53 protein-coding genes and 1 other RNA gene are annotated in these 57,671 nt (G+C 41.1%); 25 read left to right on the top strand and 29 right to left on the bottom strand.

Annotation, left to right across the window (positions count from 1 at the left end):
• Positions 1 to 260 precede the first annotated feature (260 nt).
• The 5 genes from ABIN91_RS17425 to porV form a co-directional block, all read right to left on the bottom strand.
• On the bottom strand, positions 261 to 893 hold the full coding sequence (locus ABIN91_RS17425; RefSeq protein WP_348052630.1) for a tail fiber protein: 633 nt from the start codon (positions 891 to 893) through the stop codon (positions 261 to 263).
• A 54-nt stretch (positions 894 to 947) separates the two neighbouring features.
• Positions 948 to 1,580 (bottom strand): tail fiber protein, encoded by a 633-nt coding sequence (locus ABIN91_RS17420; RefSeq protein ID WP_348052629.1) that lies wholly within the window; start codon positions 1,578 to 1,580, stop codon positions 948 to 950.
• 337 nt (positions 1,581 to 1,917) lie between these two features.
• Positions 1,918 to 2,853 (bottom strand): formyltransferase family protein, encoded by a 936-nt coding sequence (locus ABIN91_RS17415; protein WP_348052627.1) that lies wholly within the window; start codon positions 2,851 to 2,853, stop codon positions 1,918 to 1,920.
• Position 2,854: 1 nt separating this feature from the next.
• Entirely contained in the window at positions 2,855 to 3,949 is a 1,095-nt protein-coding gene (locus ABIN91_RS17410; protein WP_348052625.1) for an ABC transporter substrate-binding protein, read from the bottom strand.
• A 57-nt stretch (positions 3,950 to 4,006) separates the two neighbouring features.
• Positions 4,007 to 5,131: a type IX secretion system outer membrane channel protein PorV gene (gene porV / locus ABIN91_RS17405; protein WP_348052623.1), complete on the bottom strand. Its 1,125-nt coding sequence runs from the start codon at positions 5,129 to 5,131 to the stop codon at positions 4,007 to 4,009.
• Between the two features lie 443 nt (positions 5,132 to 5,574).
• Between porV and ABIN91_RS17400 the strand changes: the two genes are divergently transcribed.
• From ABIN91_RS17400 to ABIN91_RS17390, 3 genes are read left to right on the top strand one after another with little or no spacing between them, the layout of a single operon-like run.
• Positions 5,575 to 6,273, top strand: coding sequence for a hypothetical protein (locus ABIN91_RS17400; RefSeq protein ID WP_348052622.1), 699 nt, complete (start codon positions 5,575 to 5,577; stop codon positions 6,271 to 6,273).
• A gap of 5 nt (positions 6,274 to 6,278) precedes the next feature.
• The gene (locus ABIN91_RS17395) at positions 6,279 to 6,968 is read left to right on the top strand and encodes an aspartyl/asparaginyl beta-hydroxylase domain-containing protein (protein WP_348052620.1); all 690 of its coding nucleotides are present in this window, start codon (positions 6,279 to 6,281) and stop codon (positions 6,966 to 6,968) included.
• A 2-nt stretch (positions 6,969 to 6,970) separates the two neighbouring features.
• On the top strand, positions 6,971 to 7,936 hold the full coding sequence (locus tag ABIN91_RS17390; RefSeq protein WP_348052618.1) for a hypothetical protein: 966 nt from the start codon (positions 6,971 to 6,973) through the stop codon (positions 7,934 to 7,936).
• 19 nt (positions 7,937 to 7,955) lie between these two features.
• On the opposite strand, the gene cysC is transcribed toward ABIN91_RS17390, so the two are convergent.
• The gene (cysC, locus tag ABIN91_RS17385) at positions 7,956 to 8,480 is read right to left on the bottom strand and encodes an adenylyl-sulfate kinase (protein ID WP_348052616.1); all 525 of its coding nucleotides are present in this window, start codon (positions 8,478 to 8,480) and stop codon (positions 7,956 to 7,958) included.
• Positions 8,481 to 8,835: 355 nt separating this feature from the next.
• On the opposite strand from cysC, the gene rnpB reads away from it, so the two are divergent.
• The 8 genes from rnpB (at position 8,836) to ABIN91_RS17345 (ending at position 16,849) form a co-directional block, all read left to right on the top strand.
• Positions 8,836 to 9,219, top strand: an RNA gene (gene rnpB / locus ABIN91_RS17380) — RNase P RNA component class A.
• Positions 9,220 to 9,370: 151 nt separating this feature from the next.
• Complete coding sequence (locus ABIN91_RS17375; protein WP_348052614.1) at positions 9,371 to 10,747, top strand: sigma-54 dependent transcriptional regulator; 1,377 nt, start codon at positions 9,371 to 9,373, stop codon at positions 10,745 to 10,747.
• 144 nt (positions 10,748 to 10,891) lie between these two features.
• Complete coding sequence (locus ABIN91_RS17370; RefSeq protein ID WP_348052612.1) at positions 10,892 to 12,187, top strand: DNA polymerase IV; 1,296 nt, start codon at positions 10,892 to 10,894, stop codon at positions 12,185 to 12,187.
• Between the two features lie 79 nt (positions 12,188 to 12,266).
• Positions 12,267 to 12,812, top strand: a complete 546-nt coding sequence (locus ABIN91_RS17365; RefSeq protein WP_348052610.1) for a hypothetical protein — start codon at positions 12,267 to 12,269, stop codon at positions 12,810 to 12,812.
• On the top strand, positions 12,805 to 13,575 hold the full coding sequence (locus ABIN91_RS17360) for a CPBP family intramembrane glutamic endopeptidase (protein ID WP_348052608.1): 771 nt from the start codon (positions 12,805 to 12,807) through the stop codon (positions 13,573 to 13,575). Before ABIN91_RS17365 ends, ABIN91_RS17360 begins: the two co-directional genes overlap by 8 nt.
• Before the next feature lie 91 nt (positions 13,576 to 13,666).
• On the top strand, positions 13,667 to 15,454 hold the full coding sequence (gene lepA, locus ABIN91_RS17355) for a translation elongation factor 4 (RefSeq protein WP_348052606.1): 1,788 nt from the start codon (positions 13,667 to 13,669) through the stop codon (positions 15,452 to 15,454).
• 107 nt (positions 15,455 to 15,561) lie between these two features.
• Complete coding sequence (locus ABIN91_RS17350) at positions 15,562 to 16,440, top strand: tetrahydrofolate dehydrogenase/cyclohydrolase catalytic domain-containing protein (protein WP_348052604.1); 879 nt, start codon at positions 15,562 to 15,564, stop codon at positions 16,438 to 16,440.
• A gap of 10 nt (positions 16,441 to 16,450) precedes the next feature.
• Positions 16,451 to 16,849, top strand: coding sequence for a hypothetical protein (locus tag ABIN91_RS17345; protein WP_348052602.1), 399 nt, complete (start codon positions 16,451 to 16,453; stop codon positions 16,847 to 16,849).
• A gap of 14 nt (positions 16,850 to 16,863) precedes the next feature.
• On the opposite strand, the gene ABIN91_RS17340 is transcribed toward ABIN91_RS17345, so the two are convergent.
• On the bottom strand, positions 16,864 to 17,196 hold the full coding sequence (locus ABIN91_RS17340; protein WP_348052600.1) for a Rieske 2Fe-2S domain-containing protein: 333 nt from the start codon (positions 17,194 to 17,196) through the stop codon (positions 16,864 to 16,866).
• A gap of 6 nt (positions 17,197 to 17,202) precedes the next feature.
• Positions 17,203 to 17,931 (bottom strand): hypothetical protein, encoded by a 729-nt coding sequence (locus ABIN91_RS17335; RefSeq protein WP_348052599.1) that lies wholly within the window; start codon positions 17,929 to 17,931, stop codon positions 17,203 to 17,205.
• Positions 17,932 to 18,102: 171 nt separating this feature from the next.
• Here ABIN91_RS17335 and ABIN91_RS17330 point away from each other — a divergent pair, with 171 nt between their 5' ends.
• Positions 18,103 to 18,726 (top strand): 7-carboxy-7-deazaguanine synthase QueE, encoded by a 624-nt coding sequence (locus tag ABIN91_RS17330; protein ID WP_348052597.1) that lies wholly within the window; start codon positions 18,103 to 18,105, stop codon positions 18,724 to 18,726.
• A gap of 43 nt (positions 18,727 to 18,769) precedes the next feature.
• Positions 18,770 to 20,665 carry an OmpA family protein gene (locus tag ABIN91_RS17325; RefSeq protein ID WP_348052595.1) on the top strand — a complete coding sequence of 632 codons (1,896 nt, stop codon included), beginning with the start codon at positions 18,770 to 18,772 and terminating at the stop codon, positions 20,663 to 20,665.
• Here ABIN91_RS17325 and ABIN91_RS17320 read toward each other — a convergent pair.
• From ABIN91_RS17320 to ABIN91_RS17305, 4 genes are read right to left on the bottom strand one after another with little or no spacing between them, the layout of a single operon-like run.
• Complete coding sequence (locus ABIN91_RS17320; RefSeq protein ID WP_348052594.1) at positions 20,662 to 20,937, bottom strand: hypothetical protein; 276 nt, start codon at positions 20,935 to 20,937, stop codon at positions 20,662 to 20,664. The two genes, ABIN91_RS17325 and ABIN91_RS17320, sit on opposite strands and share 4 nt — an antisense overlap.
• Before the next feature lie 30 nt (positions 20,938 to 20,967).
• Positions 20,968 to 21,717 carry an ATP-binding cassette domain-containing protein gene (locus ABIN91_RS17315; protein ID WP_348052592.1) on the bottom strand — a complete coding sequence of 250 codons (750 nt, stop codon included), beginning with the start codon at positions 21,715 to 21,717 and terminating at the stop codon, positions 20,968 to 20,970.
• On the bottom strand, positions 21,714 to 22,583 hold the full coding sequence (locus ABIN91_RS17310) for an ABC transporter permease (protein ID WP_348052590.1): 870 nt from the start codon (positions 22,581 to 22,583) through the stop codon (positions 21,714 to 21,716). Before ABIN91_RS17310 ends, ABIN91_RS17315 begins: the two co-directional genes overlap by 4 nt.
• On the bottom strand, positions 22,583 to 23,554 hold the full coding sequence (locus tag ABIN91_RS17305) for an ABC transporter substrate-binding protein (protein WP_348052588.1): 972 nt from the start codon (positions 23,552 to 23,554) through the stop codon (positions 22,583 to 22,585). The genes ABIN91_RS17310 and ABIN91_RS17305 overlap by 1 nt, the downstream gene beginning before the upstream one ends.
• A gap of 92 nt (positions 23,555 to 23,646) precedes the next feature.
• Here ABIN91_RS17305 and ABIN91_RS17300 point away from each other — a divergent pair, with 92 nt between their 5' ends.
• Both ABIN91_RS17300 and ABIN91_RS17295 read left to right on the top strand, forming a co-directional pair.
• On the top strand, positions 23,647 to 24,792 hold the full coding sequence (locus tag ABIN91_RS17300; RefSeq protein WP_348052586.1) for a methionine aminotransferase: 1,146 nt from the start codon (positions 23,647 to 23,649) through the stop codon (positions 24,790 to 24,792).
• A 43-nt stretch (positions 24,793 to 24,835) separates the two neighbouring features.
• Positions 24,836 to 25,615 (top strand): amidohydrolase, encoded by a 780-nt coding sequence (locus tag ABIN91_RS17295; protein WP_348052585.1) that lies wholly within the window; start codon positions 24,836 to 24,838, stop codon positions 25,613 to 25,615.
• Between the two features lie 109 nt (positions 25,616 to 25,724).
• Here ABIN91_RS17295 and tnpA read toward each other — a convergent pair whose 3' ends face one another.
• Positions 25,725 to 26,189 carry an IS200/IS605 family transposase gene (gene tnpA / locus ABIN91_RS17290; RefSeq protein WP_348052583.1) on the bottom strand — a complete coding sequence of 155 codons (465 nt, stop codon included), beginning with the start codon at positions 26,187 to 26,189 and terminating at the stop codon, positions 25,725 to 25,727.
• Positions 26,190 to 26,455: 266 nt separating this feature from the next.
• Complete coding sequence (locus ABIN91_RS17285; protein ID WP_348052581.1) at positions 26,456 to 26,884, bottom strand: SRPBCC family protein; 429 nt, start codon at positions 26,882 to 26,884, stop codon at positions 26,456 to 26,458.
• 194 nt (positions 26,885 to 27,078) lie between these two features.
• Between ABIN91_RS17285 and ABIN91_RS17280 the strand changes: the two genes are divergently transcribed.
• A complete protein-coding gene (locus ABIN91_RS17280; RefSeq protein WP_348052579.1) occupies positions 27,079 to 30,105 on the top strand; it encodes a GH92 family glycosyl hydrolase in 3,027 nt (1,008 codons plus the stop codon).
• A 171-nt stretch (positions 30,106 to 30,276) separates the two neighbouring features.
• On the opposite strand, the gene ABIN91_RS17275 is transcribed toward ABIN91_RS17280, so the two are convergent.
• A complete protein-coding gene (locus ABIN91_RS17275) occupies positions 30,277 to 31,155 on the bottom strand; it encodes a polyphosphate kinase 2 family protein (protein ID WP_348052577.1) in 879 nt (292 codons plus the stop codon).
• A gap of 112 nt (positions 31,156 to 31,267) precedes the next feature.
• Here ABIN91_RS17275 and ABIN91_RS17270 point away from each other — a divergent pair, with 112 nt between their 5' ends.
• Positions 31,268 to 33,583 carry a transglycosylase domain-containing protein gene (locus tag ABIN91_RS17270; protein WP_348052575.1) on the top strand — a complete coding sequence of 772 codons (2,316 nt, stop codon included), beginning with the start codon at positions 31,268 to 31,270 and terminating at the stop codon, positions 33,581 to 33,583.
• A 92-nt stretch (positions 33,584 to 33,675) separates the two neighbouring features.
• Positions 33,676 to 36,870, top strand: coding sequence for a tolB protein precursor (locus tag ABIN91_RS17265; protein WP_348052574.1), 3,195 nt, complete (start codon positions 33,676 to 33,678; stop codon positions 36,868 to 36,870).
• A gap of 67 nt (positions 36,871 to 36,937) precedes the next feature.
• Here ABIN91_RS17265 and ABIN91_RS17260 read toward each other — a convergent pair whose 3' ends face one another.
• The 5 genes from ABIN91_RS17260 to mtaB form a co-directional block, all read right to left on the bottom strand.
• Positions 36,938 to 37,126, bottom strand: a complete 189-nt coding sequence (locus ABIN91_RS17260; RefSeq protein ID WP_348052572.1) for a hypothetical protein — start codon at positions 37,124 to 37,126, stop codon at positions 36,938 to 36,940.
• Positions 37,127 to 37,231: 105 nt separating this feature from the next.
• The gene (locus ABIN91_RS17255; protein WP_348052570.1) at positions 37,232 to 38,023 is read right to left on the bottom strand and encodes an inositol monophosphatase family protein; all 792 of its coding nucleotides are present in this window, start codon (positions 38,021 to 38,023) and stop codon (positions 37,232 to 37,234) included.
• Positions 37,998 to 38,480, bottom strand: coding sequence for a GtrA family protein (locus ABIN91_RS17250; protein WP_348052568.1), 483 nt, complete (start codon positions 38,478 to 38,480; stop codon positions 37,998 to 38,000). The genes ABIN91_RS17255 and ABIN91_RS17250 overlap by 26 nt, the downstream gene beginning before the upstream one ends.
• Positions 38,477 to 39,652: a prolipoprotein diacylglyceryl transferase family protein gene (locus ABIN91_RS17245; RefSeq protein ID WP_348052566.1), complete on the bottom strand. Its 1,176-nt coding sequence runs from the start codon at positions 39,650 to 39,652 to the stop codon at positions 38,477 to 38,479. The genes ABIN91_RS17250 and ABIN91_RS17245 overlap by 4 nt, the downstream gene beginning before the upstream one ends.
• A gap of 30 nt (positions 39,653 to 39,682) precedes the next feature.
• The gene (mtaB, locus tag ABIN91_RS17240; RefSeq protein WP_348052564.1) at positions 39,683 to 41,005 is read right to left on the bottom strand and encodes a tRNA (N(6)-L-threonylcarbamoyladenosine(37)-C(2))-methylthiotransferase MtaB; all 1,323 of its coding nucleotides are present in this window, start codon (positions 41,003 to 41,005) and stop codon (positions 39,683 to 39,685) included.
• A 179-nt stretch (positions 41,006 to 41,184) separates the two neighbouring features.
• Here mtaB and ABIN91_RS17235 point away from each other — a divergent pair, with 179 nt between their 5' ends.
• Entirely contained in the window at positions 41,185 to 42,096 is a 912-nt protein-coding gene (locus tag ABIN91_RS17235) for a hypothetical protein (protein ID WP_348052562.1), read from the top strand.
• On the opposite strand, the gene ABIN91_RS17230 is transcribed toward ABIN91_RS17235, so the two are convergent.
• The 4 genes from ABIN91_RS17230 to ABIN91_RS17215 all read right to left on the bottom strand — a co-directional run bounded on the left by ABIN91_RS17230 (position 42,097) and on the right by ABIN91_RS17215 (position 46,467).
• A complete protein-coding gene (locus ABIN91_RS17230) occupies positions 42,097 to 42,666 on the bottom strand; it encodes a UbiX family flavin prenyltransferase (RefSeq protein ID WP_348052560.1) in 570 nt (189 codons plus the stop codon).
• A 192-nt stretch (positions 42,667 to 42,858) separates the two neighbouring features.
• The gene (locus tag ABIN91_RS17225; RefSeq protein ID WP_348052558.1) at positions 42,859 to 43,743 is read right to left on the bottom strand and encodes an exopolyphosphatase; all 885 of its coding nucleotides are present in this window, start codon (positions 43,741 to 43,743) and stop codon (positions 42,859 to 42,861) included.
• 5 nt (positions 43,744 to 43,748) lie between these two features.
• Positions 43,749 to 45,794, bottom strand: coding sequence for a polyphosphate kinase 1 (ppk1, locus tag ABIN91_RS17220; RefSeq protein ID WP_348052557.1), 2,046 nt, complete (start codon positions 45,792 to 45,794; stop codon positions 43,749 to 43,751).
• Positions 45,795 to 45,894: 100 nt separating this feature from the next.
• Entirely contained in the window at positions 45,895 to 46,467 is a 573-nt protein-coding gene (locus ABIN91_RS17215; protein WP_348052555.1) for a hypothetical protein, read from the bottom strand.
• Between the two features lie 146 nt (positions 46,468 to 46,613).
• Between ABIN91_RS17215 and ABIN91_RS17210 the strand changes: the two genes are divergently transcribed.
• Positions 46,614 to 47,105: a YajQ family cyclic di-GMP-binding protein gene (locus ABIN91_RS17210; protein WP_348052553.1), complete on the top strand. Its 492-nt coding sequence runs from the start codon at positions 46,614 to 46,616 to the stop codon at positions 47,103 to 47,105.
• Between the two features lie 294 nt (positions 47,106 to 47,399).
• On the opposite strand, the gene ABIN91_RS17205 is transcribed toward ABIN91_RS17210, so the two are convergent.
• The 3 genes from ABIN91_RS17205 to ABIN91_RS17195 form a co-directional block, all read right to left on the bottom strand.
• Positions 47,400 to 48,005 carry a bifunctional nuclease family protein gene (locus tag ABIN91_RS17205; protein WP_348052549.1) on the bottom strand — a complete coding sequence of 202 codons (606 nt, stop codon included), beginning with the start codon at positions 48,003 to 48,005 and terminating at the stop codon, positions 47,400 to 47,402.
• 35 nt (positions 48,006 to 48,040) lie between these two features.
• Positions 48,041 to 49,018, bottom strand: a complete 978-nt coding sequence (locus tag ABIN91_RS17200; RefSeq protein ID WP_348052547.1) for an electron transfer flavoprotein subunit alpha/FixB family protein — start codon at positions 49,016 to 49,018, stop codon at positions 48,041 to 48,043.
• A 115-nt stretch (positions 49,019 to 49,133) separates the two neighbouring features.
• A complete protein-coding gene (locus ABIN91_RS17195) occupies positions 49,134 to 49,871 on the bottom strand; it encodes an electron transfer flavoprotein subunit beta/FixA family protein (RefSeq protein ID WP_348052545.1) in 738 nt (245 codons plus the stop codon).
• Between the two features lie 132 nt (positions 49,872 to 50,003).
• Between ABIN91_RS17195 and ABIN91_RS17190 the strand changes: the two genes are divergently transcribed.
• Genes ABIN91_RS17190 through ABIN91_RS17180 form a run of 3 tightly spaced genes read left to right on the top strand, consistent with a single transcriptional unit; the run spans position 50,004 to position 53,097 of the window.
• A complete protein-coding gene (locus tag ABIN91_RS17190) occupies positions 50,004 to 50,342 on the top strand; it encodes a tetratricopeptide repeat protein (protein ID WP_348052543.1) in 339 nt (112 codons plus the stop codon).
• A 50-nt stretch (positions 50,343 to 50,392) separates the two neighbouring features.
• On the top strand, positions 50,393 to 51,637 hold the full coding sequence (gene chrA, locus ABIN91_RS17185; protein ID WP_348052541.1) for a chromate efflux transporter: 1,245 nt from the start codon (positions 50,393 to 50,395) through the stop codon (positions 51,635 to 51,637).
• Positions 51,638 to 51,681: 44 nt separating this feature from the next.
• Positions 51,682 to 53,097, top strand: coding sequence for a DUF4419 domain-containing protein (locus ABIN91_RS17180; protein WP_348052539.1), 1,416 nt, complete (start codon positions 51,682 to 51,684; stop codon positions 53,095 to 53,097).
• 86 nt (positions 53,098 to 53,183) lie between these two features.
• Here the strand turns inward: ABIN91_RS17180 and dnaB are convergent, their stop codons facing one another.
• Positions 53,184 to 54,746, bottom strand: coding sequence for a replicative DNA helicase (gene dnaB / locus ABIN91_RS17175; RefSeq protein ID WP_348052538.1), 1,563 nt, complete (start codon positions 54,744 to 54,746; stop codon positions 53,184 to 53,186).
• Between the two features lie 295 nt (positions 54,747 to 55,041).
• On the opposite strand from dnaB, the gene rlmB reads away from it, so the two are divergent.
• Together rlmB and ABIN91_RS17165 are read left to right on the top strand one after the other, a co-directional pair.
• Positions 55,042 to 55,806 (top strand): 23S rRNA (guanosine(2251)-2'-O)-methyltransferase RlmB, encoded by a 765-nt coding sequence (gene rlmB / locus ABIN91_RS17170; protein ID WP_348052536.1) that lies wholly within the window; start codon positions 55,042 to 55,044, stop codon positions 55,804 to 55,806.
• Positions 55,807 to 55,869: 63 nt separating this feature from the next.
• Positions 55,870 to 56,112, top strand: coding sequence for a hypothetical protein (locus ABIN91_RS17165; protein ID WP_348052534.1), 243 nt, complete (start codon positions 55,870 to 55,872; stop codon positions 56,110 to 56,112).
• A 244-nt stretch (positions 56,113 to 56,356) separates the two neighbouring features.
• On the opposite strand, the gene ABIN91_RS17160 is transcribed toward ABIN91_RS17165, so the two are convergent.
• Entirely contained in the window at positions 56,357 to 57,442 is a 1,086-nt protein-coding gene (locus ABIN91_RS17160; RefSeq protein WP_348052532.1) for a mannose-1-phosphate guanylyltransferase, read from the bottom strand.
• Positions 57,443 to 57,671: the final 229 nt, after the last annotated feature.

The raw sequence follows: 57,671 nt of genomic DNA, 5'->3' as shown, positions 1-57,671 counted from the left end.
ACCTATTTACACATTTAAGTTTTAGGCAACTTCTTTCAGCTTGCTTATTGACCGAATGATTGAATAGATGATTATTGAGAATGGAATGGTAGAATGCATAATTAACATTTAATAGTATGCATATTCTGATTGCTATTATATGCGCATATAATTAATCTACATACGATATTTACTCATTCGTACATAGCATATTAATCGCATTGCAGGTACAAAAAAAAGACCTCCATGTGGAGGTCTTTTAACTTTAAATCTGTTTTGTATTAATTTCTTGAGGGAAATAACCCCTCCATGGCTATACTGTAATTAATTGCCAAATAGGGTTGTAAAATAGGAATAGGAATATTGTTTCCGGCAAGCGCGTTAATAACGGTTCCGCCGCCGCCTGCGCTGCCACTAACGGTTATTGAACCTGGATTTAGCGCTGTGGTTGTACCTGTGGTTGCGTAAATACCCGCGGCACTACCCAGGCCGTGAGCACCTGCCAGGTAGCTGGTACCTGTTGCACCTGCAAGAACCGCAGTTCCAGCTGCATTTACCACATTCAAAGTAGCTGTAAGCGGGGTACCACCTCCACCGCCGCTTGGGGTAAAGGTAGCTACGTGTGTATGCGCGGGTAAATTAGCTTGTAATATATTAATACTTTCAGTACCCGTAACCTGGCCTATAACGTAATTTGATAAGCCAGGTCCGTGTCCTTGTGCTATCGCTACGCGGCCACGCAGATCTGGCAACACAAAGGTTTGCACGCCATCGCCGCCATAAGTGGTACCTATCAGTGCAAATAACGTGGTGTATTGCGATATTGACATAGTTTGTCCCTGGCAAAGCATCCAGCCTCTGGGCGGATAATTAAATCCAAATGATTGAATTTGTCCAATAAATGGTGAATCCATAATAAGTTTTTCTAATTTTTTAAATTGTTAAATTATTATTTACGCCAACGGACGTTAATTCCTTGATGGAAATATACCTTGTAAAGCAATACTGTAATTTATTGCCAGGTAAGGTTGCAAAATAGGTATAGGTAAGCCATTACCTGTAACTGCGTTGGTAACAGTACCACCACTACTGGCACCACCACCGGTAACTGTTATTGAACCTGCATTTAATGCTGTAAGTGTGCCTGTAGTTGCATATATACCTGCGGCAGTACCCAGGCCATGCGCACCTGCAAGATAGCTGGTGCCCGTAGCACCGGCTGTAATTGCGGTTCCAGCCGCATTTACTACATTCAAAGTAGCAGTAACAGCACCGCCACCACCGCCGCTTGGAGTAAACGTAGCAACGTGTGTGTGCGACGGCATATTACTTGTTAAAATGGAAACATTTTCGGTACCGGCTTTTTGCCCGATAACGTATGGCGATAAACCCAGCCCGTTACCAAAGCCAACAGCTACCCTGCCTTGTAGATCCGGTAATTGAAAAGTAGTTTGGCCGTTACCTCCATAATTAGTGCCAAGTAAAGAAAATAAGGCTGAGTACTGGCTAATTGACAATGTTTGTCCGGCGCAAAGCATCCACCCACGCGGGGCGAAGTTGAATGCAAACGTTTGAATTTGACCGACGTAAGGTGAATCCATAATAATTGATTTTTAAGGTTAAAGATTTGATTAGTATAATTAAATTTATATATTTTTATATAAATAAACAAATATAATTCACAATTTAATACAGGATTTACATCTTTAAAAAGGGGCAAAAACACCCTTTTTTTAATAATCATAGAATCGTATAAAAAATCAACAATTATTAAGTAATTGCTCAAAAAAAGATGCCTGGCTAAGTACTAACCAGGCATCTTTAACAAATAATAGGTACTACCTGCGCTGTGGATATATGCCGTTAACATTTAATAGCTTTTTCATTACGGCTATTCGTTATTATCGGCTCAGATAATATTAAGATCAATTATCTTACTTACATAAACACCTCGCCCACCCTAAAGCCCATATTAAATAATTTACTACCCGAAAAATAACCTTGCTGCATGCTCACTACATTTATTTTGATAAACTGCTTATTGATGCAGGCTACTATGATACCGTAAAGCTGGTCGGCATGTATGATTGTACCGGGTGGAAATTGCTGATCTTCGGGATTGTTTACATCGGCCGGGGCAACTTCCAGCAGGTATATTTTACTTTGCCTAATACTGGTGGCCGCGCCATTGTAATTAGGGTTGGCGGCATTAACCAGGTTTTCTATTTGGCTGGCTGTTTGTTGCTGCCAGTTGATGGTAAGCTGTGCCCCGGTTGGCCGCTTGAGGTAAAGATCGGGGTGGGCGCTTGTGGTTACGGGTTGTGGCTGCAAAGTACCAACACCATCTAATACCTTGGTTACGGCATCCGCGGCAAGCATACCTAAGCGCTGGGTATACAAACCATAGGTTTCGCCGGGATAAATAGGCATTTCTTCTGTGAGAAGAACAGGGCCTGCATCCAGTTCGCTTGTCATGATATGAATGCTGAAACCTCCGTTTTTTTCTCCGTTTTTGATCTGCCAAAAAACAGGATCGGCGCCTTTGTATTTGGGCAGCAAACCGCCATGAAAATTGATACAGCGGTTTGGCAGCCTGTTCAAAATGGCATCAGGTATCATCCACGAGAAGGTGAGCGTGAACAAGGCCTCGGGCTGGTATTTGGTTATCAGGGTATTGAGCTCTGTTTCGAGATCTTTTTTGGTTAGGATGTGCATTTCATCGGCAGTAAAGCCAACGCTTTGTAATATGGGAATAATGCGTGGGGCCACCTTATCGGTAAAGGCTATGGCGGCCAGGTTATTTTGCTGTTTGAGTTTTAAGAGCGCCGGTATGCCCAATACATCAGAACAGCAGAGCATGAGTATCTTTTTCATGTTATATACACAGATAAGGGTTGTTCCAACCGGCAGCAATTCCGGTAGTAAGGGGGCGCATTTTCTCCACATCTAAATCAAAAGCCCGCTGTTGGGTTAATGGTTTTGTAGTAAATGTGGTTTCGCCAGCTTTGATATCGTTTTGTAGAATAGTGACCGGGGTTGTATCGCTGTGTTGCTGCCCGGTGTGAAACATATTGCTTGTGTTTAGTTGAGAATGTATTTGCAACCATAAATCAGAGTTGGTGGTTGCCTTTAAAGCAGCGTTTGTTATATTTTGGCCGGTTTGTAATCCTAAATGATAAAATGCTTTTGATGGTAACAATTGGGGAGCATTGCTAAATAGCTGGGTGGTATAAATAGTGATATCGGCGTTAAGCGGTGCAAACGGGCTAAGTAAATAAGGCAAACCCAATACTTTTGTTTTGTGGTGCCAGCCGCGGGCTACAAACTCGTTGAGGAATAGGCTGGTTTCGCCGCCGCAAAAGGTGGCGAAGATGAAATCGGGCTGGTATTGCTCCAGGAATGGGAAAATAACATCCATGTTTGAAAGCTGGCCCGGTGGCGGCATAGGCGGTACCGAGAATGACCACTGAGCGGTAGGATCGGCAGCCATCATACCCTCATGAAACATATGCGAAAAGCTGTAACCTGCATCGTAAACAGAACTGATGTACATACCTTTTTTACCGAATGTGCTTACTCCCCAATGCCCTAACGCGTAAGCGTGCTGCCATAAATGGGGCGAATTGAAGAATACACATTCATTCAGCCTATCAATAGCGGGTATGTGAGCCCCGAGGTTATTAACCAGTAATGGCTTTTGAGGCTCTCTGAACTTATCAGCCATTTCGCGGACTACATTGTTCGAAATGATGCCTGTAACAAGGTCTACATCATCATAATTAAAAAACTTATTGATGGCGCTTTCGTTAAGTTTGGTATCGCCATTACTAACAAATTCTTTTGCTATTTCAACTTCTACACCGGCATTCCGCAAGGGGGTCAAACCTTCTTTAAGTCCTTTTTCAAAATCTTTACCAACAGGGAATATAGTTGAAGATGGCAGCAGCAGGCCAATATTTATAGTATCCATACAGTGTATAGCTTCGGTTTAATTTAGTAAATTTTGGTTATGATATGGCGTTAAAGGCTATTTATTTTTTACTGATCCGAAATTATAGCCTACCGAAAAACGCACTACGCCCGAGAGCGGATTGGTGCTTTGGTTTGACGCCAGGTACGACAGATCGAGCTTAAAATCAGACGAACGGAACCCCGCTCCGAAGGTGATATACTGCCTTCCGCCTTTGTTAGCATTCTCGTAAAACACACCCGCCCTAATGGCAAATTGTTTTTGATACCAGTACTCCAAAGCGGGCGAAAAGCTGATCTCCTGCATTTCTTCGCTAAAGCCACCAGGGGCATCGCCGAATGAACTGAAAATGCCGGATACCACTGATTTATTATCATCCGTACCCGAAATAATATTTCCGGAAGCATCACGCAATGGCGGGGTTGGTACCAGTAGTTTATTTACATCAAAGGCCAGGGTAAAATCGTTCATATCATCAATTACAAAGTTTTTGGCCACACCCAGCTTTAAGTTTGTTGGCAAAAAATACTGTTGTCCACCGGGAGTATAGCTCATTTTGGTACCTATGTTTGAGATATTGGCACCAAAAGAAAATGAATTGCTGGTGTAATACATAGATACATCGGCAGCTACGGCATTAGCCGCCTGGGATTGCACACTGCCCTGAGTTAGGCTGGAGTGAATATAACGCGCGGTTAAACCAAGCGAAAGCTCTTTACCAAACTTACGGGCTATAGAAACATCGAACGAAAATTCGTTTGGCCTTAGCGTACCTAATGAATTGATGTTATCATCATAACTATCAACCTTGCCTAAATTAAAGTAACGCAGCGAGGCACCAATAGTGTTACGATCATCTAAACGGTTAACATAGCTAAGATAGGCCAGGTTAACATCACTGTAAAGGCGACGCATCCAGGGGCTGTATGATAATGATAGCTCTCTTGATTCGTCGATAAAAGCCAGCTTTGATGGGTTCCAGTAGGTTGAACTGGCATCGGGTGAGGTGGCTGCACCGGCATCTGCCAAACCACCGGCACGTGCATCGGGCGAAATAGTTAGGAATGGCACCGCTGTTACTATGGCGTTTGATTTGCTGCCGTTTGTATTAAAGCTTGACGTTTGTGCAATACCGGCAACCGATATACTTAATAATATTAATGATAGGTAAAGGTGTTTCATTTGAAATTGTGATAGGTTTAATATCATAGCGGGTTTTTGGTTACAACCAATTATCTTTTTGCCCCAACCAAATACGCTGTTAAATATAATTACTAAAATATTCAACTCCTAATAAAATTGCAGGTCGAATAAAATATTATACAATTAGGCTTTATAAACATAAATAAAAATGTTTAGTAAACCACGCTCATTAACACAAGTAAAAAAAAGCATAGGGCAATGCTCTTTTGTATATATGTTGTTTTTATACTCTACAAGGGGTAAAATACACTTTTACTAAACACCTGTAATAGTATATATTTTATGTGGATACTAATAGGGTGAAAAGGCCCTTTTGATAAAATAAAAATATTAAAAAAACAGCTTTAATTTGAACTATAATATATAATTTTATAATACCTGTTATCACAAGTATATGCGTTAAACCTAAACCTTATCAAATTATGAAACCAGAAGTTATTTATTATTTAGTGCTGGCACTGCAAATTGTGCTGGTAATTTATCTGCAAAAAAAGTATCATGTATTGTGTAACGACAGTACATCGCACCCAAAACCTTACAGTTTTAGTCGCTGGCAGTTAGTATGGTGGACATTTATTATACTGGCTACCTTTATATCGGTAATTATAGCTACCGGCAAAATTCCCGATTTTGGCCAAAGCACTTTAATATTGCTCGGTATCGGATCAATCACAACGGTAACTGCCAGCTTAATAGATCTTAGTGATGATGATAACGCTAATGCCGCCGCGGCTGCAAATGCTGTTGTGGCAGTAGCTGCTGCTACCACGCCGCCAACAGGCACAGACCCCGCAGTGCCAGATGCCGCACCCACTACTGTAGTTGTTGTTACTCCACCCGTACCTTTAAAAGCCCGGGATATTAAAAGATCCAACTTTTTATTAGATATATTATCAGACAAAAACGGGATCAGTATACACCGTTTACAGGCATTTATATTTAACCTGGTGTTTGGTTTGTGGTTTATTTATACATCTGTACAGCAGATTAAGCTAATTAATACGTTAACCTTACAAAAGGTTATTGATGGCGTTATGCCGGTTGTAACCAATAATAACCTGATACTTTTGGGTATGAGCGCCGGTTTGTATACCGCATTAAAATCAACAGAAAACAAATAAAGTATATGGTTATTGGTTTTGCCCGCCTAAATATTGATGTGCCCCATTTTAACGATGCGGGCACATCAATAAATAAGAAATGGCTCCCTCATTATAACACACAAGGTTACGAAGGTAGCTGGGATGTTTTAACACTACGATCGCCGGGGGGCGATGCGGATAACATTAACGCGGAATTGTTGGGCAATGATGCTTACGCGGATACACCCAATATGGAAGCTTTTCCGTTGGTTAAAAAATTAATTGATACCTTACATTGCGACGTGATGACGGTTAGATTGCTTAACCTGAAGGCTGGCGCGGTAATTAAACAGCACCGTGATTTTGAACTTGCTTTTGAAAAGGGCGAAGCCCGGCTACATTTCCCGGTGGCGACCAATAACGCGGTTGAGTTTTATGTAAATGATTTGAGGGTGAGCATGCTGCCCGGCGAATGTTGGTACATTAATGCCAATTTGCCCCACCGCGTAGCAAACTACGGCAGTACCGACAGGATACATTTGGTTGTTGATTGCAAGGTGAACAACTGGCTTACAGATGTATTTACAGCAGCCGAAAAAACTGAGTTTGAAGAGCCCGTAAACCTCGAACAAACCTTACGGGTGATACAAGGCTTAAGAATGCACCAAACTGAGACAGCAAACAACCTGGCTGATAAATTAGAACTTGAACTGAAAAGCGCTAACCTGATATAGCATTGAACCACAACTTACACCCACTGCAAAACTGGATACCTTACAAACTTAGCCACACTAATAACGAGGTACAATGCCATTGGCTTAATACTTTTAATAAAAAATTTGCAGAGCCTTTTTTTGATGAAACCATTACAGCATGCAAGAGCTTGTTGCGATTGAATGTTTACCGCGAATCGGTTAGTGATCTGGATGCGATGGTTGATTGGTCGGGCGGGTTTGAGGAGGTTGCCCCTACCGCTATTATTTTTCATATATCGAGATGTGGATCTACCTTAATTTCGCAGCTTTTGGGGACGATGGAAGAAAATATATCGTTAGCGGAAGTTCCTTTTTTTGATGATATATTGAGATTACCTTACAAAAACAACGATTATCGCGAGCAAGCTATTGAAACCTTGCTTAAAGCATCGTTAAAGTTTTATGGGCAGGTTAGAAACGGGAAGGAAAGGCATTTATTTATCAAGACCGATAGCTGGCACATTTTGTTTTACAAACAGTTGCGCAGGCTTTACCCCGATGTTCCGTTTATTTTGTTGTACCGCAGGCCAGATGAAGTTTTAAATTCGCATACCAAGTTATGGGGGGTACAGGCTGTACCGGGATTAATTGAACCGGAATTATTTGGCTTTAAGCACAAAGAAATAGCCAACCTAAGCCTTGATGAATATACTGTTAAAGTGCTGGAAAGTTATTTAAAAATGTACCTTGAAGTAACCGAAAACGACAAGCTAAGTTTGCTGGTTAGCTACAGCGAAGGAATTATACCCATAATGAATAAGATAGCCCGCTTTAGCAACATCACGATAAGCGAAGCAGACCTGCAAAAAATGCAGGAACGTAGCGGCTACCACTCCAAACATCCCGGCAAGGTGTTTAGCCAGGATCAGCCTAAAGATATGCCTGACTTTTTGAGTAAGGCTTTTAAGTTGTATAATGCGGTGGAAGCGAAAAGAGTAAGCGGCTAGTTTGGCGTGTTGTGGTTTATTATTCCAGGTATTGCTTTACAAAATCCATCAATTTATCAACAGATTGTTGTAACGTTTCGATGTGTGTATTGATCTGTAAATCGTGATCAATTGGTGCATCGTAGGTGTCGTTTATCCCCGTAAGGTTATAAATTTTATTGGGATGCTCGTTGGGTAACAGCGCCCTTTTATACAAACCTTTGGTATCGCGTTTAAGCAGTTCGTCTATGTCGCAATTTATCCATACGGTTTTAACACCGTAGTTAGTTTTAAGCTCATGGCGCACTTGCTGGTATGGGTTAATGGCGGCTATAATAACAACTGATGTTTGTGGGGCGAGTTGGGCGGCTACCTTACCCAAGCGACGGATATTCTCTTGCCTGTCGGCTTTAGAAAAGCCCAGGTCTTTACATAAAGTATTGCGGTAGGTATCGCCATCAATAATCTCCACAGTATGGTTCTGCTGCTCCATTAATTGCTTAAAACGCGTAGAGATGGTGGTTTTCCCTCCGCCGGATAAGCCTGTAAATTGAATAATGAGCATTTAACAAAGCTATAAAAATAGGGATGAGATTTGCGAAGGCGAAGTTTTTTTTGTACCTTGTAGGGAAGAAGACCCAAGATGCAGAGATTAAGATTCTATTGAGAAATTATTTAAAGAGCGAGTTTAAAAGCGAAAAAAAATCTTACTTTATCCCCCCTTTCTCAATGATCGAATCGCTGAAGGATTTTGAATTGCGGAGATTAAGTTGTTAAATAAATCCCCCTTATTATTGGGTTATTAAGGTTATCCATTTCGCAGTTCCATTTTACCGATACATCTTCGATAAATCCAAAATCCAAACACATCTTCCATTTTACCTGCTACATCTTCCCATCAAAAACCTTACCTTTGCATCAAAGCGAACCGTTCTATCGCTGCATGGCGACGTGCGGAGGAAAGTCCGGGCAACATAGAGCATCCTGCTTCCTAACGGGAAGGCGCCTTCAGTGGGCGACGGCAAGTGCCACAGAGAATATACCGCCTGTGTTTACACGGGTAAGGGTGAAAACGTGAGGTAAGAGCTCACGGCTTTGCATGGCGACATGTATTGCGGTAAACCCCAGGAGTTGAAAAACCAAATAGGTCCCGAAAGTGAGGCTGCTCGCTTCCGTGTGGTGCTTAGGCATCAACGTTGGGATGGGTAGGTTGATAGAGCCGGTTAGCAATGGCCGGACCAGATTAATGATAGAAGCTCTCCGCAAGGAGAATACAGAACCCGGCTTACAGGTTTGCTACTGGAACTTTCAGTCCCCTTTTCGGTAACGGAAAGGGGACTGATTTTTTTATTCATTTTGATAAAACCATTCCCCCGGTTTTGTGTTTAGTTTTCTATACAAAAAGATTTAACTTAGTTGCGTACTTAACCCTACCTATTAAAACTATTACAATTTATGTCAAAGATCCTGATAATTGACGACGAACGGGCGATCAGAAATACACTCCGCGAGATTTTAGAATACGAAGACTACCAGGTTGATGATATAGACAACGGTATTGATGGTTTAGAACTCATTACCCGTAATGATTACGATTTGGTATTGTGCGACATCAAGATGAACCGCATGGATGGTATGGAAGTGTTATCCGAAGGTTTATTGATCAGGCCAGATCTTCCTTTTATTATGATAAGCGGCCATGGCACGGTTGAAACCGCAGTTGAGGCCAGCAAAAAAGGCGCTTTCGATTTTATATCAAAACCACCCGATCTTAATCGTTTGCTGATCACGGTACGTAATGCGCTCGACAGAGGTTCGTTAGTTACCGAGACCAAGATATTAAAGAAGAAGACATCCAAAACCCGCGAAATATTGGGTAACTCGCAGGCTATTGGTAAGATCAAAGAAACGATTGACCGTGTTGCCCCTACCGATGCACGGGTATTGGTTACTGGCGCCAATGGTAGCGGTAAAGAATTGGTTGCCCGCTGGCTGCACGAAAAATCGCAACGGAGCAACGCGCCTTTAATTGAGGTAAATTGCGCGGCTATCCCTTCGGAGTTAATTGAGAGCGAGCTGTTTGGTCACGAAAAAGGTTCCTTTACTTCGGCCATTAAACAACGGATAGGTAAGTTTGAATCGGCAAGTGGCGGTACTTTGTTTTTAGATGAGATTGGCGACATGAGCCAATCGGCCCAAGCCAAAGTATTGCGTGCCTTACAGGAGAATAAAATTACCCGCGTAGGCGGCGAAAAAGAAATAGATGTTGATGTACGCGTTATTGCGGCAACCAACAAAGACCTGCTTAAAGAAATTGAGGCCGGTAACTTCAGGATGGACTTATACCACCGCCTGAGTGTGATATTGATACATGTACCACCGTTGGTTGAGCGTAAGGATGATATTAGCATCATAGCTCAAAGCTTTTTAGAAGAGATCTGTACCGATTATGGTATGCCGGTTAAAAAGCTATCAGATGCGGGTTTGGAAGCTTTAAAAGCTTTACCGTGGACGGGTAATATCCGTGAGTTGCGCAACATGATCGAACGTTTGATCATTTTGAGCGACAAGACCATCACCGATGCTGATGTAAGGGCATTTGCCAATCCATCGGCCCCTGTTGCGGCAACGGCGACTGGTTCGTCACAGCCAGATTTTGACCAGTTTAAAAACTTCCAGGAATACAAGGATTTTGCCGAACGCGAGTACATCAAATTCAAGTTGGAAAAAAACAACTGGAATGTATCCAAAACGGCAGATGATATTGATATTCAGCGCAGTCACCTGTATAGTAAAATTGAGAAATACGGATTGAAGCGTGGTGAGCAGTAAGAGCCCCTGAATTTTAAACCAAGAGCTTTGAATAAAAGCGTCACTATAAATGTAGTGGCGCTTTTATGATTTACGATCTCCGATTGTTCAAAACATTGTTTGATTTAAATTTGATTTTACTAATATTTTTAGCAAATTTGAATCATGAATCAGAATTCCATAGAGGTACGTACCGAAGCGCGGGTGTTGTTTGTGGATATGAACAGTTTTTTTGCTCGTTGCGAGCAGCAGGTAAATTACTGGCTGCGCGGCAGGCCTTGCGGAGTTTGTGTTTACACCGGCAAGTATGGCTGTGTGATATCATTATCTACCGAAGCAAAAGCGCTTGGTTTAAAAGCTGGTTCGCGTTTGAATGATGTGATGGCCGCCTGCCCGGAATTTATCCCGATAGAGAGCAACCCTACCCGTTACCGGGAGTACCATGTGAAGATCATTAACGTATTGAAGGAATATTGCGATGATGTGGTACCCAAAAGTATTGACGAGGCTATTATTAACCTCAATAACTATAAACTGATCCATCCCGACCCGGTGATGGTTGCCCGCAATATTAAGCGCGATATATTAAAAAAGGTTGGCGATTTTTTGGAATGCTCCATTGGTGTGGCACCCAATGCTTTTTTGGCCAAACTGGGATCGGTAGTAGGGAAAAAGAAGGGTGGTTTGCAGGTGATTGACCAACATAACATTGACGAAGTTTTAAAAACCCTACGCTTAGGCGACCTGCCGGGCATTGGCGCCAACATGAGTTACCGGCTGGAACGTTGCGGCGTGAACACGCCATTACAAATGCGCCATACATCTCCTGACCGTTTAAAGGCTATTTTTAAAAGCATTGAAGGTATATACTGGCACTACAGGCTCAACTTTATAGAAACCAACATTGCCGCCCAGGATTACCGGGGTATGCAGGCCATGCGGCAGATATCCGCTGAAAAGCGTGAAACGGAAGGCTACATTGACCAACTGTTTATGACGCTTTGTTTAACTCTCGAAAAACGCATGGTACGCCACAATTTTTATTGCAAAGCCATTGGCTTTACCGCCAGCTATACCGACGGTACACGCTGGGATGATGCCTTTAAGGTGAGCATCCCTATACAGGACGCCATTAGCCTGATGCGGATGATACGCAAGCGCATTGCTAAGTTTGAAGAAATGACTAAAGGCGATGCCATTATGAATAATCGTATCAGCAGTATGCGGGTGGGTGTAACCAACTTTGTTGATAATAGCAATGTGCTTTACAGCCTTTTTGAGGATGTTGACCGTAACGAAGCCGCCCGTAAAACCATGCACCAGATAAAAGATAAATTTGGACAGGATAAACTGGTACGCGCCGTTGAAATGACAGACGGTAAGGTGATTAAGGATGTGATAGGATTTGGATCGGTAAAGGATTTGACCAGTATGGATTACGCGAGGGTGCCGAGGTATTGAGAAAATCGATCTTAAAATATTTCAGAAAATCACTTTTAATATTTATTATTACGAACAACAACCTTTACTCATCTCAATTATGGAAGACAACCTTTCAATACCTGCCACCAAAGCGAGCTTTTGCAGTTCATGCTACACCAAAGTTAATGAGGCTGATGCCTATTGTGATAATTGTGGTTATCCATTAAAGGGCACCGAAATAGAACAACAAAATTTTATTACAAATAGGAATGTTAAAGAAATCGATCTGGAAGATTATAATAAGAAAATAAAAAGTGCAGGTAATGCCTTATATTGGGTTGCTATAGCCTGTGTTTTATCGGGCATTATATTGTATGCTACTGCCGCCGTAGATGCCGAACAAAAATTTGCCACATTAATAACCAACCTGATATTGGCAATAATATTTATTGCTCTGGGGGTTTGGAGCCGTAAAAAGCCATTCGCAGCACTTGTATCTGGCGCTTGCTTGTATGCCATTATATTGATATTGAATGCTATCCAAAACCCATTATCTATCATATCAGGCATTATCATAAAAATTATAATTATCGGGGCATTTATTAAAGGAATTAGATCGGCAATTGAAGCCGAAAAAATCAAGAAAGAATTAAATATTGACTGATATCATTTTACAACAGGATTTACCCGAAGAATACGTTTGCATACAATGCAGTGAACCCATCGCCCTAAACAGCCGGTTTTGTAAACATTGTGGCTCCACGCAAAAAGTGGAAGATGAATATACCATTAGCGGTTGGAACAGGGTAAAACAAGCTGCCTTGTTTTATGCGTTTGATATTATTATTTGTGCCATAGCATCGTTTATTGATGCTTTTAAAACTTTAACCTGGTCTATAATTTTTGATGTATTATTGGCGATTATAGCAATCACCTTTTTTTGTGATAACTGGTCGAAAAATAAATCACTATTAAAATGGCCCGATTTCTCCTTTCTTAAACTGCTGGGCTACGGAGCCGGGGCAATTGTTACATCACTAATTGTGAGTTATTGCGTAGGATGGTTAAACCACACCATTTTTTCGAAGGAATTTTATTATTACGGTTTTTATGCCAATCAGAAATATGCGGCTTTGATCATGATATTTTTCACTGCCGTAATGCCGGCCCTATTTGAAGAGTTAGCTTACCGCGGTTACCTGCTTCAAAACTTATTAGGCGTTGCCGATCATAAACAAGCTATATTTATTACCTCGTTTTTGTTTGCTATTTTACACATGTCTTTTTTATCACTGTTCTGGCTCATTCCATTTGCGTTGCTACTGGGCTACATACGTATCAAAGAAAAAACGTTGTGGTACGGTGTATTCATTCACTTTTGTTTTAATTTAACAGTTTGTGTTATGGAATTGTGGAAATACAGGTAACAAACCATCTCTGTTTATCTTATTGCCGCATCTCACTTTCTTGATAACTCCATTCCATAATATCCCCTAAAAAACCTACTTTTGCGATTGAATGAAGAATATCCGTAATTTTTGTATCATAGCCCACATCGACCACGGTAAAAGTACCCTTGCCGATAGGTTGTTAGAATATACCAATACTATAACGAAGCGCGAATCGCAGGCCCAATTGTTAGATGACATGGACCTTGAACGCGAACGCGGTATCACCATTAAGAGCCACGCCATACAAATGGACTATACCCTTAATGGCGAAAAATATATATTGAACCTGATTGATACCCCCGGTCACGTCGATTTTTCGTACGAGGTTTCACGTTCTATTGCCGCTTGCGAAGGCGCTTTGCTGATCGTTGATGCATCGCAGGGGATACAGGCGCAAACCATATCGAACCTTTACCTGGCTTTAGAGAACGACCTGGAAATAATCCCGGTGTTAAATAAGATGGACCTGCCCGGCGCTATGCCCGAAGAAGTTAAGGACCAGATTGTTGAACTGATAGGTTGTAAACGCGAAGATATTTTAGCCGCGTCAGGTAAAACCGGGATGGGTGTTCACGAAATGCTGGAAGCCATTGTTGCCCGTGTACCGCCACCGGTTGGCGATCCGGAAGCTCCATTACAGGCTTTGATATTCGATTCGGTATTTAACTCTTTCCGTGGTATCATCGCTTACTTTAAGGTTATTAATGGCGAGATCAAAAAAGGTGATAAAGTAAAATTCTTCGCTACCGAAAAGCAGTATATAGCTGAGGAAGTAGGCACTTTAAAACTCAACCAATTGCCAAAAGATGTGATCAAAACAGGCGATGTAGGTTATATCATATCCGGAATTAAAGAAGCCCGCGAGGTTAAAGTTGGTGATACCATTACTACCATTGCACGCCCCTGCGCTGCCGGTATACAAGGTTTTGAAGAGGTTAAACCAATGGTATTCGCCGGTATTTACCCGGTTGATACGGATGAGTACGAAGAGTTGCGCGAGGCCATGGCCAAGCTGCAATTGAACGATGCTTCGTTAGTATTTGAACCGGAATCATCTGCGGCTTTAGGTTTTGGTTTCCGATGCGGTTTCCTGGGGATGCTGCACATGGAAATTATCCAGGAGCGTTTAGAGCGCGAGTTTGATATGACGGTGATCACTACGGTCCCCAACGTATCCTACATTGCTCATACTACTAAAGGTGATGAGTTGGAGGTCAATAATCCATCTGATCTGCCTGATCCAAGTAAACTTCAATTTGTTGAAGAGCCTTATATCAGGGCTAATATCATTACCAAATCGGAGTTTGTTGGTTCGGTAATGTCGCTTTGTATTCAAAAACGTGGTTTTATCACTAATCAATCATACCTGACTTCGGACCGTGTGGAACTGGTATTTGAGATGCCAATGGGCGAGATCGTTTTCGATTTTTACGACCGGTTGAAAACCATCTCCAAAGGTTATGCATCTTTCGATTATACCCAGATAGGTTACCGCCAAAGTGATCTGGTGCGTTTGGATATTCTTTTGAATGCCGAGCCTGTTGATGCCTTATCATCATTAATTCACCGCAGTAACTCGTACGATTTTGGTAAAAAGATCTGCGAAAAGCTAAAGGAATTGATCCCGCGCCAACAGTTCGAAATTATTATCCAGGCATCAATCGGTGCTAAGATCATCGCCCGCGAAACGGTGAAAGCTTTACGTAAAGACGTTACCGCTAAATGTTACGGCGGTGATATATCGCGTAAGCGTAAACTGTTAGAAAAACAGAAAAAAGGTAAAAAACGTATGCGCCAGGTAGGTAACGTGGAAATTCCACAATCGGCGTTCATGGCGGTACTAAAACTGGATTAGCCCCAGCCCCATAAAGGGGAGCTTAAAGGCATATTCACAATATTGGTAAAATATAATCTAACTATAAACTTTTGTTCCCCCTTTAGGGGGTTAGGGGGCTCTACTTCATGCAACTACTCGACGGAAAATACGTATCAGAAAAACTTAAGACTGAAATTGCCGAACAGGCAGCAGAATACCTGGCTCAAAGCGGCCGTAAACCGCATTTGGTTGCTGTATTGGTTGGGCACGATGGTGGCAGCGAAACTTACGTAGCCAGCAAAATGAAGAACTGCGAAAAGGTTGGTTTTAAATCGAGCCTGGTTAGGTATGAGGATAATGTTACCGAAGAAGAGTTGTTAGCCAAAGTTGCTGAGTTGAATGCTGATGAAGATATTGACGGCATCATCGTTCAGTTACCTTTGCCAAAACACATCGATCCCGAAAAGGTGACCGAGAAAATTGATCACCGTAAGGATGTGGATGGCTTCCACCCTATTAACCTGGGCAGGATGCAACGTAACTTACCATCATTTATTCCGGCAACTCCATACGGCATTACTTTAATGTTGAAAGAATACGGCATTGAAACCGCGGGTAAACATTGCGTGGTGATTGGCCGCAGCAATATTGTTGGTTCGCCTATGAGTATTTTGATGGCGAGGAACACTACTCCGGGCAATTGTACCGTAACCATTTGCCACAGCCGCACACCAGATATTAAAAAGTTTACGCTTGATGCTGATATACTGATCGTAGCTATTGGTAAAAAGAACTTTGTTACCGCGGACATGGTTAAAGATGGCGTTGTAGTTGTTGATGTAGGTATGAACCGCGAAACATCAACCGTAACCAAATCTGGCTACAAATTATATGGCGATGTTGATTTTGAAAGCGTTGCCCCTAAAGCATCGTGGATTACCCCGGTACCGGGTGGCGTTGGCTTGATGACGATTATTGGGTTATTGAAGAATACTTTGGCCTCGGCGAATAAGACGGTTTATTAGTAGGATAACGATGAAAAGGCTATTATTTGTCGTTGTGCTATTAACTATAATAATCGTTAACAGCAATGGGCAGACTAAGAAGAAGCCTGTTGTAGATAAACTTAGCAAACTTAAAATTCGTATTCTGGACACTATTGCTCATTTACCGGAAGTTAAAAAACGGATGCAATATGTAGAAAGAGTAACCCACAACAAAAGGCACCTTCAAGTTATTCTCTATCAAAAGCCCTCTAAAAAAGAGAATTATTATTGGGTAACAGTTATGGAAGACAACGGAATGTCTTATTACACCCATTTTAATTTCTTCGTCAATCCTAAAACATTATTGATAAAGTACTCAGATACTTCTATTGACGACATGATTACACTTGAGGAATGGCGAAAATCGCGTAATCATCCTAAAGAATAGGCAACTCCTATAGTTTATTTAAAAATCCTACTTAACCAACCTTCCTTTATCCCAACATAGACTCCATCCCTACGTATTTCAACCGGATAAGTATCAACATAATCACCTTGCCCTACACTACCACGGCCAGTATGAATATCATAAGAATACCTATGTACCGGGCAAATCAGTTTGCCATTTTTGCACCAGCCATAGCTCAAATCTTCGCCCGCGTGAGGGCATCGGGCCGATAAGGCGCAAACTTCATTATCAACTCCAACCAAGGCAATAGTTGTGTTTCCTGCTTTTACTCGTTTAATGAATGGATATTTCAGATCATTAATATCCAGAACTTTGTACCATTTCATTTAAAATTAAAAATCAATTTTAAAGTTCATTACATCCGGGTCTTTCAGTACTTCTTCAATATCGGTTTGTAGCGTCACCGATCTCTTATCTGCAGAAAGCACGGCCTTTTTATTGTCGATTTTGATAATCGGCTTTGGGAAGTTCACGGTTACCTTATAAGGCATTTCTATCAGCATCGCTTTGGACATGCTGAAGGTTGACTGATTTGCCTTTACATATTTTTTAAACTTCACCATATCAATGGTACGGTAAAATTTATGGGGGCCGATGTCGTAATTATAGTAATCCTGGGTTAAGGCAAAAGGGTTTTCCGCAGGTTGGGCTATAGGTTTTTTTGATGACAATATAGGCCCTAACTGATTGTTAGATGTCATTTTCGACAAATTTTTAAGATAGTAGCTCAGATCGCTCACATTATCTGATGAATGGCGCATGCTTAATCGCAAGTTATTGTGTTTCAAATTCATTATCATTACCACATCGCTGCTTTTAGCGGTAGCAATTTGGGTAGAATCCATTTGGCGGTGAACGCTATCGGGAAGCAGGTTGTAATAGTTTACCGTGGTATCTTGTTCCATGTTAAACTGAGGTGTTTGTTTAACCGAATCGGGTATTAAATTCACCAATACCGATATGGCCTTACTCATATCAAAGTTATAGGTCACGTTGCAAGAACCATCGGCATGAAAATCGTAGGTTTCGTCTATATCAAGGCATCCCGTAAGGCATACCATGATAAAAACTGAACAGATTAGCCAAACTTTCTTCATCACCCAAAACTAACTGATTTTTAATTGATATTATGTTAGTAGCACGGCTATTTTCTCATTGTTTCGTAATATAATCACTCATTAAACGGCGCAGGTTTAGGCTTGATTGTGATTTGCTTATATTTGCGGCTTATTATGGTGAATCAGATTCCGGAAGACGGCACTTTACTTCCTTTAATGGAGGAGTTTTATACGATACAGGGCGAGGGTTACAATACCGGCAAAGCAGCATATTTTATACGTTTAGGTGGTTGCGATGTGGGTTGCCACTGGTGCGATGTTAAAGAAAGCTGGGATGCCTCTATCCACCCGCTAACGGCATCGGATGTTATTGTAGAGAACGCCATTAAGTATCCCGGCAAGGCTGTTGTTATTACCGGTGGCGAGCCATTGATCTATAATCTGGATTATTTAACCACTCAATTACAGCAGCGCGGTATTAAAACCTTTATCGAAACTTCGGGCGCTTATCCCCTTTCGGGATCATGGGACTGGATCTGTTTGTCGCCTAAAAAATTTAAGAGCCCCAACCCAGATGTTGCACCGTTTGCTCACGAATTGAAAGTGATCGTGTTCAACAAATCAGACTTTGCCTGGGCCGAGCAATATGCTGAACTGGTATCGCCGGATTGTAAACTGTATTTACAACCAGAATGGTCAAAATCAAAAGAAACCATACCAATGATTGTTGATTATGTGATGAATAACCCAAAATGGGAAATTTCGTTACAAACGCACAAATACCTCAATATTCCATAACATTTTGTAACTTGGATATGTGTTTTCCAAGCGTAAGATATTAATGAGAAACCTTTTAGCTGCAATATTGATTTGTTTACCTGTACTTTTGTACGCGCAAGACAGGCAATATACTACCAGCAATAAAGATGCTATCCGCAATTATATTAAAGCCCGGCAAAGTTTAGATTATCAATTATATGATCAGGCTATTGGTCAACTAACTTACGCTGTTGGCGTTGACCCTAACTTTTTAGAGGCTCAAAACCAACTGGCAGATATACTCAGGCTAACCAAAAAAACCAAGGCGTCTATCGCTCATTATTTAAAGGTAATTGAAGTGAATCCGGATTTTAACCGTGGGGTTTATTTAAATATTGGCGAAGCGGAAGTTAACATTGCTGATTACGCAAATGCGCAAATACATTTGCAGAAGTACATCAAGTATCCTAATATCAACCCCAATAATAAACGTTATGCTGAACTATTATTGAGTGATTGCGAATTTAGTCTGGATGCTTTATTGCACCCAGTACCTTTCAAACCCCTAAATTTAGGCCCCGAAGTTAATACGGCTAATGACGAATACATGCCCGTTTTAACTGCTGATGAGGGTGTATTGATATTTACACGTAAAATTAACAATAACGAAGATTTTTATAAAAGCAACAAGGCTAACAACAAGTGGAGTGTTGCCAGTTACCTGAGCAACCAGATCAATACGGCCGAGTATAACGAAGGTGCGCAGTCTGTAACTCAGGATGGGCAATACTTGTTTTTTACCGGTTGCGACAGACCATTAGGATTGGGCAAATGTGACATTTATGTTTCGCGGAAGGTTGGTAATGATTGGGATATCCCCTACAATTTAAACGCGCCCATTAATACAGGCAATTGGGAATCGCAGCCATCCATCAGCAGTGATGGTAAAACGCTTTATTTTGTGAGTAACCGCAAGGGAGGTTTTGGTGGTTATGATATCTGGAAATCAACCCTGACTAATAAAGGCTGGGGCGAGCCAGAAAATTTGGGGCCAAATGTAAATACACCATTTGACGAGCAATCGCCGTTTATTCATCCTGATAATAACACCCTGTACTTCTCGTCAAATGGCTGGCCGGGGATGGGTAATATGGATGTTTTTATTAGCCGCCGTGGCGCTGACGGACAATGGCAAAAGCCCAAAAACCTGGGTTACCCCATTAATACCAATGCGGACGACAGCGGACTCACACTGAATGCCAATGGTGATCTGGCTTATTTTTCGTCGAACATTTTAAGGGGTTATGGGGGCTTTGATATATACTCGTTCGAGATGCCTGCAACATTGAGGCCGCAGATGGTTACCTATGTTAAGGGTATTGTAACAGATGCCAAAAGCAAAATGCCTTTAGATGCCAATGTTGAGATTATTGATCTGGAAAATAATAAAACCGTTTATCAAAGCATATCCGAACAAGATGGAAGTTTCCTGTCCAAATTAACTTATGGTAAAGATTATGGCTTAAATATTTCTAAAAAAGGATATTTATTTTATTCTGAGAACTTTTCGCTGCACGGCATCGACAATAAAAAGCAATACAAAATTGATGTACCCCTACAGGGAATTGATGCAGGTAACAAAGTGGTTTTAAAGAACATATTTTTTGATACCAATAAGTACGAGATTAAAAAAGAATCAAAAACGGAATTGGAAAAGCTCATCGCCTTTTTGACCGAAAACACTAATGTTAAAATAGAGGTATCGGGCCATACAGATGATGTTGGTGATGATGCTTTGAACAGAACGTTATCCCAAAATCGCGCGAAAGCGGTTTATACCTACCTGATAGCGCAACATATTAATGCCACGCGATTGGTTTATAAAGGCTACGGTAAATTGCAACCCATTGCTACAAACAGCACAGATGATGGCAGGAAATTGAACCGGAGAACAGAGTTTAAAATTATCTCTAATTAAGCTACCTTTCTTTCGGCAAAAATATCGGCTTTTGGGGTAACCATTTCAATGCTACCTATTTCATAATCGTTCATCAATTCGGTTTCAGTTATCAGTACGCCAAAATCCTGGTACATAACACCGTTATCAACCGGATATACCATGTAGCCGCGTTTATCGGCCTGATACTCGGCAAGTGTAAATATTTCTTCAGGATATTGCTTTGCGCGAATTTGCGCGCCTTGTACCAATTGGTAGGCATCTTTGATGGTTTCGAATTTGTTGCTTTTCATAGTGACCACGGTATAGCAATTACTTTGCCACTATGCGAACCATTCGAACAGGTCGGTTTGTTTTAATGTGGTTTTAATATCGGCGGCCATATCATGAATGATCTTCCCTTCGCCCATTTGAATAATGCGATTACCATAAGTAAAGGCATCTTTAAGGTTATGGGTGATCAGGATAGCTGTGAGTTCAAACTCTTTGATCAGTTGGTCGGCAGTTTTCATTACAATATCGGCAGAACGGGGGTCTAAAGCTGCTGTAGGCTCATCCAGCAGTAGTATATCGCATTTATCCATCACGCTCATTAATAAGGTTAAAGCCTGGCGTTGCCCGCCGGATAAGGTGCCCATGGGTTGCAGTATCTTGTTTTCTAAGCCCATCCCTAAAACAGAAATTCGCTCTTTAACCAATTGGGCAAAAGTATCATTAACACCAATGGTTAAACCTTTTTTGCTGGTGCGTAAAGCGGCCAGCCTAAAGTTATCCAATATACTCAGATCGGGAGCTGTACCACTCAATGGGTTTTGAAAAACGCGGGCTATCCATTGGCTGCGCTTGTGGTCGGGTAGGTTTGTAACATCCTTATCATCAATTAAAACTTTACCCTGGCTTGGCGCGATACTGCCTGTTATCATATTCAGCAGTGTAGATTTTCCTGAACCATTGGAGCCAACAATTACTACAAACTCTCCCTTGTTGATATGCAGATCGATCCCCGAAAGGGCGACAACCTCGTTAGCCTTGCCCCGATTGAAGGTTTTATGTACGCCTTGCAGATCTATCATGATTGTTTGATCAAATTTAAACGTGGCAAACTAACAATCAATAACACAAACACGGCAGTAACTATTTTAAGCATATTAGGGTTTACGCCTAAGGATAGCGTTAGCGCCAATACCATCTGGAACACTATCGCACCAAAAAGCACCACAGCTAAACTCAACCATACCGATGTAATGGAAAACCAATTGATGAGCGTTTCGCCGATGATAACTGAACCCAAACCAACAATCACCACCCCTATGCCCATGCTAATATCGGCGTAGCCTTGAAACTGGGTCATCAAATAGCCGCTTACGGCCGTAAGTGCGTTAGCTAAGGCCAAGCCTATGATCTTCATCCTATCGGTGTTTACACCTAAAGCCTGGATCATCGATTCGCTATTACCCGTTGCACGCATGGCGATGCCGAAATCTGTTTTGAGCAGGTAGCCTATTATCAAAGTAATTAAAGCAACAAATACGATGATAATAAATAGCGAATTTTGGTTAGGATCAGCTACAGCTTTAACCCAGTCAAACAATGTTTGAATATTGATCAATGGTAAATTAGAACGCCCCATAATGGTTAGGTTAACGGAATACAAACCCGTCATCACCAATATACCAGCCAGTAAAGCGTTTATTTTAAGCTTGGTGTGAATTAACCCCGTTAAGGCTCCGGCTATAGCTCCGGCTAATATTACGGATGGTAAAATCAGGTAGCCAGGTAAGTGGTTTGTTAATTGTACCGCTGTTACCGCCGCACCTAAAGTATAACTACCGTCGGTTGTTATATCAGGGATGTTGAATATCTTCATGGAGATGTAAATACCCAGGGCTATTCCCGAAAAGCAAAGTCCTTGTAAAAGCGCGGTTAGCAGGAAATCCATTATTTAACGGCTTCGAAGTTTGGTGGGATAGTGATATTGTATTTTTTAGCTACAGCCGGATTATAAACTCGTTTGCGGATCTTGACCATTTCTGTTCTCAATCCATTTGTATTATGTGTTTTAAGATACTGCGCTGCCTGCTCACCTGCCTGATATCCCCATTGGTAAATATCGGCACCAAAAGCGGCTACTGCACCACGTTCAACCAATCCGGCTTCGCTGGTGAAGATGGGCACATGTTTTTGATCACAGCTTTTTACAATGGTTTCGAAAGATGCGAAAACCGTGTTATCCGGATTGGCAAAAAAAGCATCGATGTTTTTACCAAGTAACGATTGTGTAACCAATTGCGCTTCTGCTGAAGTATTAACCGGCAAGGTTACCAAAGTTACGTTTAGTTTATCGGCTAAAGTTTTAATGCGCCTCATGGCATCAACCGATTGTGGTTCTGATTGATTATAGATCATCCCAATAACAAGCTTTCCACTTTTAGGCTTTACCAGTTTAGGTATAATAGAGAATGAAGTATCGATATAAGCCAGATCCTCTTCGGCGCCAAAGCGATTAGCAGGGCCTTTGCCCGATGCATCTTCAACCTTCATCAAACCAGCCGTTGGCGCTACCATTTGAAACACCGGGATAGTTTTAGTTTTTTGCAGAGCAGTTATGGTTGATAATGTTGTGCAGGTTGCCAGCAGATCAACCTTTTGACTTACAAAGCCGTTTACTATTTGTGTAAGCGTAGGTATACTGCCCTGTGCGTTTTGATAAATTATTTTTACATTTTTTTTATCTTCGCTGAAGCCGTTTTTCTTTAAAGCATCTACAAAACCGGTGCGCGCTTTGGCAATGGTGGCATCTTCAAACGCATCTACAAAACCTACAGTTGTAATGCCGCTTTTATTAGTTGAACTACAAGCCGTTAATATTAAGGCTATTATAGCATATACAGGTAAAATACGGTTCTTCATTAGGCTAATTTAAGCAATTTACGGCACAGGCAAACCCTATGTGTATTGTTTTAAACCATACTTAGTTATTTTTTTGGTTATTTTCGCAAGGAATGATACGTATAACTTCAAAACTTCCACGAGTAGGAACAACCATATTTACCACCATGAGCGCCCTGGCTGCTGAAGTTGGCGCCATTAACCTTTCGCAAGGTTTTCCGGATTATGATTGCCCACCTGAGCTGACCGATCTGGTTAACAAAGCCATGAAAGATGGTCATAACCAATATGCTCCAATGGCTGGTTTAATGAGCTTACGCGAAGAGATAAGCAAAAAATTTGAAAAACTTTACGGTGCTCATTACAATCAGGATACCGAAATAACTGTTACCGCTGGTGGCACACAAGCTATATTTACCGCCATTTGTACGGCCATACAACCTAACGATGAGGTTATAGTTTTTGAACCTGCTTATGATAGCTATGCTCCCGCCATTAAGCTAATGGGCGGTGTAGTAAAATCGTTGGAGTTATCGCCACCAGATTACAGTATCCCCTGGGATATGGTGCGCCGCTTGATCAGTAACCGTACACGGATGATCATTTTAAACTCGCCGCAAAACCCTACTGCTACCATTTTGCAGCAAAACGATATTGATGAATTGATATCTATCGTAACCAATCAGGATATCATGATACTGAGCGATGAGGTTTATGAGCATCTGATATTTGATAATCAAACCCACCACAGTATGGCCCGTTACGAAGAATTGCGTAAAAGGAGTTTTATTGTGGCCTCATTTGGCAAACTGTTCCATACAACAGGCTGGAAAGTTGGATATTGTGTAGCACCGGCTATTTTAATGCAGGAGTTTAGAAAGGTACACCAATTTTTGGTGTTCAGTGTAAACTCACCTATGCAATACGCTATTGCCGAATATTTAAAAGATGAAAATACTTATTTAGAGCTGGCGGGTTTCTTTCAGCAAAAGCGAGATCACTTCCGCTCTGGCATGGCGCAAACGCGGTTTGAGTTGTTGCCTTGCGCGGGATCTTACTTCCAATCGGTAACTTATGGTAACATTAGCGACGAAAAAGACGTAGAAATGGCCATGCGTATTACCAGGGAGTTTGGCGTGGCATCAATACCAACATCGGAGTTCTATACCAGGGGTACAGATCACCATGTTTTGAGATTTTGTTTTGCAAAAAAACAAGAAACGCTGGATAATGCCGTTAATAAGCTGATGAAGATTTAGTATTTACCTGCCGACTCTACCCGGTTTTAATGAAAAAGCTTGAATGGATAATTTAAAAATAACCATTTTCCAGGGATATCTCTTTTGGGAAAATATTGATAAAAACCTCCAAAATATAACACTGCGCTTAAGTAGTATCCGCGAAAAAACCGACCTGATTATTCTGCCCGAAATGTTTAATACCGGTTTTACCATGAGTGCAGAGCTGTTAGCCGAACCCATGAATGGTAAAACCATACAATGGATGCAGCAGGTTGCCAAAAAGTATGATTGCGTAATTACAGGCAGCATCATTATTACCGAAAACGATAAATTTTATAACCGCCTGATATGGATGCAGGCCGATGGCACATACAAACATTATGATAAACGCCATTTATTTGCCTTAGGCAAAGAACATAACACCTACACAGCCGGCACCGAAAAATTGATAGTTGAATTAAAGGGCTGGAAAATTTGCCCCGTAATTTGTTACGATCTGCGTTTCCCGGTATGGTTGCGTAATAAAGATGCGGATTATGATATGCTCATCGTGGTAGCCAATTGGCCCGAAAAACGCGCATTACATTGGCGCACTCTTATCCCCGCAAGGGCGGTTGAAAACCAGAGTTATGTGATTGGTGTGAATCGTGTTGGCCACGATGGCAATGAGGTTTACCACTCCGGCGATTCAACCTGCATTAGCCCTAACGGCGATGTGGTTTATTATAAACGCGACGAAGAGGATGTTTATACCTTCACCATTAATCCAACCGAATTGATCAAAATTCGTCGCGCATTGCCTTTTTTAAAGGATGCGGATGAGTTTAGTATTGAATTATAGGATAACTACAATGCCTATTTCAGCGAATATCGCTTTATATTGTGTCCCGGAGGGACTACCGCTTTGTAGAAAAATAAAACCACCGACTTATGCCCCAGAGGGGCTACCCTTAGTCTAATAAATCTTCAAAAACATATTGATCATTATAATCAACATCATAATCCTTTAAAATAGTTAGATATTCTTCTTTAAAAGTTCTTTTAAGATGATGTTCTTTTTGATTAAGAATATACTTAGCTACACTATCAATTTGAGATTTACTATTGGTAAAAGCACCATAGCCACTTTGCCAATTGAATTTTCTTGTTGTTAACTTTTCCTTATTGATAAATTCTGAACTATCGCCCTTTACCAATCGCATCAATTCAGATATTGATTGAGTAGGATTAAGACCTATCAAGATATGCACATGGTCTGATACATTATTTATTGCCAATAGCTTATGCCCATTATTTTGAACTATGCTTGTAATATATTTTTGGAGTCGGTCTTCCCATTCAGGTTTAATCAATGCTTCCCTATATTTTACGGCAAATATGCAATGAATATAAAGTTGGGTGTAGGTATTTGGCATAGTGATAATTAATACGCCAAATTAGCCTTTTTAGATTAATTGCAATGGTTGTTGTTATACGATAAGGTAGTCCCTCCGGGACAAGAGCCAACAATAAATCATTTTCTACAAAGCGGTAGTCCCGCTGGGACAAAAAACCAGTAACAAATTATTTCTACAAAGGGTAGTCCTTCCGAAACAAAAAACAACAATAAATTATTCCACAAAGCGATAGTCCCTGCGGGACATTTGTTAACGAGCCCATGTTTTAGAAGCAGATATTTTAATTATAAACCTTCAGCCACCTTCTTCAATTCCTTTAATACCATATTCCAGTTCTCTGTTGCGTGTTCCTTTTCCTTTTCGGAATTTACGTTATCCTGCGAAAGCGTAACTTCGGTTTTGCCATCCTTTCCGGATAACTTATAGGTTACCTGATTATAATTTTCGGGCTTGTCTTCCTTACCTCCCATTGAACTCCAATAAGTACTTTGAAATAGTTTTTCAGGCTCTATTTTCTGTATGGTACCTTTATCATGATATTCTTTGCCATTGTACTCCCCTTTATAATTTATCGGGCTGCCTTCTTTCCAATCGGTTGTTACTTCGGTGCCATATAAATATTGCTTAATGAGTTCGGGGCTGGTAATTGCTTTCCAAACCTTAGCTGGTGTAGCATTTATTATAATAGCCGTTTTTGCGATTAATTTTTCCATGACTTTGAAGATGTTTTTTTAAAGCACTACCAATTTATAACAACTATGAATATCAATGGTTTGTACTCAATATTTAAAATTGAATTAAAACCTTGTTATCAATTTGCTTATGTGCTTTAAACAGTGCATTATTGTTAAGCAAATAAAATTTAGTTCGTATAATCATATGCGCTAATTACCGTTATCAATTCCATATGAAACACAAGTACTTTTCTCTTTTACTGTTAGCTGTTGTAACTCTATCTGCGCAAGCCCAAAAGAAAAAGATCATAGATCATACCATGCTTGTTGACCCTTTTATTGGTACAGGCGGGCATAGCCATACTTACCCGGGAGCTATTGTTCCTTTCGGGATGGTGCAATTGAGTCCGGATACAAGGTTAACCAGTTGGGATGGCTGCTCTGGTTACCATTTTACCGATACTGTGGTTTATGGATTTTCGCATACGCATTTAAGCGGTACGGGTATTCCCGATTATTGCGATGTGCTATTTATGCCAACCACCGGTGAACCTAAATTCAAGAACACCGAATACAGCTCAGGCTTTAAAAAGAAAAACGAAGAAGCATCTGTTGGCTATTACAAAACCTTTTTAGATAAATATAAAATCGGGGTTGAGCTAACCGCTACCAAACGTGTTGGTGTGCACAGGTACAATTATCCCAGTGATAAACAATGTAATATTATTATCGATCTGCAACATCGGGACCAGGTTTTAAATAGTTGGATAGAGGTGGTAAACGATCATGAGATCCGTGGTTTACGCGAATCAAAATCGTGGGCTAAAGATCAGTATGTATACTTCTACGCCAAATTTTCTAAGCCATTTAAAACTTATGGTATAGCCTTAAATGATAAGATACAGGAAGGTAAAAACAAAGTTGAAGGCACTAATGTAAAAATGTATATCCAGTTTGATAGCCCTGGCGAAGTGGTATCCAAAGTGGGGATATCCTCAGTTAATACTGATGGCGCTCTGACTAATTTAAATGCCGAAGTTCCGGATTTTGATTTCAAGAAAGTACAAAAAGCCGCCAAAAACGATTGGATGAACGAGTTGTCCAAAATTGATGTGGAAGGTGGAGCGCCTGCGCAGATTCAAATACCTACCAATACCCAACAGGGTTATGGTGGCTACGGCGGCCCTTATGGAGCGCCGCGCCCTAAAATACCGGTTGTTGATTATGCTAAGATCAAGCAAACCATTTTTTATACCGCGCTCTATCATACCGCTTGCGCTCCAAATGTTTACAGCGATGTAGATGGGCAATACCGCGGCTTAGACCAAAAGATACACAAAGCCGAGGGTTTTGAATATTATACCGTATTCTCGTTATGGGACACATACCGTGCCGAGCACCCTTTGCAAACCATCATCAATAAAAAACGCACGTCAGATTTTATTAAGAGCTTTTTAGCGATGTATGATCAGGGGGGATTATTGCCGATATGGCCGCTGGCATCAAACGAAACCTATTGCATGGTGGGTAACCACGCTATCCCGGTTATTGTTGATGCTTACGCGAAAGGCATCCGTGATTTTGATGCCGAGAAAGCTTTAACAGCGATGAAAGCCGCCGTTAACCGTAACCAGTTCGGGTTGGACTCGTATCGCAAAAACGGTGTCGTGCTGAGTGAAGATGAAAACGAATCGGTATCTAAAACATTAGAGTATGCCATTGACGATTGGTGCATTGCTCAAATGGCTAAAATGATGAACAAACCACAAGACTATACCGAATACATTAAACGCGGCCAATACTGGAAAAACGCTTTTGATAACCAAACTAACTTTATGCGCGCCCGCGCCAATGGTGGCTGGGCCATACCATTTTTACCTACCGATGTAAATAACTTTTACACCGAAGGCAACTCGTGGCAATATTCGTTTTTGGTACCGCAGGATGTTGAGGGCCTGGTTGAAAAAATGGGTGGTAAAGTAAACTTTGAAGCGAAGCTTGAGCAGTTATTTACCACAAGCGATAAGTTAACCGGCAGGGAACAATCAGACATTACGGGTTTAATGGGCCAGTACGCGCATGGCAACGAGCCAAGTCATCATATGGCTTATTTATTTAACTATACTAACAATCCTGATAAGACCCAATTGTACCTGAGCAGAATTATGCGTCAGCAATACAAAGATGCCCCTGATGGTTTGGCCGGTAATGAAGATTGCGGACAAATGTCGGCCTGGTATGTGATGAGTTGTTTGGGCTTTTACAACCTGGCGCCGGGTGGGCAGAATTACGAAATAGGTTTACCGGTGTTTGATAAAGCGGTGATCAACCTGGAGAATGGTAAAAAATTCACCATTACAGGCTCGGGCAATACGGCTACCAGCTATTACCTGCAAGGAATGACGTTGAATAAAAACACTTATGATAAGCTTTACTTAACCTATAACGATATTCAGAATGGTGGTGACTGGGAAGTATTTATGGGCAGGTTACCCAACAAAATATTTATGCAGGAGTTGGAAAAGCCAAAATCGCACATTACAGATGAGCTAATTGTTGCCAACCCCTATATCATTTATCCATCAAGCACTATTCAAAATGAGTTGAACATATCGTTCGGTTCTGCCGATGCAGGCGTTAATATCTATTATACTTTAGATGGCTCTACTCCTACCGCAAGTTCAACTTTGTTTACCAAGCCGGTAACTTTAACGGCTACTACAACGGTTAAATGTATCGCGATAAAAAATGATAAACTGAGTTTTGTTGTTGAAGGTAAATTCACCAAAATACGAGGTGATGTTAAAATAACCTCGTTAAGTAAGATCCATCCATCTTACACGGCTACCGGACCAAATGCTTTGATCGACGGCTTTAAAGGTACAACAAACTGGCAGGTAGGTAATTGGCAGGGTTTTCAGGGTAATGACCTTGAAGCTATACTTGACCTGGGCACAGCACGTGTTGTGAAAAAGATAGGCATCAATACATTACAGGATAGCCAGGCCTGGATCGTTTTCCCGAAGAGCGTGGAGTTTATGACATCCGAAGATGGTAAAACGTTTAAACCGATTGGCTCGGCGATCAGTAAGATAGGCATTAAAGATGCTGATGTAAAAACGCAACTCTATAGCATTGACGTTAACATTAAAACACGTTTTATTAAAATCATAGCACACCAATTTGGCAAATTGCCAGATGGGCACGAAAGCAAAGGTGAACAGAGTTATATTTTTGCCGATGAGATAGTGTTAGAGTAATGATTGATGGACTGAATGACTGAATGATTCAATGTTATTTCGACAACAGAGAATTCTTGTGCCCGATAGTCTACAACATACCCAGCATACGCAAAAGATTTCTCTCTCGTACCTCGTTCGAAATGACATTTTTTTTTGCCTCAATATTCAATCTAATATCACAAATCTTACCTATTCCCCTTTCAGAAGCTCCGCTGCTTCTCCTAACTTATCCTTTTCCTCTTTATCGAGTACCGGATACTTCAATTTCATATCCTGCAAAACTTGTAACATAATGGTTGATATGGCTATGTGGGTAAACCATTTTTTATCAGCCGGGATAACATACCACGGGGCATCGTTTGTCGCGGTTTCGTTAATGGCTTTCGTGTAAGCGTTCATATAATCTTTCCAATAGCTACGTTCTTCAATATCGGCAGATGAAAATTTCCAATGCTTTTCTGGTTTGGCTATTCGTTTTAAAAAACGTTCCTTTTGCTCATCTTCGGATACGTTGAGAAAGAATTTGATAATGGTTGTCCCGTTAAGGGTTAGATGCTTTTCAAAGTTGCGGATACTTTCATACCTGTTTTCCCAAAATTTATTGTCAATATCTTTTAAGTTTTCTATCCCCGGAAGGCGCTGCCCCAAAACAATTTCGGGATGAACTTTGCAAACCAACACGTTTTCGTAATGCGAGCGGTTGTGGATACCAATGCGGCCACGCTCGGGCAGGGCTTTATAGTGCCGCCACAAAAAATCATGATCCAGATCTTCAATACTTGGCTGCTTAAAGCTGTAAACCTGGCAACCTTGCGGGTTTAAGCCCGACATGGTGTGCGCTATAGCGCTATCTTTACCCGCGGCATCCATAGCCTGGAAAATTATCAATAACGCATTTTTGTTGGCCGCATACAGTTCGGTTTGCAAGTCGGCTATTTTTTCTATCAAATCAGTTAATATCTTTCCGGAGTTTTCTTTTGTATAGCCATCTGCATAGTCTGTTTGATGATCTTTCAGATCAAAACGTGAATTTGAAGAAATTTTGAACTTTTTGATGATATTTTCCATTTGAAGAAATAGATTTGTGACAAATTAACCTAAAATTTATACTACAAACCATCGTTATTAATATTTGTTGTTCGGGTTATGAATTGGGCCCTTTATTTCACATCTTTACCACATGTTTAAACGGATAAAAAATCGTTTCTTACGCTATACGCTCATATTCTTCTATTTTATAATTATTTTCTTCTGCGCCATCGAACTCAATTTTCTGTGGCTGTTTGGCTATTCGCCGGATATGCGGGATATCAAGAGCCCATCCATGTCACTTTCATCCGAAGTGTACTCGGCTGATGGTAAGCTTTTAGGGAAGTATTTTAAGGAAAACCGCTCACCTGTCGAGTTCAAACAGATATCACCTAACCTTATCAACGCGCTTATCGCTACGGAAGATGCCCGCTTTTACCAGCATGGCGGTGTGGATTTCTTTTCGTTCTTCAGCAGTATCCGCTCTACCGCCAAAGGTGAAAGGCGTGGTGGGAGTACTATAACCCAACAATTAGCTAAAAATTTATTCGAAACGCGTAAGAAGCAATCTCAGGGATTGATCAAGCATATCCCGGTATTACGCACCATTATATTTAAATGTAAGGAGTGGATAACGGCTTATAAAATTGAGCACGTTTACAGCAAACAAGAGATTTTAACACTTTATCTTAATACAGTACCTTTTGGTAATAACTCATTCGGTATTAAAACAGCAACTAAAAAGTATTTCAATAAAAATCCCGACGCGGTTAATACCGATGAAGCTGCTATGCTGATCGGGATGCTGAAAGCTACATCAACCTACAATCCTATCCGTAATCCTGAAAAAGCCCTTGAGCGCCGTAACACTGTACTTAAGCAAATGGCTAAGTACAATTACATTACACAGGCCGCATTGAATGCCGATGTAGAAGCGCCACTTAACCTTGATCTGAGTTATGTTGAAGATGATTCGCAGGGTGATTCATACATCCGCCGCGCGGTTGAAAAATGGCTGGCACCCTGGTGTAAAGAAAACGATGTTGACCTTTACGAAGATGGTTTAAAAATATACACTACCATTGATTCGCGCTTACAACAATATGCTGAAGAAGCTGTTGCCGAAAAAATGAAGATGCTGCAAAAGCGTTTTGACAACATTTGGGGCAAGAAAAACCCCTGGATAGATCCGGATGGAAATGAAATAAAAGATTACGCCATGAAGATGGCCCAGAAACTCCCTATTTACAAATTAGTTGATAAAAAGTATGTGGGTAATATTGATTCTATCCGCAAGTTTTTTAGTCGCCCTAAACGGATGACCGTGTTCAGTTGGAAAGGCGAACACGATACCACATTTACTACATTAGATTCTATTAGCTATTATGCCCGTTTGTTAAATACCGGGATGATGACCATTGAGCCTACCAGCGGTAAAATTAAAGTTTGGGTTGGCGGTATTGATCATAAATACTTCAATTACGATCACGTTAAGCAATCAAAACGCCAGGCGGGTTCAACATTTAAGCCCTTTGCTTACTTAACCGCTTTGGATAACGGATATACGCCTTGCGATAAGTTCACAGACAAACCAGTATCGGTTAAGTTTATGGATAAGGGTAAAGAAGAGGTTTGGGAGCCTAAAAATGCTAACTGGGTATTCAGCTACCAGGAAATGAGTTTGCGTTGGGCTATGGGTAAATCTGTAAACTCCATTACCGCGCAGCTTACTGAGAAGGTTGGCTGGGATAAAGTAGTTCAATATGCGCATAAATGTGGGATAGAGAGCCATCTGGAATCGGTTCCATCGGTATCATTAGGTACTAACGATGTTTCGGTTTACGAGATGGTGCGTGCTTATAGTACTTTTTTGAACCGTGGAAATAAGATAGATCCATTACTGGTTACCAAAATAACTGATCAGGAAGGCAATGTATTAAAAGAGTTTACGCTTAAAACCGAGAGGGTATTGAGCGAGGAGATTGCCTGGCTGATGCTTTACATGTTCCGTGGTGGCATGGAAGAACCGGGTGGCACATCGCAAGCGTTATGGGAATACAATGGTTTGTGGAAGAAGAACAGCAACCAGATAGGTGGTAAAACAGGAACGTCATCTGGTTTTGTAGATGGCTGGTATATGGGCATCACTAAAGATCTGGTAACGGGTGTTTGGGTTGGTGCTGATGATCGCAGTATACACTTTACCACATCAGAATCGGGCGAAGGATCGCATACGGCCTTACCTATTTTTGGGCGCTTTATGGAAAAGGTTTATGCCGATCCGCAATCGGGTTATCAACCGGGTCCTTTTCCTAAACCCTGGAGCAAAATTACCAAGCAGTATGATTGCCCATCGCCACATATCAGGAGCGATACAACAGCAACAGACAGTTTATCGGGCGATAGCACCTTAATGACGGTGCCTCAACCAGTTGAAGAAAATAAAGAGAAAGAAATTCAACAGTAGGCCAAATAATTTAAGAAATTGAGCGTTTACTGTTAAAAGTTTATTTTTACCGAAAAACATTCAATATCTACAACCAAAAAACGCACTCACATATGAATAAACGCTACTCATTCCCGCGTATAATATTTTCGGTTTCATTACTCCTGCTTTTTGCTGCTGTGGCTTTATTTGCACCGGGTAGCGCTAAGGCTCAGGGTTTTGGACAAAACAAGGTTAGATATAAAAACCTGGACTTTAAGGTTTACAAAACTCCTCACTTTGAGATATACTATTATATTAAGAACGACAGCCTGATTAAGCGTTTTGCCCAAGAGAGCGAGTTGTGGTACACCCTGCATCAACAGGTATTTCGTGATACGTTTAAAAAGCCTAACCCAATCATTTTATACGCAGACCACCCTGATTTTCAGCAAACTACAGCCATTGATGGTGAAATTGGCGTAGGCACAGGTGGTGTTACCGAAGGTTTAAAAAACCGTGTTGTAATGCCTTTTATGGAAACCAACCAAACTACAAGGCACGTAATTGGCCACGAGTTGGTACACGCGTTTCAATATCATACCTTGTTAGATGGTGGTGAAGGCGACAATTTTTCGGAGATCAATAACTTACCCTTGTGGATGATAGAGGGTATGGCCGAGTATTTGTCTTTAGGTAAAAAGGATGCTTATACGGCCATGTGGATGCGTGATGCTTATCTGAATAAAGATATCCCAAGTATTAAAGACCTGACTGAAACCAATAAATATTTTCCTTACCGTTATGGCGAGGCTTTCTGGAGTTACATCGGCTCTACCTATGGTGATACTATTATAGTACCCTTCTTTAAAAATGTTGCACGTTTTGGCTTGGATTACGGTATCAGGAAGACTTTTGGTTATGATGAGCGTACATTATCGAGATTATGGAAAAGCTCCATACAATCTATGTACAAGCCTTACCTGAAAGATACTACGCAGACCCCGGTTGGTAAAAAGTTGATCGACTTTCATAACTCGGGAGAGATGAACGTTGCCCCATCGATTAGTCCGGATGGTAAGTATCTGACGTTTTTATCGGAGAAAAACCTCTTTACCATTGATCTCTACGTAGCGGATGCGCATACGGGGAAAGTACTCCGAAAGCTCACGAGCAAGATATCTAATACGCATATTGACGAATTTAACTTTATAGAATCGGCAGGTGCATGGTCGCCGGATAGCAAGCGTTTCGCGTTTAGTGTTTTTGGTGGCGGTATCAATAAGCTGATTATTGTGGATGTGGCCAGCGGCAGGGTTTTGAATGAGATAGCCATGGGCAAAGCCGAGCAGTTTAGCTATGTAACATGGTCACCAAACGGGCAGGATATCGCTTTCTCGGGCATGTCTGAAGGTGAAAGTGATCTATACATGTATAACCTGGGTACTAAAAAGCTAACTCAATTAACACATGATAAATATTCTGATTATCAACCAAGCTTTTCGCACGATGGTAAGAGCATTGTATTTGCAAGCGACAGAACCACTTATGATAAATCATTAAGTCAAACCATTACTTTCAATTTAGCTGTGATGGATATCGCTACAGGCAACATCACAGATATTAAAGTTTTTGATGGCGCTAATAACTTAAACCCGCAATTTTCGGCGAATGATAAGCAAATTTACTTCTTATCAAACCGTGATGGTTTCCGTAACTTGTACCGCTATACGTTAGATGGTGGCAAAGTTGAGCAAATGACCGACCTGTTCACCGGGATAAGCGGTATCACAGAGTATGCGCCAGCCTTGAGCATATCCAACAATGATGATATTGCTTACTCTTATTACCGGGCGCAAAAATATGCTTTGTACAATGGTAAAGCATCTGATTTTAAACCCGTAGTTGTTGACCCTGGGGCATTAAATTTTGATGCGGCCATGCTGCCCCCGCTTAAAGCTGTAGGTGTTGATTTGATCAACTCGAACCTGAACAATTACCTGGCTTATCAGAAAATCCCAACCGATTCCATCAAAACCATTAAATACCGCCCGCAATTTAAGCTGGATTATTTATCGAGCAGTGGTGTTGGGGTTGGGGTTAACACCCAATATGGCGCGGGTTTGGCAAGCGGTATACAAGGGATATTTAGCGATATATTGGGTAGAAACCAACTGTTTGTAGGTGCATCTGTAAACGGTGAGATCTATGATTTTGGTGGACAATTCGCTTATATTAACCAATCGCATCGTTGGGATTTTGGAGTCGCGATTTCACATATCCCTTACCAGTTTGGTATCGGTACCACTACCCTTGAAAAACAAAATGTAGGCGGCAAAAATCAAACTGTATTATCAAGCAATACCGATATTATCCGCAATTTTCAGGATGCTACCAATGTTTTCACATCGTACCCATTATCAAAAATTACCCGTATAGAATTTGGCGCAGGTGTATCTTATAATTATTTCAGGGTTGACCGTTATAATGATCTGTATATAATAGATTCGCTCGCTGGAAAACCATCGGGCCAATACGAATATATTGGCAGTGACAAAAAGAAAATATCGAACGCCGATGAAGAAGCTATAACCGGTTATAATTTAAGATCGTATGCTTTGTATTCGGCAAGTGTGGCATTGGTTGGCGATAACTCATTCTTTGGCATTACAGCGCCTTTGGATGGCTTCCGTTACAGATTGGGTGTTGACATGAACTTTGGTACTTATAGCTTTATTGCACCAACCATTGATCTGAGAAAATACCTGAGAGTTAGGCCTGTTACATTTGCGGCAAGGTTATATGGCTATGGCCGCTTTGCATCAAATATTGCAACCAACGGATTATACCCTATATTTTTGGGATACCCGTACCTGATTAGGGGTTATGAATCGCAAAGCTTTTATAGTAATAACAAGGTACCTACTAATAATTACACCATCGATCAGCTTTTTGGTAACCGTATTGGCGTGTTTAACTTAGAGGCCCGGCTTCCGTTTACCGGACCAGAGAAGCTTTCGGTTATCAAATCGAAAATTTTGTTTACAGATTTGAACGTGTTTTTTGATGCCGGTTTAGCCTGGAGTCCCGGTGATAAAGTTACTTTTGGTTTAGATCCAGAACCTTATAAAGGCCTTGTTACTGATCCTAATACAGGCCAGCAGGTTACAGGTACAAAATACAGCCATGTACCTGCTACAAGTGTTGGTGTATCGCTAAGGGTTAACGTATTTGGAGCGCTTATTTTAGAGCCATACCTGGCTATTCCATTCCAGCGGACGGATGTTAAATACCCTGTGTTTGGTTTGAATTTTTTACCTGGATGGTAACAGCAAAATAGTTTAAAAAAGAAAGGCCCGTTATCAGGAGATAACGGGCTTTTCTTTTTTGCCATAATTACATCTTGGTTGTGGTATCTTTCTTCACCGTATCCTTTTTCATGGTATCGGTTGTCATGGTTGATGATGAATCTTTAACCGTGGTGGTGCTGTCTGCACCATTTGCCTTTTGGGTCGAGCTGCATCCGGCAGCTATTGAACCAAGCATTGTCGCGACAAGCGCGAAACTTAAAATTTGTTTTTTCATGGCATTGTAGATTAAATGATCTGTTAAGTTAGATGTGTCAAAGCACAACACTTTTTTAATATTATTGTTTAATTTTTTATCGCTTAACGAAATTCCATAAAGCAATTAACCGAAATGCTTTTTAATAGCAGCCAATAATTCGGCAGTTATTTTACCGTTGGTGGCTACTACTTCGCGGGTGTCAAATATATCTGTACCGCCCGAAAAATTGGTTACTTCTCCCCCAGCCTGCCTAACAATAACAATGCCCGCCGCCATATCATAAGAGTTCAAATTGTATTCGTAATAAGCATCAAAACGGCCGCAGGCGGTATAAGCCAGATCAACCGCTGCCGAGCCTAAACGGCGGATGCCGTGGCAGCCACGCATTAATTCGGCAAAAAGATCAATAAAAGCCTGTTGCTTTTCAAAATCATAATAAGGGAAACCGGTAGCCAATAAAGTATCGGCAATCTTTTCGGCTTTGGTTACTCTAATTTCTTTCCCGTTAAGGTAAGCTGGTGAGCCTTTCCAGGCGTAAAAACATTCATCCTGATTGATCTCGTAAACAACACCTAAAACCAGCTCGTCATACTCCTGCAAAGCGATACTAACCGAGAATACAGGTAAGCCATGGATAAAGTTGGTGGTGCCATCTAATGGATCAATGATCCAGGTATAGCGCTCTCCTATCTGGTTCTTTGTTTTTTCTTCGGTAATGAAACCGGCTTCGGGTAAGATCTTTTCGAGAGCGGCTACTATTTGTACTTCGGCGGCTTTATCAACGTAGGATACCAGATCGTTGAGACCTTTGTACTCAACGCTATCCTGATTGAATTTTTTACGTTCCTGACGGATAAAATCGCCTACTTGTTTTGATAAGGCAATAACTTCATTTGCTATGGTTTCGAGTTGCATGATTTCTTAAAGATAGATTGAACGAGAAAAGTTTATGTACAAAAAAGCTGGCGAAGAATAAGCTTAACGCCGCTGTTGGCCGGGCTATTGGCGGGTCCATATTGAAATGTTTTACCAATACAGCCAATATACCCAGGTTGGCAAAAAAACCCAGTATAGCTACGCTGATAAAGCGAAAGAATTGTTTTTTTGGCGATAAGGTTGATTCGGAAAATACTAAAAAACGGGTGATCAAAAAATTAACCAATACACCTAAAAAGAAGGATATAGCTAAAGATAGAACATAGCGCGACATGTATAACCCTAATACGGTATAACCTTTGCCATCGAATAAATGATCGTAAAGGATATAATATGCTGCAACATCAACCGCGAACCCTACACCTGCGGAAAGTACAAACCGGATAACCTGATTTTTGATCAATGCTTTCCAGAAAGATGGTTGTTTATCCGTCATGCTTTGCTGGGTTCGGCTTTCTTATTTTTTAAGGCATTTACAATAAAAGCAATACCTGTGAAGAATAGAACCAATGCTATTAATTCGGCTTGAGTGAATGGGATACCGGCGACCACATATTTTGTATTTACACGGATCAACTCAATGCAAAAACGCTCAATACCGTTCATTACCAAATAAACGCCCCACATTAAACCAGGTTGCTTCAATTTATCGCGCAAGCTCCATAAAACGAAGAATAGCAGGATACAAACCACACACTCGTAAAAGGGAGTTGGATAAACGGGTACGCGTAACTCGTGGCAATATTTGCCTACACAATCGGCAAGGGGGATATCTTTAAGCCTGTCAAAGCCATCAACATGGTGGGGGTATTTGAAGGCCCACATCCAATCGGGAGCCCAGCTTAACCAGCCTGGTTTTGGTGCAGGGTTATTGATACCCCAATCTCCATCGCCACTCATTTGGCAACCTATACGGCCTAAACCGTAAGCCAGCATCATACCGGGAGCGCCAATATCCAGCATATCGATCCATCTAACACCGTTTTTACCTGCCACATATAATACAGCTGCGCCGCCACATATTAAGCCGCCATAAAAGGTTAAACCGCTAAAGCCGATCAACATACCAACCGGGTCGGCCATAAACTGATCCCAGTTTTCTAAGGCATTGAATAACTTTGCACCTGCAAAGCCCCAAACAGCGGCCCATAATAGTATGCTGCCCATCATTTCGTAAGGATGAACGGTTACTTCTACCTGTTTAGGTTGTGGTAATTGCGTTTTTTTCTTTTCCGCGTACGACCAATAACCTAATACACCGGCCATAATGATACCACCGGCCCAGTTACCACGCAGCGAGAGTAGAAAATCTTGCGGATCATCTACCAGAGCGTGATAATTTAAAACGGCATCTAATAATTTAAACCCGATAACAAAACCGAAGAAGGCATTTAAAGCTAACTCGCTAACCGAAGCAGGCTCGCCTACGGTGATCATTTTTTTGAAGGAATGTACACGGCCCAAAACTTCTTTACGTTTAAATTCCTGCTCAAAGGCCCAAAAACCACCCATAAAGGCTATGGCTACAAAAAAACCAAAGGTTTGAACAGGGAGAGGAAAATTGAACCCAAAAAGATATTTTAGAAGATCGGTTATGGTTGGAAACATCAGGTAATAATTTGATGGCTAATATAAAGATTAATGAACCAATGTTTCTTCGGCTTCGGTTATTTCAACGTCACCATCTGGTGAAATTGCTGTTAACGTTACGGCTTTCAGTTCGTTCACCAATATAGGGTCGTATTTGGTTTTTACTTTAACGTAATTACGGCTAAAACCGTGCATATAGCCATCGGTTATATCGCGTTCAAAAAGCACATCGGCAGTTTTACCTAATTGGCTCTCGTAAAATGAACGCCGTTTTTTATCGGATAAGATATGCAGCATTTTGCTCCGCTCGGCACGTGTTGAACCGGGAACAGTGCCCGTCATTTCCGCGGCAAGCGTATTTTCTCGCTCCGAATAGGTGAATACATGCAAATATGATATGTTTAACTCGTTCAAAAAGTTATAGGTATCAATAAAATCTTCACGGGTTTCGCCGGGGAAACCTACTATTACATCAACACCAATGCAGCAATCGGGCATTAGCCTTTTGATCTGTGTTACCCTATCTACGTATAACTCGCGTTTATAGCGGCGACGCATGAGCGATAATATTTTATTTGAACCCGATTGTAACGGAATATGAAAATGCGGCACAAAGCGTTTGGATTGCGCCACAAAAGCGATGATCTCGTCGGTTAATAAATTAGGCTCGATGGATGAAATGCGGATACGATCGATACCTTCAACTTCGTCTAAGGCTTTAACCAGATCAATAAACTTATCCTGCCGCTCTCCATCGCGGATACCGTAATCGCCAATATTTACACCTGTTAATACAATTTCTTTAACGCCTGATTGCGCTATTTCATTCGCTTGCGCGATCACACTTTCAATGGTATCGCTGCGGCTTGAACCACGGGCCAGAGGAATAGTGCAGAAGGTACATGAGTAATCACAACCATCCTGAACTTTCAAAAAGGTACGGGTGCGATTATCGCCAAAAGAATAGGAAGCTACAAATTCGTTAGCTTCGGATACGGGTTGGTTATATACTAATGCTTTGGGCTTTTTGGTCAAATCGCTGATGTGCTCAACAATGTTGAACTTTTCGGCGGCGCCTAAAACCATATCAACTCCAGGGATATCAGCGATCTCTTGTGGTTTAAGTTGAGCGTAGCAACCTACTATGGTCACGTAAGCGTTGGGCGATATTTTAAGCGCTTCTTTTACAATCTTTTTACATTTCTTATCGGCATTATCAGTTACTGAGCAGGTGTTGATCACAAATACATCGGGTGTATCGGTAAAATTAACCGTATCAAAACCGGCCTTATTGAAAAGACGACCGATGGTTGATGTTTCCGAATAATTGAGCTTGCAGCCCAGTGTGTAAAAAGCGACTTTTTTATTCATTTTGAAGGTGCAAAGATAAGAAATGGAAACTAATGTTTAAACTGTATGGTAATGAACCCTGCTGCTTATAAACATTTTGCCTACTTACCAACAATGATGGTTTGTTTTATAACTAGGCACACTAATTGCATTTATCCATTATATAGGCATAAGCCTGAGTTAGATAAAGATAAGTTGCCATGAGAAATATTACTTTTATATTAGCCCTTTTACTAAGTACTACATTTGCAGGTGTACAAGCCAAAAGCATCGATTCCTTACAAAAACAGCTTGATACTGCAACAACCAACCATGTAAAAGCTCAATTATATACTGATATTGCTGATGAGTTGATCCAATTCAATGGGCAGAAAACACGCGAGATCACTTATGCACAAGCTGGCAAAGCTGTTGAATATGTATTAAAAGCAATACACTTTAACTCGAAGTTAGATGACACTTTAGCTATACGGAATAATTTCAACTGCTTATCGTCGGCTTATTTTATTCAACACCAATATACTCAGGCTAAATGGTTTGCTTTACAATCGTTATACATATCACGCAACCGTAAGGATGTTGCTGCCATGATCAATTCGTTAATGCAACTGGCATCTATTAAGGTAGCTATTAAGGATTACAAAATGGCCGAAAAGGATTTTAACGAAGCCATTGTATTATCTAAATATAAAAATGATGTACAACGCCAGATAGATATTGAAAAATGTTTAGCTACTTTATATGATAATACAGATCGTTCAAAATTGGCTTTAGCTACAGAAAAACATTGCGACTTTTTAGCCGCTAATATTGAAAAGATAACTTTACAACAGGCTGAAGTAAATAAGGTGAGAATGATAGCGCAAGCTAAAATAGATGCCGAACAAGCTAAAATTAAGGCAGCTAAAATAGCTTTATGGGTTAAAGCGAATAAAGAAGTTCAGGCTAAATTAGCTGTAGAGCAAGCTAAAACACGCAAAGCCGATCGTAAAAAATATTTAGCTGCTTTGAAAGCCGAATACAAATGGCCTTTAGCTTTAAACCAACCTAAAGCTGAGCAGGTTGCTAAAAACGAAGAAGCTAAAACAGAAAGCATAATAGCGTCTAACTAATTACTCGCTCTCGTTCCAGCGGTAGCTTTTGCTATCTAATCCCATTAAATCAATAACACGATCTACAACGGTTGAAGCCACTTCTTCAACCGTTTTTGGTTTGCTGTAGTATGATGGAACGGCGGGGCAAATGATGCCGCCAGCTTCGGTAACGGTTTGCATATTGCGGATGTGGATGAGATTAAGGGGCATATCGCGGGCCACCAAAATGAGTTTACGGCGCTCTTTCAAAATCACATCGGCAGCGCGTGTTGTTAAATCGTTCGAGATACCTCCGGCTATGCGGCCAAGCGTCCCCATCGAACATGGGATGATCACCATGGTATCATACCGGGCAGAACCGGACGCGAATGGGGCGTTAAAATCTGTTTTATCGTAAAAGTGGAAAGGGTAATTTTTGTAATCATCGTTATCCAACTCAAATTGCCATACCTGGCGGGCGTTGTCAGACATAACAATACCCACTTCGGCTACCTGCTCGTTCAGTTGTTGCAGCTTATCCAATAACAATTTGGAGTAGATGGCCCCGCTGGCCCCGGTGATGGCGATAACAATTTTCTTTTTACTCATCACTGCAAAGCTATGCTAAAATGAGGGCATAAAAAAAGGGTCGAATATAAATATCCGACCCTACATCTACCTATGAAAAACATGTCCGGTTAAGGACATAACAAATATAGGTACAGATTTGTTAATTGTAAAATTATTGTTAAGTTATTTTTTATCCAGCAGGCTTTAAATCAATAGTATAGAAAAAAACGTTTATTTAACGCCTAAATTTTTATCCATAAGCATTTGGATGATGCCATCAACCATACCAACCTTGGGTACATATATATCTTTTATAGAAGCCCACTTCATTAAAGTGATATAAATTTCGCATGCCGGAATGATCACATCTGCCCTATCGTTGTTTAAACCGAGTACGTTTATCCTGTCTTTTAACGAGAAGGAGTTGAGGTAATCATACAGGTTTTTAAGCTTGTGGAAGCTGAGGGGTACATTATCCTTTTCTTCGGACATTTTGAAGAGTTTATTGATGTTGCCTCCTGTGCCTATGCCAATAATAGATTTGTAGTTTTTGGTATGTTTCTTTACAAAATCGTGCATTTCGGTCCAGGTTTCGTCTTTATCCTGATTATCGAGGATGCGGATGGTACCGATGTTGAATGAATGCGAGGCTACGATCTTATTCTCCGAAAAAATTGACAATTCGGTACTGCCGCCGCCTACATCAATATATAGGTAATTTTTATTTTTATCGAGCGATTGCTCGATATGGTTGTTATAAATGATATTGGCTTCCTTTTCGCCGTGAACTATTTCAATTTCGAGTCCTATTTCTTCTTTAATGCGGGCGACAATTTCGGGGCCATTTCTGGCTTCGCGCATGGCCGATGTGGCGTAAGCCAAATAATCATTCACTTTGTATACATCCATCAGGTTTTTGAAGGCCTGCATGGTTTTGAGCATTTCGCTAATTTTTTTATCGGATATAAAGCCATCTAAAAAGGCATTATCGCCTAAGCGTAAGGGCACACGGATAAGGGTATCTTTTTTAGACGAAAAAGAACCTCCGTTATCAACAACGTTAGCGATGAGCAGGCGAACTGCATTTGAACCTATATCTATGGCGGCGTATTTCAATGTGATTAGTTTTTATATTTTAGATAGTTGTAGATATCGATCTGAGCACGGTAGGGTATTTTTTCGTTCGATTTAACGTACTTGTTATTGTTGAGGCCGGTAATTTCGCGGGCTTTGGTATTATCTTGTAATTGGATATCGATTATTTCCCTGATCTCTTTTTTCAACACTTCATCATATATCGGGAAACCAACTTCAACACGGCTATCCAGATTACGGCTTAAAAAATCGGCGGATGTTAGGTAAATGAGTTCTTTGCCGCCATTGCAGAAGATGTGTACACGGGCATGTTCCAGGTATTTATCTACAATGCTTATCACCTGTATATTTTCACTGTAACCTTTCACCCCCCCTACCAAACAACACATACCACGCACAATGAGCTTTATTTTAACACCTGCATTACTGGCGGTATATAATTTAGCTATCATTTGCTCATCGGCCAGACTATTCATTTTGAGGATGATATAGGCCGGTTTGCCTGCTTTGGCATTTTTTATCTCGGTATCAATCATCCGGTAATAGGTTGGCCGCGCATCAACCGGAGAAACGATGAGGTTTTTTAAGCCGCTTGGTACCGTGTTTTTGGTGAGCGCTTTAAATACCTGCACCATATCGTCGGTGATCTTTTTATTCATGGTAAGCAGGCTGTGATCGGCGTAAAGCCCGGCGGTTTTTTCGTTAAAGTTACCGGTAGACAGGCAGGCGTAGTTTACTGTTTTACCTTTTTCTATCCGGGAAACGAGGATGATTTTGGAGTGAACTTTATAACCGGAGATACCGTAAATTACGTTTACGCCCTCATCGGCCAAACGGCGGGCCCAGGTAATATTGGCTTGCTCATCAAAACGTGCCTTCAGCTCAACTAAGCAGTTTACTTTTTTACCATTTTTGGCGGCATTGATAAGCGCATGTACTACACGCGAATTTTTAGCCAGACGGTAAAGCGTAACACTGATCTCTTTTACTTTAGGATCAATAGCGGCCTCACGCAAGAAGTGGATAATATAATCGAAAGATTGGTATGGCGTGCTTACCAGATAATCCTTCTTAGCTATCATACCCATTAAGCTTTTGCCGAACGAAAGCTCGTGAACGGGTAAAGTATCATAACGCGGATACTCCAGTTCGGGACGGCCCACGTTGGGGAACACGATAAAATCTTTAAAGTTATGGTAGCGGTTTCCCGGGATCAGGCTTTCGGCATTCACGCCCATTTTTGCTACCAAAAAGGCCAGCATATCCATTGGCATTTCGGTATCGTATAGTAAACGCATGGGTTTACCCTTTTTGCGCTTCAATAGGCTTCGCGAAAGCATATCGACAAACTTATCGCTTACTTCTTTATCCAGATCCAGTTCCGCATCGCGGGTAAGCTGGATGGAATAGGCTTCGATGTTATCATGATCGAAAATAAAAAAGATATCTTCAAGATTGTAGCGAATGATATCGTCAACAAGGATAATAAATTTCAGATCATTAGTCTGCGGCAGAACCACGAATCGTGGTAGGCTTTCTGGTATTTCTATCAGCGCAAGCTTGGTTTTTTTATTTTTTGTTAAACGGACAAAGAAATAAATACCCCTATCACGAAGCTCGGGCAATGGTTCGCCGGGGTTGAGCATAATGGGTACCAGGGTAGCCAGCATGTTTTCGCGAAAGTAACTTTTAACGAAGGCCCCACGGGTTACATTCAGCTGTGTATCGTTCAGGATGAAGATCTTTTCTTCGGCAAGTTGCTTTACAATAATGTTCTCGTACAGGTTATTGAACTTCTTCTCTTGCTTTACAACCAGGTTTTTTATCTGGTTTAACAGCTTTTTAGGATTATAGCCTAATACTTCTTTAGCCTTTTCGTTTAATGTGGTTAACCGGGTTAGCGTGGCTACGCGTACGCGGTAAAACTCATCCAGGTTTGATGAAAATATTGCCAGGAACTTTATCCGGTCAATTAACGGAACGGTTGGGTCGGCGGCTTCCTGCAATACCCTATCGTTAAAATAAAGCCAGCTTATTTCCCTGTTAATTAGCGGTATACGTTTAATATCCATATAAAATAAAAAGTTCCCGGCCCATCAAGACCCGGAACTACAATTATGCTTATTTATTTGTTAAGTTAATATTAATACTTAACCAATTTATTTACACTAATTAAACCTTTTTGGCTACGGGCTTGGTAGCAGGTTTTGCTTTAGCTACAGTTGTACCAACTGATTTTGTTTTGCTTACAGCCGGTTTAGCAGCAGATTTGGCTGTGACAAGAGCTGGTTTAGTTACTTTTGTTACGGCTGAAACTGCTTTCTTTTCTACGGCTTTAGCGGCAGGTACGGCAGCTTTTACGGTTTGAGCTACTGCTGATTTAACTGCCTCTACCTTTGGAGCCGCTGTTTTTTTCACTTTGGCTTCGGCGGTTTTGGCTACTTTGGCTATCACCTTTTCAACCTTAACTACTTTTTTATTAAGGTCTTTTTTTGCTGTGGTTGCTGTTTTGGTGGCTTGTTTAACGGCTGCTTTAACAGGTTGCGAGTTTAATTTAGCCGATACAACTTCTTTAACATGATCAAACTCCTTACCCAATTTTTTGGATACCGATTTACTTAGCTTTTTAATTTCCTTTTTCCACTTGGCGGCATCATGACCGAGTTCGGTCAGGGCGTGCATAAATTTTTCGGTAATGGTGGTTTCTATTTGTTTTTTGGCTGCTTTTTTTGTGTTTGGTTTCATAGGTCAGATCGAATTTATTGAATACTATCTAAAGATAAGGAATAGAATTATAAAGTAATTGTTTTTAAATAGTTAAAATAAAACTACAGCTTGTGTAAATGTGTTTATTTAAGATAAATTTGCACGCAACAATAAACCAACCCATTATGCCATCATTTGATATTGTGAGCAAAATTGATGCTCAAACGCTGGATAACGCTATTAATAATGCCAAAAAAGAGATATTGAACCGCTATGATTTTAACGGATCGAAAAGCACTTTTGATCTGGATAAAAAAACTAACGAAATAACCATACTTACCGAAGATGATATGCGCCTGGATGCTATTGAGGGATCGATAAGGAGCCGCATGGCGAAACAAAACCTTGACCCTAAAGCGCTCGATTTTGGCGATCAGCAGCAGGCATCAGGTAATATGATACGTAAGGTGATCAAAATAAAAGAAGGTTTAGATAAGGAAACTTCTAAAAAAGTGGTTAAAGCGATTAAAGATAGTGGCTTGAAAGTACAGGCATCTATTATGGATGACCAGGTGCGGGTTACTGCTAAAAGTATTGATGATTTGCAAAAAGTGATCAGCCTGTGCCGCGGTGAAGATTTTGGGCAGCCTTTGCAGTATATTAATATGCGGAATTGATTGATGTGAGGATGAGAAAGGTGACTCTGTGAGTAATCACAGTTAAGTATAACCGCCTTCTGGACATCATTTGCTATTGTAGTAACTAAACACTTTATAGATGCAGTAAGTTAAGTTTTTAGCATACGTGCTACATAACGGCCAGGGTGGCGTTGCAGATATAGCTAAGAACAACTCGGGTTCAACAATAAAAACAGTGTTTCTGCTATAAATATTGGCGTAAATTTTAAATAAACGACGAATTTATCTAAAGAAAAAGGGAAGGTGTTTTTATGATACCTTCCCTTTTTCTTTTTACGATGCTTTCCGCTTATTCAACTCATCCCTGATCTTAGCCGCCTTTTCATAAGCCTCGTCAGATAACGCTTCTTGTAGTTTTGTCTTTAACTCATCGGTACTTAAAGCGGCAAAGCTACCCGCGCCCGAAACCGGCACAGTGCTTTCTTCGTTATTCGAGTCGTTAATGTTTTCCAGGTAAACAAAATCGTTACCTTCAATCACAATACCCGCGGTTGATAAAATGAACTCGTAAGTATGAATAGGGCACTCAAACCTCACCGCCATAGCAATAGCATCGGATGTGCGGGCATCTATCTCCACTTCTTTTTTACCATCGCTGCAAATTAGCTTAGCATAAAAAATGCCATCTACAAGGTTGTAGATAATGATTTCTTTAATGTCGATCTGGTAGGCTTGCGCGAAACTCTTAAATAAATCATGCGTAAGCGGACGGCTTGGCGTCATTTTCTCTATCTCGATGGCAATGGCCTGGGCCTCAAAGCTGCCTATAATAATAGGTAACCTGCGGCGGCCGTTAACCTCGCCCAAAACCAACGCGTACGCGCCCGATTGAGTTTGACTATATGATAGCCCTACAATATCGAGCTTGATTTTTTTCATGCTATTACCCATCACATCAACAACGTTTCTTTATTTTAAGCCTGAGCTTTGTATTGTTTAACAGCTTCAATTAATTTCGGTACCACTTCAAAAGCGTCGCCAACAATACCATAGTCGGCTACCTTAAAGAACGGCGCTTCCGGGTCTTTGTTTATCACAACAATAACTTTAGACGAACTGATGCCTGCAAGATGCTGTATAGCGCCCGAAATTCCAATCGCAATATACAAATTTGGACTGACAGCTATACCAGTTTGTCCAACGTGTTCGCTATGTGGCCTCCATCCGGCGTCGGATACCGGTTTTGAGCAAGCGGTAGCCGCGCCTAAAAGGCTGGCCAATTCCTCAATCATCCCCCAGTTCTCGGGCCCTTTCAAACCACGTCCGGCAGATACCACGATCTCAGCATCCGGTAACGAAACCTTATCGGTAGCCCTAACTATCTCTTTCATTATCGCCCTAAAGTCGCTTTCCTTAGCTTCAGCAGTAAATGCTTCAACCGGGGCAGCAGCGCCACCTTCAACCACTTTATAAGAGTTTGGGGTTAACGCGATAACCTTATTATCAGATGTTAACTCAACCGTAGCGAATGCTTTACCGCTGAAAGCCGTTTTCTTTACCGAAAACTTTCCGCCCGATTGCTCTGGCAAACTTACAGCGCCATCGGCCACACCAGCCTCCAGCTTAACGCCAATACGCGGCGCCAACCCACGTCCCGAAAAGGAGTTGGATAACACCACAATATTAGCGCCTTCCTTTTTGGCAGCCTCGGCAATAACCGAAGCATAAGCCTGGTTAACAAATGTTTTTAATTTATCGTTAGATACATTAAGCACCTTTTCGGCACCATATTTACCCAAAGCCGCTAATTCGTCTTGAGCAACATCGCCAATTGATATGGCTATTAACTTGGTATTATTTTGAGCAGCAATAGCCTTAGCATAAGAAACCACTTCAAAAATTGATTTCTTAAACTTACCATCGGCATTTTCTGCGAATACTAAAACTGACATATTTCTTCTTTTAGATTTTATGATTAGTATCAAGTAGTTAGTATCATGTATCAAGTAATTTTCTAATTGATAAAATCAAAGTCTTGCTACTTGATACTCAATACTTGCTACTCACTTAAATTACTCTCGCTTCGCTGTGCAAAAGATCAACCAGTTTAGCCACATCATCAGCCGGAACCAACTTCACCGCGCCGCGTGGAGCAGGGGTTTCGTAACCGGTAATTTCTGATAAGGTTTTAACCTCTACGGCCTCAATCACGTTCAAAGGTTTGGTACGGGCCGACATGATACCACGCATGTTAGGTATCTTCCACTCCGCAACACCCTCAGCCGTTCCGGCTACAAAAGGAAAGGGTATGGTCAACACTTCTTTTCCACCTTCAATCTCGCGTTCAACAGTAGCGCTGCTGCCATCAACGTCAAGTTTTTTAATGATGGATACCGATGGGATATCCAAAAATTCACCCAGCATACCGGCTACTTTTGATCCGTTATAATCGATAGATTCACGACCGGTCAATATCAAATCAAAATTATTGGCCTTGGCATATTGCGCGATCTGGTAAGCTACAAAATATGCATCGTGCGCTTTGACGTTCACCCTAACCGCGTCATCGGCGCCAATGGCTAATGCTTTGCGGATGGTTGGCTCGGTGCTTACTTCGCCCACATTAATAACAGTAACTGTGCCTTTGCCGCCTTCGGCAAGTTCCACAGCACGTGACAATGCAATTTCATCGTAAGGGTTCAATATAAACTGAACTCCGTTTGTATTAAATTGCGTGTTATTATCAGTAAAAGTTATTTTTGTCGTCGTATCGGGTACGTTACTTATACAAACTAATATCTTCATATATATATTATTGATTAGGTATTGAAACAACAAATGCAGTTAACGTACTTTTGTTTGGATAGATACTGCAAATTGACGTTTTCATTATAATGATTGGTACCACAAATTTAGCTAAAAAAGACAGAGATTAAAATGGAGACGACACGATTACAGAAGCTTTTAGCTTTTTATGAAAACGAACCTAACGACGAATTTTTAAAATACGCACTCGCCACCGAGTATTTACGTTTAAATGAAACAGATAAGTCGCTTATGTATTACGAAGACCTGCTGAACAACCACCCCAAATATATAGGCACCTACTATCACTTAGGCAAATTATACGAGGCTCTTAACCGCAAAGACGACGCCATAGCCACCTACGAAAAAGGTTTAGCCGTAACCAAAGAAGCCCGCGATAACCACGCCTTCTCCGAATTACAAGGTGTATACATGCAGCTCAAAGGTTTTGATGACGATGATGACGATTAGCCCCCAACCCCCTAAAGGGGGAGTAAAAGTAATATTGATAATGGTACGAGATGGACATTAACAAACAAGCAAATCAAAAAACTCCCCCTTCAAGGGGCATGGGGGCTCAACTCATTTTCTTACGCGATGTGCTTTTTTACACATTCACAGCATTTGGCGGTCCGCAGGCTCATATTGCGGTGCTGATGCGCGAGTTTGTAGAAAAACGCCGTTATGTTACCGAAAGTGAGTTGATGGAGCTCAGCGCGCTCTCGCAAATCTTACCTGGCCCATCATCAACCCAAACCCTCATTGGCATAGCCTGGAAGGTAGGTGGCTTACCCCTATCTATCGTCACCTTTTTAATTTGGATATTGCCATCGGCGGCCATCATGTGTACCGCCGCTATCAGTTTCAAACTATTTGCCTCGCAAAGTAAATTTCACGAGATCATCCGTTTCATCCAGCCAATAGCTATCGGTATTGTAGCCTACGCAACCTTTAACTTTGCGCACAGGTTTTTAAAAACGAAAGTGAGCGCCATGCTGGCCATCGGTTCGTTAATAGTAACGCTTATTCTGCAAAACCCATACGCGTTCCCTATCCTGATCATGATGGGCGGCATCCTCTCATCAGCCATGGAAACACAACCGCAAGAGAATGAACTTCGGGTAAAACTCTTCGCCAACGTTAACCCCAATAAAGTAGCTTATTTTATCGGTATCCTGCTATTCTTCGCGGCATTGGGCGCCCTTATCAATAAGACATCGCCATTCAGTTTACCCATCCGTTTGTTCGAAAACTTTTACCGTAACGGCATCCTGATCTTCGGCGGCGGGCAGGTACTGGTACCCCTCATGTACACCGAATTTGTAGAAGTTAAGCACTATCTGCTCCCAACAGAGTTTCTATCCGGGTACGCTTTGCAACAAGCGTTACCAGGGCCCACATTTTCGTTCACATCCTTCCTTGGCGGGATAACCATGGGCAATTCTGGCTACAGTATAAGCGGACAAATATTAGGCAGTTTAGTTGCTGTAATTGGCATCAACCTCCCTGGGATGATATTGATCCTTTTCATCGTTCCTTTTTGGGAAGATCTGAAAAAGATAACCCGTATCAAAAATTCCTTAAGCGGTATCAATGCCGTAGCTGTAGGTTTTATGGCAACTGCCTTTTTATTGCTCTACAGGCCGGTAGGTATTAATCTGTTAGCTAACGGTATCATTATAGCCACCTTCCTTATCCTAAAATACACCAAAATAAAAACCCCAATCGTTATCGTGATCGGGGTTGTGTTAGGTTTCGTGTTTTGATCAGATTATTCCTAAATTCACCTTAGCCTAAAACCAGTCACATCATGAAGAAAGCTAAACTATTAGCAGCCTTGTTGCTTTTTAATATATTTAATATATCTGCGCAAAAAAATATAACTTTTGCCGTTGAAAGCTTAAGCAAACCCAAAGCGGTGCTACGTGTACAAAATTATCAAACCATATTAGAAGACCTGATACGGGCCGATAACCATGTTTCCAGGTATCCTTTAAATAGGCCACATGTTGACCCTCCTTTTAACATCGTTGCTAAAAGCAGTATTCCTGATAGCTTAGTAACCCGTGGGTACCATTCCTTTTTTGAAGGTATGTATGCCGCTTACGCCGATCATCGTCCGTTTACATTGTCGCCCGATATGATATGGCTATTAATTAGCCAGGGCTTTGCCAACCATGTGAACAATAACTCCGCAGACTTACGCAAACTATTTGTTGATTTTGATGGCAAAACAACATTGATAGTACAAAATAATAAGATTAAACTCGATGATCCTGATAGCCCCTGGGGAGAGGTTTTTCCGGAGTTTAGTAAACAAATTGCACAACATACCGGCAAACAATTAACCGATGGTTTAACCGCCGACTTTACTACCACAACCCCCATAACTAAAATTGCCTCGCAAATCACCTTGCTCGATGCCGTAAAATCTTACTTTGACTTTGTAGTAATATACATAAGTTGCGGAATACCGCAGGTTACTTTACAAGGTACTACGAACGATTGGGAACGTGTTTTAGCCAAAACGGAAGCCTTACGTAAATACAAGCTGGATTGGTGGATTGACGAAATGGAGCCTATACTAAAACAATTTATAATCGCGTCGAAAGGTAAAGTTGATAAAGGTTTTTGGAAAGGCATGTTCAAATACCACTCGGAGGCTAAATGCGGTTCACCAACAATTATTGATGGCTGGATAGTGAAATTTTATCCCTACAATAAAGATGGTAAACGAAATAGCCTGAATGAAATAGTTGGATCTGGTACCATGCCTAACGAAATTGTTAAGGTTGACTTAGAGTACATCGCAGGTAACGGCGCTGGCAATTTTGTTAAAACACCCCTTGAGCTATGGGCCGGTTTTGTTGGCCTTAACCAGGATAATAAAACATTTGGCCTTAAACCCCAAATTGGCTGGATGATCCGCAAAAAGGATACAAACAATAGCCAGGCTTTAATTGATAAGTTAAAAAAGGATAATTCGGAGAATAGGTTTGACGGGATAAATATCAGAGTTAAAACGGTGCCACCCGAGCTATTAAAAATTGGCACCATTAAAAGCCTGACCATACATTTTATTGATGAGATCAATATCCCAACCGAAATGGCAAACATTGGGGTAGAAACATTAAGGCTTGACGGTACAATAACCCCGGCTGAAAGTGAGCGAATTGTGAAGCTGTTTCCTAATACAAAATTGATTATCAATAATAAGAGATATTAAACAACCGATATTCTACAAATAAAAAAAGTCCCAATCGGGACTTAAAATTATCTGTATATATCAATGGCTACAATAGCTATATAAATTTAAAACGGAGGGTCTTCATCATTCATCTTCGATGGCCTGATGATAAAGTTGCTCGGCTTATCAAAATCCTCTGATGGTGTTAAACCCGCAAACGCGCTCGGCGCGCCGCCGCCAATAGCAGGGAAATCTCCGGGTCCATCTTCCAGATCCTGGAACTTAACAAACTTGCCAACAAATTTCAATCGCACACGGCCTGTTTCACCGTTACGGTGCTTGGCTATAATTACCTCACCCACCCCAGCGGTAGGATTGTTATCCTCATCAAATTCCAAACCGTAATATTCCGGACGGTATAAGAACAGCACCATATCCGCATCCTGCTCAATAGATCCCGATTCACGCAAATCCGATAGCATTGGCCTTTTTGAACCACCCGGCCTGCTCTCTACCGCCCGGCTCAATTGCGACAGTGCGATAACGGGCACATTCAACTCCTTAGCTACCGATTTTAAGGCACGCGATATGCTACCAATTTCCTGCTCACGGTTACCACCCTTACCATCAGCTTTACCATGCATTAATTGCAGGTAATCAATAATGATCAGTTGGATATCGTGCTGAGATTTTAACCTACGGCATTTGGCCCTAAATTCAAATATATTTAACGCCGGGGTATCATCAATAATTAATGGAGCTTGCTCTAAACGGCCAATTTTGGAGTGAATCTGTTCCCATTCCCACTCTTCCAAACGCCCTTTACGGATCTTCTCCTGCTCAATTTGGCTTTCGCCAGATATTAAACGATTCACCAACTGAACTGACGACATCTCGAGCGAGAACACAACAACCGGGCGGTTAAAATCAACCGCCGCGTTACGGGCGCAGGTTAAAACGAAAGCCGTTTTACCCATCGCCGGCCTTGCCGCGATGATAACCAAATCAGATTTTTGCCAACCCGATGTCATCCTGTCCAACTCCGTAAAGCCGGAAGCGACACCCGTTAAGCCATCTTTTTTATCTTTTAACGATTCTATTTCCTTCAGCGTCTCCTGCAAAATATCATCCATCTTACGCGAATCACGGCGAAGGTTATTCTGGGCTATATCAAACAAACCTTTTTCAGCTTTATCTAACAAGTCTAAAACGTCGGTAGTATCCTCATAAGCGCTGTTGATGGTATCGGTTGATATCCTGATCAATTCGCGTTGTAAGTATTTTTGGATAATGATGCGCGAGTGGTACTCAATGTTAGCCGCCGAAGCCACACGGTTGGTTAGCTCGGTAATGTAATAGGCCCCTCCTATCATTTCCAACTCGCCCTGTAAACGTAACTGAGCCGTAACGGTCAAAATATCAACCGGCGACGTTTTCTCGAACAAAACACGGATAGCCTGGAATATTTTTTGGTGGCTATCGCGATAAAAAACCTCCGGTTTCAGTATGTCAATAACCGATGAAAGCGCGTCTTTTTCCAGCATCAACGCACCCAATACAGCTTCTTCTAAATCAGTTGCTTGTGGGGGTAATTTACCCATTGTACTGGGTGTGGTACTGCTAAATCTGCTGCGTCTTTCGCCTGTAAAGTTTGACTTGCCTGCCGGGTTCTCGTTCTCAAAAATCATTAGCACAAAAATATACAAAAAGCTTTTGTATTCATCAACATTCAATCAACATCGCCATTTTTCGTAAAAAGAAATATGTGGAAATTGATGTTTTTAGTAAGGATTATAATTAACACCGTATGTTAGTTACATGTTGGTAAATTTAAATTCAATTTAATAATCAGCCACTTAACCCAAATGTTAATAACGTAAAACGGTGTTAAGTATTTTCAAATAACCATTATTAAGTTTAATTGTAATGCGCCCCAAAACCAATTAATATGCTAATTTTGCTGACTTATACATCAGTGAAATTATGAGTTTTAATTCAAGAGAGCCAAAAAGAGAATACAACCAAATGGTGTTCGGCATCCGCGCCGTAATCGAAGCGATCAAGTCTGGAAAAGATATCGAATCACTGTTCATCCAGCGTGGCCTTGGCGGCGAACTCTTTCACGAACTCCGCGCTTTATTAGTAGAGCACAAAATAGAATCACAACAGGTACCCATCGAAAAACTCAACCGCATCACCATGAAAAATCACCAGGGTGTTATCGCGGTTATTTCACCAATTACGTATCAAAAAATTGAAGATATCATCCCCATGGTATTCGAAAAGGGAGAGGTGCCTTTAATATTGATTTTAGACGGTGTTACCGATGTACGCAACGTAGGTGCCATAGCCCGCACCGCCGAGTGTGCTGGTGTACATGCCATTGTAGTACCATCAAAAGGTACTGCCCAAATTAATCCCGATACCATTAAAACATCCGCGGGAGCTTTATATAACATACCTGTGTGCCGCGAAAGCAGCTTACTACAAACGGTAAAGTTTTTGCAAGCATCGGGCCTCCAAATAGTGTGTTGTACCGAAAAAACAAACGATTTTATCTACAGCCCGGATTATACCGCACCCACCGCCATTGTAATGGGAGGTGAAGACGACGGCGTAAGTAACGACATCATCCGCATAGCCGATCACTTAGCCAAAATACCCATGTACGGCGAAATAGAATCCCTAAACGTATCTGTATCAACAGGCGTTATTTTGTACGAGGCGATAAGACAGAAGAGAGGGTAGGAAGAAGAATCAAGAGTCAAGATGCATGAACCAAGATGCCAGTATAAATGATAATATTATCTTATGATAGCACAAGATGAATTTTTACGAAAAACATTTAAGTTAAAGGAGGCGATAAAAAATTCAAGTGATATTAAAAAAGAAATTAAAGACTTACTTGATAAAGTTACAATAGATTTTGGACCAAGAATTTCTCCCATTATAGACAGAAATCATATTTATAAGATTTACCAGGGGAGACTTCATTTATTGGAATCAAGAGGGAAGTGGAATGAAAGTTTTGCAATTCTTTTTGAAAAAACTTGAGACTGTAGAGGGCAATTTGCCTATAGCTATTTCCACATTACGAACCGAAAACGAGTTATACGCAGTATTTACAGATAAAGATTACAGTGAGTGTTTTGGAATTATTTATTAAAGGTGAATAGTTTGTAAAGCAGTTGCGTATGCGATAGACTTAAGCTAACAGAAACCACCTATTAGCAATAAGAAGAGCCAGGAATCATTGACAAATCTGTCTTGATTCCTGGCTCTTAACTCTTGGTTCTTGTTATATATATTTCGTTCCAAACTTACCTTTTACATCTGCAACCACCTGCTTAACGTTTTGTTCATCTTCGCGTGGGCAAATGAGTAAAGTGTTGTTTGATTCCACTACGATAAAATCGTGTAAGCCTTTAATAATAACCAATTTATCGGAAGGTACGTTCACCATACAGTCTGATGAATCGTACATGATCACCTTTTCTGACGGAATAACCGCGTTGCCTACATAATCCTTTTCGGCAAGCTGGTAGATAGATGCCCAGGTGCCCAGATCGCTCCAGCCAAATTCCGATGGTAAAACATACACGTTATCAGCCTTTTCCATAATACCATAATCGATAGATATATTGGTACATTGCTGGTAAGCGTTGTGGATGTAGCTTTTCTCGTCTGGGGTATTGTAAACCGGCCTGGCATCAGCAAAAATATCATTGATCTCGGGCAGGTATTTGCCAAACGATTCAACAATAGCCTTAGCCGACCAAATGAAAATACCTGCGTTCCACAAAAATTCGCCACTTTGTACAAAGGTTTTAGCTATTTCCAGGGTGGGTTTTTCTGTAAATGTTTTCACTTTATGGAAATCACCATCAATCACCTTATCGGTATATTGAATATAGCCGTAACCTGTATCCGGCCTTGAGGGTTTAATACCCAAAGTAACCAAACAACCATGTTTAGTTGATGTAGCTAACGATTTTTCAATCGTACTCACAAAGCCAGCCTCATCTAATATCAGGTGATCGCTCGGTGCAACAACAATGGCCGCGTTAGGGTTAAGGCTCTCAATTTTGAAACAGCCGTAAGCAACGCAAGGCGCGGTGTTGCGCATTACCGGCTCGGTTAATATCTGGCCATCGGCCATATCTGGGATTTGTGTTTTTACCAGGTCGGTATAAATTTCGTTGGTAACAACATAAATATTTTCTTTCGGACACACTTTTAAAAAGCGGTCGTACGTTTGTTGTATCAGAGTTTTGCCTGTCCCAAGGATATCAATAAATTGTTTGGGGTGTGAGGTTCTGCTGATGGGCCAAAAGCGGCTGCCGATACCTCCGGCCATGATTATGGCGTAATTATTACTGTTCATTTTTATGGTGCAATTTTAACGAATATTTGCGTTGGTGAAATTGAAGAATAATTTTCAAACTACCGTTATCTGGGCTAAAATAATTTTCGAAAAAATGCACGAATAATACAAAAATTATTCGTACATTATACTTTGAATATCATATCAGTTTAAAAAAGTGAAGTATAAGTGTCATTTCTTTAAAAATTTTTGTTATTTTGATCTTTAATTTTTTATATACATCTCGATA

This window comes from Mucilaginibacter sp. (assembly GCF_039921305.1).
Classification (GTDB): Bacteria; Bacteroidota; Bacteroidia; order Sphingobacteriales; family Sphingobacteriaceae; genus Mucilaginibacter.
Note: the sequence above shows the minus strand (reverse complement) of the source record. Positions and strands in the feature narration are given on the sequence as shown.

Coding starts and splice junctions, on each gene's coding strand:
- ABIN91_RS17365 (WP_348052610.1), top strand. CDS start 12,267: ATGGAAGACAACCTTTCAATACCTGCCACCAAAGCGAGCTTTTGCAGT.
- ABIN91_RS17235 (WP_348052562.1), top strand. CDS start 41,185: ATGAGAAATATTACTTTTATATTAGCCCTTTTACTAAGTACTACATTT.
- ABIN91_RS17335 (WP_348052599.1), bottom strand. CDS start 17,931: ATGGTATGCCTTACGGGATGCCTTGATATAGACGAAACCTACGATTTT.
- ABIN91_RS17400 (WP_348052622.1), top strand. CDS start 5,575: ATGAAACCAGAAGTTATTTATTATTTAGTGCTGGCACTGCAAATTGTG.
- ABIN91_RS17250 (WP_348052568.1), bottom strand. CDS start 38,480: ATGACGGATAAACAACCATCTTTCTGGAAAGCATTGATCAAAAATCAG.
- ABIN91_RS17330 (WP_348052597.1), top strand. CDS start 18,103: ATGGTGAATCAGATTCCGGAAGACGGCACTTTACTTCCTTTAATGGAG.
- ABIN91_RS17420 (WP_348052629.1), bottom strand. CDS start 1,580: ATGGATTCACCTTACGTCGGTCAAATTCAAACGTTTGCATTCAACTTC.
- ABIN91_RS17315 (WP_348052592.1), bottom strand. CDS start 21,717: ATGATAGATCTGCAAGGCGTACATAAAACCTTCAATCGGGGCAAGGCT.
- ABIN91_RS17325 (WP_348052595.1), top strand. CDS start 18,770: ATGAGAAACCTTTTAGCTGCAATATTGATTTGTTTACCTGTACTTTTG.
- ABIN91_RS17260 (WP_348052572.1), bottom strand. CDS start 37,126: ATGAAAAAACAAATTTTAAGTTTCGCGCTTGTCGCGACAATGCTTGGT.
- ABIN91_RS17275 (WP_348052577.1), bottom strand. CDS start 31,155: ATGGAAAATATCATCAAAAAGTTCAAAATTTCTTCAAATTCACGTTTT.
- ABIN91_RS17230 (WP_348052560.1), bottom strand. CDS start 42,666: ATGAGTAAAAAGAAAATTGTTATCGCCATCACCGGGGCCAGCGGGGCC.
- ABIN91_RS17280 (WP_348052579.1), top strand. CDS start 27,079: ATGAAACACAAGTACTTTTCTCTTTTACTGTTAGCTGTTGTAACTCTA.
- tnpA (WP_348052583.1), bottom strand. CDS start 26,189: ATGCCAAATACCTACACCCAACTTTATATTCATTGCATATTTGCCGTA.
- ABIN91_RS17255 (WP_348052570.1), bottom strand. CDS start 38,023: ATGCAACTCGAAACCATAGCAAATGAAGTTATTGCCTTATCAAAACAA.
- ABIN91_RS17285 (WP_348052581.1), bottom strand. CDS start 26,884: ATGGAAAAATTAATCGCAAAAACGGCTATTATAATAAATGCTACACCA.
- ABIN91_RS17215 (WP_348052555.1), bottom strand. CDS start 46,467: ATGAAACCAAACACAAAAAAAGCAGCCAAAAAACAAATAGAAACCACC.
- ABIN91_RS17395 (WP_348052620.1), top strand. CDS start 6,279: ATGGTTATTGGTTTTGCCCGCCTAAATATTGATGTGCCCCATTTTAAC.
- rlmB (WP_348052536.1), top strand. CDS start 55,042: ATGAGTTTTAATTCAAGAGAGCCAAAAAGAGAATACAACCAAATGGTG.
- ABIN91_RS17410 (WP_348052625.1), bottom strand. CDS start 3,949: ATGGATACTATAAATATTGGCCTGCTGCTGCCATCTTCAACTATATTC.
- ABIN91_RS17210 (WP_348052553.1), top strand. CDS start 46,614: ATGCCATCATTTGATATTGTGAGCAAAATTGATGCTCAAACGCTGGAT.
- ABIN91_RS17195 (WP_348052545.1), bottom strand. CDS start 49,871: ATGAAGATATTAGTTTGTATAAGTAACGTACCCGATACGACGACAAAA.
- porV (WP_348052623.1), bottom strand. CDS start 5,131: ATGAAACACCTTTACCTATCATTAATATTATTAAGTATATCGGTTGCC.
- ABIN91_RS17200 (WP_348052547.1), bottom strand. CDS start 49,018: ATGTCAGTTTTAGTATTCGCAGAAAATGCCGATGGTAAGTTTAAGAAA.
- ABIN91_RS17340 (WP_348052600.1), bottom strand. CDS start 17,196: ATGAAATGGTACAAAGTTCTGGATATTAATGATCTGAAATATCCATTC.
- mtaB (WP_348052564.1), bottom strand. CDS start 41,005: ATGAATAAAAAAGTCGCTTTTTACACACTGGGCTGCAAGCTCAATTAT.
- ABIN91_RS17415 (WP_348052627.1), bottom strand. CDS start 2,853: ATGAAAAAGATACTCATGCTCTGCTGTTCTGATGTATTGGGCATACCG.
- ABIN91_RS17345 (WP_348052602.1), top strand. CDS start 16,451: ATGAAAAGGCTATTATTTGTCGTTGTGCTATTAACTATAATAATCGTT.
- ABIN91_RS17265 (WP_348052574.1), top strand. CDS start 33,676: ATGAATAAACGCTACTCATTCCCGCGTATAATATTTTCGGTTTCATTA.
- ABIN91_RS17190 (WP_348052543.1), top strand. CDS start 50,004: ATGGAGACGACACGATTACAGAAGCTTTTAGCTTTTTATGAAAACGAA.
- ppk1 (WP_348052557.1), bottom strand. CDS start 45,794: ATGGATATTAAACGTATACCGCTAATTAACAGGGAAATAAGCTGGCTT.
- cysC (WP_348052616.1), bottom strand. CDS start 8,480: ATGCTCATTATTCAATTTACAGGCTTATCCGGCGGAGGGAAAACCACC.
- ABIN91_RS17160 (WP_348052532.1), bottom strand. CDS start 57,442: ATGAACAGTAATAATTACGCCATAATCATGGCCGGAGGTATCGGCAGC.
- ABIN91_RS17205 (WP_348052549.1), bottom strand. CDS start 48,005: ATGAAAAAAATCAAGCTCGATATTGTAGGGCTATCATATAGTCAAACT.
- ABIN91_RS17270 (WP_348052575.1), top strand. CDS start 31,268: ATGTTTAAACGGATAAAAAATCGTTTCTTACGCTATACGCTCATATTC.
- ABIN91_RS17375 (WP_348052614.1), top strand. CDS start 9,371: ATGTCAAAGATCCTGATAATTGACGACGAACGGGCGATCAGAAATACA.
- lepA (WP_348052606.1), top strand. CDS start 13,667: ATGAAGAATATCCGTAATTTTTGTATCATAGCCCACATCGACCACGGT.
- ABIN91_RS17245 (WP_348052566.1), bottom strand. CDS start 39,652: ATGTTTCCAACCATAACCGATCTTCTAAAATATCTTTTTGGGTTCAAT.
- ABIN91_RS17300 (WP_348052586.1), top strand. CDS start 23,647: ATGATACGTATAACTTCAAAACTTCCACGAGTAGGAACAACCATATTT.
- ABIN91_RS17350 (WP_348052604.1), top strand. CDS start 15,562: ATGCAACTACTCGACGGAAAATACGTATCAGAAAAACTTAAGACTGAA.
- ABIN91_RS17305 (WP_348052588.1), bottom strand. CDS start 23,554: ATGAAGAACCGTATTTTACCTGTATATGCTATAATAGCCTTAATATTA.
- ABIN91_RS17310 (WP_348052590.1), bottom strand. CDS start 22,583: ATGGATTTCCTGCTAACCGCGCTTTTACAAGGACTTTGCTTTTCGGGA.
- ABIN91_RS17320 (WP_348052594.1), bottom strand. CDS start 20,937: ATGAAAAGCAACAAATTCGAAACCATCAAAGATGCCTACCAATTGGTA.
- ABIN91_RS17425 (WP_348052630.1), bottom strand. CDS start 893: ATGGATTCACCATTTATTGGACAAATTCAATCATTTGGATTTAATTAT.
- ABIN91_RS17295 (WP_348052585.1), top strand. CDS start 24,836: ATGGATAATTTAAAAATAACCATTTTCCAGGGATATCTCTTTTGGGAA.
- dnaB (WP_348052538.1), bottom strand. CDS start 54,746: ATGATTTTTGAGAACGAGAACCCGGCAGGCAAGTCAAACTTTACAGGC.
- ABIN91_RS17370 (WP_348052612.1), top strand. CDS start 10,892: ATGAATCAGAATTCCATAGAGGTACGTACCGAAGCGCGGGTGTTGTTT.
- ABIN91_RS17165 (WP_348052534.1), top strand. CDS start 55,870: ATGATAGCACAAGATGAATTTTTACGAAAAACATTTAAGTTAAAGGAG.
- chrA (WP_348052541.1), top strand. CDS start 50,393: ATGGACATTAACAAACAAGCAAATCAAAAAACTCCCCCTTCAAGGGGC.
- ABIN91_RS17180 (WP_348052539.1), top strand. CDS start 51,682: ATGAAGAAAGCTAAACTATTAGCAGCCTTGTTGCTTTTTAATATATTT.